General features: G+C 59.3%; 51 protein-coding genes, 2 tRNA genes and 8 pseudogenes (2 of these 61 running past the window's edge). 38 read left to right on the forward strand and 23 right to left on the reverse strand.

The annotated features are described in order from the left end of the window. On the reverse strand, positions 1 to 49 hold the 5' end (the start) of the coding sequence (locus RHM58_RS02930) for a YajG family lipoprotein (RefSeq protein ID WP_201206627.1). The gene continues 536 nt to the left of window position 1, outside the view; only the first 49 of its 585 coding nucleotides appear in the window; the start codon lies at positions 47 to 49; the stop codon falls past the left edge of the window. Between the two features lie 204 nt (positions 50 to 253). On the opposite strand from RHM58_RS02930, the gene RHM58_RS02935 reads away from it, so the two are divergent. From RHM58_RS02935 to RHM58_RS02945, 3 genes and pseudogenes are all read left to right on the forward strand, one after another. Next, on the forward strand, positions 254 to 487 hold the full coding sequence (locus tag RHM58_RS02935) for a hypothetical protein (RefSeq protein ID WP_201193542.1): 234 nt from the start codon (positions 254 to 256) through the stop codon (positions 485 to 487). A 786-nt stretch (positions 488 to 1,273) separates the two neighbouring features. After that, a pseudogene (gene mqo / locus RHM58_RS02940) lies at positions 1,274 to 2,404 on the forward strand (malate dehydrogenase (quinone)); the annotation flags it as partial. Then, positions 2,364 to 2,735, forward strand: coding sequence for a malate:quinone oxidoreductase (locus RHM58_RS02945; RefSeq protein ID WP_322270806.1), 372 nt, complete (start codon positions 2,364 to 2,366; stop codon positions 2,733 to 2,735). The pseudogene mqo and the gene RHM58_RS02945, both read left to right, overlap by 41 nt. 76 nt (positions 2,736 to 2,811) lie before the next feature. On the opposite strand, the gene RHM58_RS02950 is transcribed toward RHM58_RS02945, so the two are convergent. The 3 genes from RHM58_RS02950 to RHM58_RS02960 all read right to left on the reverse strand — a co-directional run bounded on the left by RHM58_RS02950 (position 2,812) and on the right by RHM58_RS02960 (position 4,384). Further along, the gene (locus RHM58_RS02950) at positions 2,812 to 3,099 is read right to left on the reverse strand and encodes a PA4642 family protein (protein ID WP_092278109.1); all 288 of its coding nucleotides are present in this window, start codon (positions 3,097 to 3,099) and stop codon (positions 2,812 to 2,814) included. A 63-nt stretch (positions 3,100 to 3,162) separates the two neighbouring features. After that, the gene (locus RHM58_RS02955) at positions 3,163 to 3,648 is read right to left on the reverse strand and encodes a hypothetical protein (protein WP_201206631.1); all 486 of its coding nucleotides are present in this window, start codon (positions 3,646 to 3,648) and stop codon (positions 3,163 to 3,165) included. Positions 3,649 to 3,826: 178 nt separating this feature from the next. Then, positions 3,827 to 4,384, reverse strand: a complete 558-nt coding sequence (locus RHM58_RS02960; protein ID WP_133840271.1) for a hypoxanthine-guanine phosphoribosyltransferase — start codon at positions 4,382 to 4,384, stop codon at positions 3,827 to 3,829. Between the two features lie 174 nt (positions 4,385 to 4,558). Here RHM58_RS02960 and upp point away from each other — a divergent pair, with 174 nt between their 5' ends. The 3 genes from upp to RHM58_RS02975 are packed head-to-tail and all read left to right on the forward strand — an operon-like array spanning position 4,559 to position 6,481. Beyond that, positions 4,559 to 5,056 (forward strand): uracil phosphoribosyltransferase, encoded by a 498-nt coding sequence (upp, locus tag RHM58_RS02965; protein WP_322269628.1) that lies wholly within the window; start codon positions 4,559 to 4,561, stop codon positions 5,054 to 5,056. Next, a complete protein-coding gene (locus RHM58_RS02970) occupies positions 5,034 to 5,204 on the forward strand; it encodes a uracil phosphoribosyltransferase (protein WP_322269630.1) in 171 nt (56 codons plus the stop codon). Before upp ends, RHM58_RS02970 begins: the two co-directional genes overlap by 23 nt. Before the next feature lie 2 nt (positions 5,205 to 5,206). After that, positions 5,207 to 6,481 (forward strand): uracil-xanthine permease family protein, encoded by a 1,275-nt coding sequence (locus tag RHM58_RS02975; RefSeq protein WP_201206633.1) that lies wholly within the window; start codon positions 5,207 to 5,209, stop codon positions 6,479 to 6,481. Positions 6,482 to 6,621: 140 nt separating this feature from the next. Here RHM58_RS02975 and hemH read toward each other — a convergent pair whose 3' ends face one another. Both hemH and RHM58_RS02985 read right to left on the reverse strand, forming a co-directional pair. Then, positions 6,622 to 7,647: a ferrochelatase gene (hemH, locus tag RHM58_RS02980; RefSeq protein ID WP_322269631.1), complete on the reverse strand. Its 1,026-nt coding sequence runs from the start codon at positions 7,645 to 7,647 to the stop codon at positions 6,622 to 6,624. A 13-nt stretch (positions 7,648 to 7,660) separates the two neighbouring features. Then, positions 7,661 to 8,563 carry a TIGR01777 family oxidoreductase gene (locus tag RHM58_RS02985; RefSeq protein WP_201206637.1) on the reverse strand — a complete coding sequence of 301 codons (903 nt, stop codon included), beginning with the start codon at positions 8,561 to 8,563 and terminating at the stop codon, positions 7,661 to 7,663. 196 nt (positions 8,564 to 8,759) lie between these two features. Here RHM58_RS02985 and RHM58_RS02990 point away from each other — a divergent pair, with 196 nt between their 5' ends. The 12 genes and pseudogenes from RHM58_RS02990 (at position 8,760) to RHM58_RS03045 (ending at position 18,920) form a co-directional block, all read left to right on the forward strand. Beyond that, entirely contained in the window at positions 8,760 to 9,746 is a 987-nt protein-coding gene (locus tag RHM58_RS02990) for an NAD(P)/FAD-dependent oxidoreductase (RefSeq protein WP_201206639.1), read from the forward strand. Beyond that, positions 9,743 to 9,958 carry a TIGR02450 family Trp-rich protein gene (locus tag RHM58_RS02995; RefSeq protein WP_322269632.1) on the forward strand — a complete coding sequence of 72 codons (216 nt, stop codon included), beginning with the start codon at positions 9,743 to 9,745 and terminating at the stop codon, positions 9,956 to 9,958. The genes RHM58_RS02990 and RHM58_RS02995 overlap by 4 nt, the downstream gene beginning before the upstream one ends. A gap of 218 nt (positions 9,959 to 10,176) precedes the next feature. Then, a complete protein-coding gene (locus RHM58_RS03000; protein ID WP_322269633.1) occupies positions 10,177 to 11,136 on the forward strand; it encodes a YbgA family protein in 960 nt (319 codons plus the stop codon). After that, a complete protein-coding gene (locus RHM58_RS03005) occupies positions 11,137 to 12,078 on the forward strand; it encodes a MerR family transcriptional regulator (RefSeq protein WP_201206645.1) in 942 nt (313 codons plus the stop codon). A 34-nt stretch (positions 12,079 to 12,112) separates the two neighbouring features. Continuing rightward, positions 12,113 to 13,557 (forward strand): annotated as a pseudogene (gene phrB / locus RHM58_RS03010) (deoxyribodipyrimidine photo-lyase). After that, positions 13,550 to 13,972, forward strand: a complete 423-nt coding sequence (locus tag RHM58_RS03015; RefSeq protein ID WP_201206647.1) for a nuclear transport factor 2 family protein — start codon at positions 13,550 to 13,552, stop codon at positions 13,970 to 13,972. The pseudogene phrB and the gene RHM58_RS03015 overlap by 8 nt, the downstream one beginning before the upstream one ends. Beyond that, positions 13,969 to 14,751 (forward strand): SDR family NAD(P)-dependent oxidoreductase, encoded by a 783-nt coding sequence (locus tag RHM58_RS03020; protein WP_201206649.1) that lies wholly within the window; start codon positions 13,969 to 13,971, stop codon positions 14,749 to 14,751. The genes RHM58_RS03015 and RHM58_RS03020 overlap by 4 nt, the downstream gene beginning before the upstream one ends. Next, entirely contained in the window at positions 14,748 to 15,995 is a 1,248-nt protein-coding gene (locus RHM58_RS03025) for an NAD(P)/FAD-dependent oxidoreductase (protein ID WP_322269634.1), read from the forward strand. The genes RHM58_RS03020 and RHM58_RS03025 overlap by 4 nt, the downstream gene beginning before the upstream one ends. Continuing rightward, positions 15,992 to 16,807, forward strand: a complete 816-nt coding sequence (locus tag RHM58_RS03030) for a DUF1365 domain-containing protein (protein WP_201206653.1) — start codon at positions 15,992 to 15,994, stop codon at positions 16,805 to 16,807. Before RHM58_RS03025 ends, RHM58_RS03030 begins: the two co-directional genes overlap by 4 nt. Beyond that, the gene (locus tag RHM58_RS03035; protein ID WP_322269635.1) at positions 16,794 to 18,065 is read left to right on the forward strand and encodes a cyclopropane-fatty-acyl-phospholipid synthase family protein; all 1,272 of its coding nucleotides are present in this window, start codon (positions 16,794 to 16,796) and stop codon (positions 18,063 to 18,065) included. The genes RHM58_RS03030 and RHM58_RS03035 overlap by 14 nt, the downstream gene beginning before the upstream one ends. Then, a complete protein-coding gene (locus tag RHM58_RS03040; RefSeq protein WP_322269637.1) occupies positions 18,058 to 18,561 on the forward strand; it encodes a DUF2878 domain-containing protein in 504 nt (167 codons plus the stop codon). The genes RHM58_RS03035 and RHM58_RS03040 overlap by 8 nt, the downstream gene beginning before the upstream one ends. 53 nt (positions 18,562 to 18,614) lie before the next feature. Beyond that, positions 18,615 to 18,920, forward strand: coding sequence for a YkgJ family cysteine cluster protein (locus tag RHM58_RS03045; protein ID WP_201206659.1), 306 nt, complete (start codon positions 18,615 to 18,617; stop codon positions 18,918 to 18,920). Between the two features lie 123 nt (positions 18,921 to 19,043). On the opposite strand, the gene RHM58_RS03050 is transcribed toward RHM58_RS03045, so the two are convergent. The 6 genes and pseudogenes from RHM58_RS03050 to hemA form a co-directional block, all read right to left on the reverse strand. Then, positions 19,044 to 19,562, reverse strand: coding sequence for an acyloxyacyl hydrolase (locus tag RHM58_RS03050; protein ID WP_201206661.1), 519 nt, complete (start codon positions 19,560 to 19,562; stop codon positions 19,044 to 19,046). A 119-nt stretch (positions 19,563 to 19,681) separates the two neighbouring features. Beyond that, positions 19,682 to 20,472: pseudogene (murI, locus tag RHM58_RS03055) on the reverse strand (glutamate racemase). Continuing rightward, the gene (locus RHM58_RS03060; protein ID WP_322269638.1) at positions 20,465 to 21,220 is read right to left on the reverse strand and encodes a molybdopterin-synthase adenylyltransferase MoeB; all 756 of its coding nucleotides are present in this window, start codon (positions 21,218 to 21,220) and stop codon (positions 20,465 to 20,467) included. The pseudogene murI and the gene RHM58_RS03060 overlap by 8 nt, the downstream one beginning before the upstream one ends. After that, the gene (gene prmC, locus RHM58_RS03065; RefSeq protein ID WP_201206666.1) at positions 21,214 to 22,044 is read right to left on the reverse strand and encodes a peptide chain release factor N(5)-glutamine methyltransferase; all 831 of its coding nucleotides are present in this window, start codon (positions 22,042 to 22,044) and stop codon (positions 21,214 to 21,216) included. Before prmC ends, RHM58_RS03060 begins: the two co-directional genes overlap by 7 nt. Further along, positions 22,045 to 23,127, reverse strand: a complete 1,083-nt coding sequence (prfA, locus tag RHM58_RS03070) for a peptide chain release factor 1 (RefSeq protein ID WP_201206668.1) — start codon at positions 23,125 to 23,127, stop codon at positions 22,045 to 22,047. Continuing rightward, the gene (hemA, locus tag RHM58_RS03075; RefSeq protein WP_201193495.1) at positions 23,124 to 24,410 is read right to left on the reverse strand and encodes a glutamyl-tRNA reductase; all 1,287 of its coding nucleotides are present in this window, start codon (positions 24,408 to 24,410) and stop codon (positions 23,124 to 23,126) included. The genes prfA and hemA overlap by 4 nt, the downstream gene beginning before the upstream one ends. A gap of 182 nt (positions 24,411 to 24,592) precedes the next feature. Here hemA and RHM58_RS03080 point away from each other — a divergent pair. The 8 genes and pseudogenes from RHM58_RS03080 (at position 24,593) to ychF (ending at position 31,510) form a co-directional block, all read left to right on the forward strand. Continuing rightward, positions 24,593 to 26,316 (forward strand): annotated as a pseudogene (locus RHM58_RS03080) (tetratricopeptide repeat protein). A gap of 4 nt (positions 26,317 to 26,320) precedes the next feature. Further along, a complete protein-coding gene (gene lolB, locus RHM58_RS03085) occupies positions 26,321 to 26,938 on the forward strand; it encodes a lipoprotein insertase outer membrane protein LolB (protein WP_201206672.1) in 618 nt (205 codons plus the stop codon). 2 nt (positions 26,939 to 26,940) lie between these two features. Further along, positions 26,941 to 27,792, forward strand: a complete 852-nt coding sequence (ispE, locus tag RHM58_RS03090; RefSeq protein WP_201206800.1) for a 4-(cytidine 5'-diphospho)-2-C-methyl-D-erythritol kinase — start codon at positions 26,941 to 26,943, stop codon at positions 27,790 to 27,792. A 36-nt stretch (positions 27,793 to 27,828) separates the two neighbouring features. After that, a tRNA-Gln gene (locus RHM58_RS03095) sits at positions 27,829 to 27,903 on the forward strand. A gap of 46 nt (positions 27,904 to 27,949) precedes the next feature. After that, the gene (locus tag RHM58_RS03100) at positions 27,950 to 28,891 is read left to right on the forward strand and encodes a ribose-phosphate pyrophosphokinase (protein WP_003208392.1); all 942 of its coding nucleotides are present in this window, start codon (positions 27,950 to 27,952) and stop codon (positions 28,889 to 28,891) included. Positions 28,892 to 29,031: 140 nt separating this feature from the next. Further along, a complete protein-coding gene (locus tag RHM58_RS03105) occupies positions 29,032 to 29,631 on the forward strand; it encodes a 50S ribosomal protein L25/general stress protein Ctc (RefSeq protein ID WP_201206674.1) in 600 nt (199 codons plus the stop codon). A 169-nt stretch (positions 29,632 to 29,800) separates the two neighbouring features. After that, positions 29,801 to 30,385: an aminoacyl-tRNA hydrolase gene (pth, locus tag RHM58_RS03110; protein ID WP_008153430.1), complete on the forward strand. Its 585-nt coding sequence runs from the start codon at positions 29,801 to 29,803 to the stop codon at positions 30,383 to 30,385. Positions 30,386 to 30,407: 22 nt separating this feature from the next. Further along, a pseudogene (gene ychF / locus RHM58_RS03115) lies at positions 30,408 to 31,510 on the forward strand (redox-regulated ATPase YchF). Positions 31,511 to 31,684: 174 nt separating this feature from the next. On the opposite strand, the gene RHM58_RS03120 reads toward ychF, so the two are convergent. Beyond that, a complete protein-coding gene (locus tag RHM58_RS03120) occupies positions 31,685 to 32,902 on the reverse strand; it encodes an MFS transporter (RefSeq protein ID WP_322269639.1) in 1,218 nt (405 codons plus the stop codon). A 332-nt stretch (positions 32,903 to 33,234) separates the two neighbouring features. On the opposite strand from RHM58_RS03120, the gene RHM58_RS03125 reads away from it, so the two are divergent. Both RHM58_RS03125 and RHM58_RS03130 read left to right on the forward strand, forming a co-directional pair. Next, positions 33,235 to 35,292: a methyl-accepting chemotaxis protein gene (locus RHM58_RS03125; RefSeq protein ID WP_201257117.1), complete on the forward strand. Its 2,058-nt coding sequence runs from the start codon at positions 33,235 to 33,237 to the stop codon at positions 35,290 to 35,292. A gap of 116 nt (positions 35,293 to 35,408) precedes the next feature. Beyond that, positions 35,409 to 35,487: transfer RNA gene (locus RHM58_RS03130), tRNA-Met, on the forward strand. Positions 35,488 to 35,618: 131 nt separating this feature from the next. On the opposite strand, the gene RHM58_RS03135 is transcribed toward RHM58_RS03130, so the two are convergent. Further along, on the reverse strand, positions 35,619 to 36,722 hold the full coding sequence (locus RHM58_RS03135; protein WP_322269641.1) for a DUF2817 domain-containing protein: 1,104 nt from the start codon (positions 36,720 to 36,722) through the stop codon (positions 35,619 to 35,621). Between the two features lie 166 nt (positions 36,723 to 36,888). Here RHM58_RS03135 and ggt point away from each other — a divergent pair, with 166 nt between their 5' ends. Next, on the forward strand, positions 36,889 to 38,733 hold the full coding sequence (gene ggt, locus RHM58_RS03140; protein WP_201257115.1) for a gamma-glutamyltransferase: 1,845 nt from the start codon (positions 36,889 to 36,891) through the stop codon (positions 38,731 to 38,733). A 243-nt stretch (positions 38,734 to 38,976) separates the two neighbouring features. Further along, positions 38,977 to 40,130 (forward strand): annotated as a pseudogene (locus tag RHM58_RS03145) (Fic family protein). A 467-nt stretch (positions 40,131 to 40,597) separates the two neighbouring features. Here the strand turns inward: RHM58_RS03145 and RHM58_RS03150 are convergent. From RHM58_RS03150 to ddlA, 3 genes are read right to left on the reverse strand one after another with little or no spacing between them, the layout of a single operon-like run. Continuing rightward, on the reverse strand, positions 40,598 to 40,822 hold the full coding sequence (locus tag RHM58_RS03150) for a hypothetical protein (RefSeq protein ID WP_201257112.1): 225 nt from the start codon (positions 40,820 to 40,822) through the stop codon (positions 40,598 to 40,600). A gap of 43 nt (positions 40,823 to 40,865) precedes the next feature. Then, positions 40,866 to 41,210: a gamma-glutamylcyclotransferase family protein gene (locus RHM58_RS03155; RefSeq protein ID WP_201257111.1), complete on the reverse strand. Its 345-nt coding sequence runs from the start codon at positions 41,208 to 41,210 to the stop codon at positions 40,866 to 40,868. Between the two features lie 33 nt (positions 41,211 to 41,243). Next, positions 41,244 to 42,338 carry a D-alanine--D-alanine ligase gene (gene ddlA / locus RHM58_RS03160; protein WP_322269642.1) on the reverse strand — a complete coding sequence of 365 codons (1,095 nt, stop codon included), beginning with the start codon at positions 42,336 to 42,338 and terminating at the stop codon, positions 41,244 to 41,246. A 123-nt stretch (positions 42,339 to 42,461) separates the two neighbouring features. Between ddlA and RHM58_RS03165 the strand changes: the two genes are divergently transcribed. After that, positions 42,462 to 43,718: an MFS transporter gene (locus RHM58_RS03165; RefSeq protein ID WP_201257109.1), complete on the forward strand. Its 1,257-nt coding sequence runs from the start codon at positions 42,462 to 42,464 to the stop codon at positions 43,716 to 43,718. 6 nt (positions 43,719 to 43,724) lie between these two features. On the opposite strand, the gene RHM58_RS03170 is transcribed toward RHM58_RS03165, so the two are convergent. After that, positions 43,725 to 44,366 (reverse strand): LysE family transporter, encoded by a 642-nt coding sequence (locus RHM58_RS03170; protein WP_201257108.1) that lies wholly within the window; start codon positions 44,364 to 44,366, stop codon positions 43,725 to 43,727. Between the two features lie 154 nt (positions 44,367 to 44,520). On the opposite strand from RHM58_RS03170, the gene RHM58_RS03175 reads away from it, so the two are divergent. From RHM58_RS03175 to RHM58_RS03185, 3 genes are all read left to right on the forward strand, one after another. Beyond that, positions 44,521 to 45,330, forward strand: coding sequence for an AraC family transcriptional regulator (locus tag RHM58_RS03175; RefSeq protein WP_322269644.1), 810 nt, complete (start codon positions 44,521 to 44,523; stop codon positions 45,328 to 45,330). 76 nt (positions 45,331 to 45,406) lie between these two features. Then, on the forward strand, positions 45,407 to 45,775 hold the full coding sequence (locus RHM58_RS03180) for a cupin domain-containing protein (protein ID WP_201257106.1): 369 nt from the start codon (positions 45,407 to 45,409) through the stop codon (positions 45,773 to 45,775). Between the two features lie 76 nt (positions 45,776 to 45,851). Further along, positions 45,852 to 46,280: a GNAT family N-acetyltransferase gene (locus tag RHM58_RS03185; protein ID WP_322269646.1), complete on the forward strand. Its 429-nt coding sequence runs from the start codon at positions 45,852 to 45,854 to the stop codon at positions 46,278 to 46,280. Positions 46,281 to 46,413: 133 nt separating this feature from the next. Here RHM58_RS03185 and RHM58_RS03190 read toward each other — a convergent pair whose 3' ends face one another. The 3 genes and pseudogenes from RHM58_RS03190 to RHM58_RS33915 form a co-directional block, all read right to left on the reverse strand. Further along, positions 46,414 to 47,019, reverse strand: a complete 606-nt coding sequence (locus tag RHM58_RS03190) for a flavin reductase family protein (protein ID WP_201257104.1) — start codon at positions 47,017 to 47,019, stop codon at positions 46,414 to 46,416. 153 nt (positions 47,020 to 47,172) lie between these two features. Further along, positions 47,173 to 47,604, reverse strand: coding sequence for a methyl-accepting chemotaxis protein (locus RHM58_RS33910; RefSeq protein WP_416195320.1), 432 nt, complete (start codon positions 47,602 to 47,604; stop codon positions 47,173 to 47,175). A gap of 156 nt (positions 47,605 to 47,760) precedes the next feature. Beyond that, positions 47,761 to 48,489: pseudogene (locus RHM58_RS33915) on the reverse strand (PAS domain-containing protein); the annotation flags it as partial. A 241-nt stretch (positions 48,490 to 48,730) separates the two neighbouring features. On the opposite strand from RHM58_RS33915, the gene RHM58_RS03200 reads away from it, so the two are divergent. Continuing rightward, positions 48,731 to 50,101 (forward strand): gluconate:H+ symporter, encoded by a 1,371-nt coding sequence (locus RHM58_RS03200; protein ID WP_201206706.1) that lies wholly within the window; start codon positions 48,731 to 48,733, stop codon positions 50,099 to 50,101. Between the two features lie 23 nt (positions 50,102 to 50,124). Here RHM58_RS03200 and RHM58_RS03205 read toward each other — a convergent pair whose 3' ends face one another. Further along, positions 50,125 to 51,438 (reverse strand): MFS transporter, encoded by a 1,314-nt coding sequence (locus RHM58_RS03205; RefSeq protein ID WP_322269648.1) that lies wholly within the window; start codon positions 51,436 to 51,438, stop codon positions 50,125 to 50,127. A 168-nt stretch (positions 51,439 to 51,606) separates the two neighbouring features. Here RHM58_RS03205 and panB point away from each other — a divergent pair, with 168 nt between their 5' ends. Then, the gene (panB, locus tag RHM58_RS03210) at positions 51,607 to 52,425 is read left to right on the forward strand and encodes a 3-methyl-2-oxobutanoate hydroxymethyltransferase (protein WP_322269650.1); all 819 of its coding nucleotides are present in this window, start codon (positions 51,607 to 51,609) and stop codon (positions 52,423 to 52,425) included. Here panB and RHM58_RS03215 read toward each other — a convergent pair. Continuing rightward, positions 52,410 to 53,807 carry a PLP-dependent aminotransferase family protein gene (locus RHM58_RS03215; protein WP_322269652.1) on the reverse strand — a complete coding sequence of 466 codons (1,398 nt, stop codon included), beginning with the start codon at positions 53,805 to 53,807 and terminating at the stop codon, positions 52,410 to 52,412. The two genes, panB and RHM58_RS03215, sit on opposite strands and share 16 nt — an antisense overlap. A gap of 182 nt (positions 53,808 to 53,989) precedes the next feature. Between RHM58_RS03215 and RHM58_RS03220 the strand changes: the two genes are divergently transcribed. Together RHM58_RS03220 and RHM58_RS03225 are read left to right on the forward strand one after the other, a co-directional pair. Next, complete coding sequence (locus RHM58_RS03220; RefSeq protein ID WP_322269653.1) at positions 53,990 to 55,408, forward strand: short-chain fatty acid transporter; 1,419 nt, start codon at positions 53,990 to 53,992, stop codon at positions 55,406 to 55,408. Positions 55,409 to 55,702: 294 nt separating this feature from the next. Then, positions 55,703 to 56,953, forward strand: a pseudogene (locus RHM58_RS03225) (acid phosphatase); it runs 446 nt beyond the window's last position.

Raw genomic sequence — 56,953 nt, forward strand, 5'->3', positions numbered from 1 at the left:
GGGTCAAACTGGTCACAGTGATCAAACCGAACAACAGGCGTTGCAACATGCTCTTCTCTCCAGAATCAGGCACTAACAGTGCTCGCAGTATAGCGGTGGGCGCCTGCGACGAACTAGGGGACTACAAACATTACTGAAATCTCTGACGAACCCTTCAGACCGCGGCTCCTGTCACAAATATGTCACCGTCCTTACACTTGCACGTCACGGCTCGCGGGCATGCTTCACAGCAGCCCCCACAAGGTACTTCGCCATGCGTTATCTGATCTCGCTGTTCGCACCACGCCCATTGCACCGCAGCTTTGCCCTGCTCGACCGCAACGGCCACTGCCAGGCTTTCAAGCAGTGCAGCCTCCAGCCCATGGGCGATGGCTGGGTCGAAATTGAAGAAATCCGCCTCAACTGGCTGCACCATCCCCTGCCCGCCAGCGCCCGCATCAGCCAGCGCCAGCCACGCGCACGCGCTCAACAGCTGTTGACCACCTGACCAGACGCCTAATAAAAGTCATTAAACACGTCCATTTCCCTGCGTTTCTTAGATACAATCTCACCCCGATTATAAGGACGTCTCCTGATCGGGCCTCGCAGCATCGTTAATGCCTCGGTATTGACACCCCGCACCGCCCACAGAGAGCCGCCCACACAGATCGAGTGAAGCTGGCGCGCTTGCTGTTCCCTGAGCAAAAACCCCACTTTTCGCGAATCTGCAGAGCTGTCATTACGCTCGGTTACTGAGCTGTTTGCCCGTTTTGCCTGTCATGTATTCCATGGCGGCAATCCATCCGGGCACGGTGCCAGGCTGGGACAGCCCTTTTTTGAGGTTCACGTCTTCAAAAGAGCGTGAAAAAAACGGGTTTTCACAACTTCACAAGAGTGTGGCGAGCAAATGAATAGTTTTGCGTCTGAACATGCACCATTAGCGTCTGAAACAGCCCAACGACACAGGACCGAGTACTCCTCGAACACCGGAGCCTGAAGCCTGTCCGCTACGGATTTGGTTGCACAAACGGATGTCTCGACCATAAGTCGAATTGCCAGTCGCGCGCTGAAATGAGTTCATGTGATTCATAGGCCCGGCCGGTAGCGTCCGTCGAAGTTGCGAAAAATTGCGAAGATTCGGACATGGCGATCCTGGCCATGGGTACCTGGGGCATCACTGACACGCCCCGTCACTCCTGGCAGCTATGCCGACAATTTGGTGCTGCAGATTTTGGAGACGCGTTAAATGGCGCATAACGAAGCAGTCGACGTAGTACTCGTTGGGGCCGGCATCATGAGTGCCACCCTCGCTGTACTGCTCAAAGAGCTCGACCCCGCGATCAAGCTGGAAGTCGTCGAGCTAATGGATTCCGGTGCTGCGGAGAGTTCCAACCCATGGAACAACGCCGGTACCGGTCACGCCGGGCTGTGTGAGCTCAACTACACGCCTCAGGCCGCCGACGGCACCGTCGACATCAAGAAAGCCGTGCACATCAACACCCAGTTCGAGGTGTCGAAGCAGTTCTGGTCGTACCTGACCAAAAAAGGCACCTTCGGCTCGTGCAAATCCTTCATCAGCCCGGTGCCGCACCTGAGCTTCGTGCAAGGCGACAGCGGCGTGTCCTTCCTCAAGGATCGCTTCAACGTGCTGAGCAAGCACCACGCCTTCGCCGACATGGAATACACCGAAGACAAGGCCAAGATGGCCGAATGGATGCCGTTGATGATGCCGGGCCGTCCGGCCGACGAAGTCCTCGCGGCCACCCGCGTGATGAACGGCACCGACGTCAACTTTGGCGCGCTGACCAATCAACTGCTCAAGCACCTGACCAGCGCACCCGATGCCCAGGTCAAGTACTGCAAGCGTGTGACTGGCCTCAAGCGTAACGCCAATGGCTGGACCGTCAGTATCAAGGACGTCAACAGCGGCAACACCCGTGAAGTCGACGCCAAATTCGTCTTCCTCGGCGCTGGCGGTGCGGCATTGCCGCTGTTGCAGGCGTCGGGCATCGAAGAAAGCAAAGGCTTCGGCGGCTTCCCGATCAGTGGCCAGTGGCTGCGTTGCGACAACCCTGAAGTGGTCAAGCATCACCAGGCCAAGGTCTACAGCCAGGCAGCGGTCGGTTCGCCACCGATGTCCGTGCCGCACCTGGACACTCGCGTGGTCGATGGCAAGAAGTCCCTGCTGTTCGGGCCATACGCCGGTTTCACCACCAAGTTCCTCAAGCATGGTTCTTTCATGGATCTGCCGATGTCGGTACGCGCCGGCAACATCGGCCCGATGCTGGCCGTGGCGAAAAACAACATGGACCTGACCAAGTATCTGGTCAGCGAAGTGATGCAATCGATGGAACAGCGTCTGGAATCCCTGCGCCGCTTCTACCCTGAAGCGAAAGCCGAAGACTGGCGCCTGGAAGTGGCCGGCCAACGGGTGCAGATCATCAAGAAAGACCCGAAAAAGGGCGGCGTTCTGCAGTTCGGTCACCGAACTGGTCGCGGCCAAGGACGGTTCTCTTGCTGCCCTGCTCGGCGCTTCGCCAGGCGCTTCGGTGACCGTTTCGATCATGCTGGAACTGATCGAGAAGTGCTTCCCGAACAAAGCGTCCGGTGAGTGGGCTGCCAAACTGGCGGAAATCTTCCCGGCTCGGGAAAAGGTCCTGGAAACCGACGCGGCGCTGTATCGCAAGATCAACGCGCACAACAACGTCGCGCTGGAACTGGTTGAAGCCAGTAACGAGACCGAAAGCTACGCTTGATTCGGTCCCATAAAAAACGCCCCGTTCTCATTGAGAGCGGGGCGTTTTTTTATGCCGCTGATCTTGGCTTTTGATCTTAACCGCGAGCCTTGGCGATCAATTCGATGTACTCGGCCGCATTGCGCTGATCCTTGATCACCGCGACGAAATCATTGCCGTGCTCATCTTTGCCGTCCAGATCAAACCCGGCCTCGACGAAAAACGTCAGGAAACGCTCGAAGTCGTCGATGCGCAGGCCGCGATAAGCCTTGATCAGTTTGTGCAGGGACGGGGAAGTGGCGTCGACCGGTTCAAAATCGAGGAACAGTTTGATCTGCTCATCGCCGATCTCGTCACCAATCACTTGCTTCTTATCTTTACGCATTGCCGACTCCAGCTCGCAGACATTTCACGGGGCGGGCAGTTTACCCCTCGTTTGACGCCGGGCTCAACGCGAACGAACGCTGCCGGTGTGCAGATCGGCCCAGACATGGCCGTTGGCGTAGCTGAGGAACTGGCAATACACCGTGTCGTTGCGCAGCAGATCGATCACCACCCGGTATTGGGCCAGCGGGTAGTAGAGCGTCAGGGTTTTACTTTTTTCGTCGTAGATCGGCTTTTTCAGGCTTTTGCTTTCACCATCGAAGTTGACCAGCACCTGATTGATGCTCGCGCCCTTGTTCAAGGATTTGCCCTTGAGGCGGATCAGCAGTGGTGACGTGACCGGAATCGGCTGTTGGGTGGACTGGCGCTGGCTACCCACCACCACCGAATACTCGGTGACCTGCAACAGTTGCTGTTGCTCCGGTTCAGCGTCACGCAGGGTCAGGTCGTCCGGCGGCAAAAACTGTGCATGCATCGGCGCCGGGGCAGCGGCCAAGGGCAGACTGAGGGTCAGCAACAGGACGGCGCAGCTGCGGATCAAAAGACTCATGACGGGCTCCGGAGGCGAGGCCGAGCACTCTAGCATGGGTGTACAACGGTGGATGCAGAACACAGAACCATTGTGGGAGCGGGCTTGCTCGCGAAAGCGGTCTTACTGACACATTGATGTTGAATGTGCCGACGCTTTCGCGAGCAAGCCCGCTCCCACAAGGGATTGGTGCCGGGAGTTACATGCCTTTAACGGCAAAAATCCCGTTGGCGTTACGCCAGTAGCCTTTGTAGTCCATGCCGTAACCGAAGATGTAACGGTCGATGCACGGCAGGCCGACGAAATCGGCTTTGAGGTCCGGGCGAGCCTTGCGGTCGTGGTCTTTGTCGATCAATACGGCAGTGTGCACAGCGCGAGCGCCGGCGTGTTTGCAGTAGTCGATGATCGCGCCCAGGGTGTGACCTTCATCGAGGATGTCGTCGATGATCAGCACGTCACGGTCCAGGAACGAAACTTCCGGCTTGGCTTTCCAGAACAGGTCGCCGCCGCTGGTTTCGTTGCGATAACGGGTGGCGTGCAGGTAAGACGCTTCCAGCGGGAAGTGCAAATGGGTCAGCAGCTTGCCGGCGAAAATCAGGCCGCCGTTCATTACACAGAACACCACCGGGTTGGTATCAGCCAGCTGTTCGTTGATGTGTGCACCGACACGGGCGATGGCCGCCTCGACTTCAGCTTCGGTGTACAGGCAGTCAGCCTCTCGCATGATTTGACGGATATGCTCGAGATCAGCAGGCATGGCGCTCTCCAGGGGGTAAAGGGAGGGACGGATTCAGGAAAAGCGGGCAAAGGTACGCATCAAGCGAGGCCAGATCAAGCGTTTGTGGACTAACGTACCTTATGTCTATAGGACAACACCCTCGGATAGATTAATCTAGGCCGGTTTTTTTGCCCGCCGCCGGAGCCTTTCCCCATGCCCATCCAAGAGATCCGCCATCCGCTGATCCGTCATAAACTTGGCCTTATGCGCCGCGCAGACATTAGCACGAAGAATTTCCGTGAGCTCGCTCAGGAAGTCGGTGCCCTGCTGACCTACGAAGCCACCAAAGACCTGCCGCTGGAAACCTACGATATCGAAGGTTGGTGCGGCACTGTGTCGGTGGAGAAAATCGCCGGCAAGAAAATTACCGTCGTGCCGATCCTGCGCGCCGGCCTCGGCATGCTCGAGGGCGTGCTCGAGCCTGATCCCGGGCGCCAGAAGTCAGCGTCTGTAGGCGTGGCCCGTAACGAACAAACTTTGCAAGCTCGACCACCTACCTGGAAAAACTCGTTCCGGAAATCAACGAACGCCTGGCGATCGATCATCGACCCGATGCTCGCCACCGGCAGGCTCCATGGTCGCCACCATCGACCTGCTGAAAAAGGCCGGTTGCCGGGACATCCGCGCCATGGTGCTGGTAGCGGCACCTGAAGGCATCGCCGCCGTCGGGAAAGCTCACCCGGACGTGATGATCTACACCGCCTCCATCGACGAAAAACTCAACGAGCACGGTTACATCATCCCGGGCCTGGGCGATGCCGGTGACAAAATCTTCGGCACCAAGCAGAAGGACGCTTGAGCATGCAGGAAGAGTTCAACGATCCGCTCTGGCGCACAGTGCTGTCGGGTGCACAGATGCTGTTCGTGGCGTTCGGCGCCCTGGTGTTGATGCCGCTGATTACCGGCCTCGACCCGAATGTGGCGCTGTTCACCGCAGGTCTGGGGACGATTTTGTTCCAGATCGTCACCGGGCGTCAGGTGCCGGTGTTTCTGGCGTCGAGTTTTGCCTTCATTACCCCGATCATCCTCGCCAAGGGCCAGTTCGGCCTCGCAGCGACCATGGGCGGTGTAATGGCGGCGGGTTTCGTCTACACCTTTCTCGGCCTGGCCGTGAAGATCAAAGGCACCGGGTTCATTGACCGGTTGCTGCCACCGGTGGTGATTGGTCCGGTGATCATCTCCATCGGCCTGGCCATGGCGCCGATTGCCGCCAACATGGCGATGGGCAAGGCTGGCGACGGTTCCGAGCTGATTCATTACCAGACCGCGATGCTGATCTCGATGCCGGCGCTGCTGACCACCCTGATCGTCGCAGTGTTCGGCAAAGGCATTTTCCGCCTGGTGCCGATCATCTCCGGCGTGTTGGTAGGTTTTGCCATGGCGTTCTACTTCGGCGTGGTCGACACCGCGAAGATTGCCGCCGCCCCATGGTTTGCGATCCCGCACTTCACGGCACCGGAATTCAACTGGCAGGCGATTCTGTTCATCGTCCCGGTAGCCTTGGCCCCGGCCATCGAGCACATCGGCGGCGTGATTGCGGTCGGTAGCGTGACCGGTCGCGATTACCTGAAGAAGCCGGGCCTGCACCGCACCCTGCTCGGCGATGGCATTGCCACCACCGCAGCCGGTCTGTTCGGCGGCCCACCCAACACCACCTACGCCGAAGTGACTGGCGCGGTGATGCTGACCAAGAACTACAACCCGAAAATCATGACCTGGGCGGCGATCTTTGCCATCAGCCTGGCGTTTGTCGGCAAGTTCGGCGCGCTGTTGCAAAGCATTCCGGTGCCGGTGATGGGCGGGATTCTGTGCCTGTTGTTCGGCTCGATTGCGGCGGTGGGCATGAACACGCTGATTCGCCACAAGATCGACCTGAGCGAGGCGCGCAATCTGGTGATTGTCTCGGTGACCCTGGTGTTCGGGATTGGCGGCGTGCTGATCGGCACCGGCACAGGGCCAGACGACTTCGGCCTCAAAGGCATCGCACTGTGTGCGGTGGTGGCGATTGCGCTGAACCTGTTGCTGCCGGGCAATGACAGCTGGAAGCACAAGAAGGCGGATGATCCGTTGTTGTAAAAGTTGACGCATCACCCTGTGGCGAGGGAGCTTGCTCCCGCTTGAGTGCGCAGCACTCACAAAATCTTCATCGGCTGCGATAATTTTGGGGCTGCTTCGCGGCCCAGCGGGAGCAAGCTCCCTCGCCACAGTTTGTGTGCTTACAGGGCTATCGGTGCCCGCTCGCACAACATGTTCAACGCCCGCGCCCACTGCGGATCATCGTTAAGACACGGCACCAGCACCAACTCCTCTCCTCCCGCTGCGCGGAACTGTTCCAACCCGCGATCCCCGATTTCCTCAAGCGTCTCGATGCAATCGGCAACAAACGCCGGGCACATCACCAGAATCCTCTTCACGCCGCTTTTGGCCAGCTCATCGAGGCGTGCTTCGGTGTAGGGTTCGATCCACTTCGCCCGGCCCAATCGCGACTGGAATGACACCGACCACTTGCCATCGGCCAAACCCAGGCGCTTGGCAAACTCGGACGCGGTGCGCAGGCACTGGGCTCGGTAGCACGTCGCCAATACGGCCGGCGATGCATTCTTGCAGCAGTCTTCGTTTTTGAAGCAATGCTGGCCGCTCGGATCAAGCTTGGTCAGGTGCCGTTCCGGCAAACCATGAAAGCTGAGCAGCAGGTGATCGTGATCTTGCTCCAGATAGGGCTTGGCACTGGCCACCAGCGCATCGAGGTATTCCGGCTGATCGTAGAACGGCTGGAGAATCGAGAACTGCACGTCGAGCCTTTTCTCGCGCACGACACGTTTGGCTTCCTCGATCACCGTGGTCACGGTGCTGTCGGCGAACTGTGGATAAAGCGGCGCGAGGGTAATTCGCTTGTGGCCCTGGGCGGCCAGGCGCACCAGTGTCGACTCAATCGACGGCTCGCCGTAACGCATCGCCAACTCCACCGGGCCGTGAGTCCATTGGGCGGTCATGGCCTGTTGCAGACGTTTGCTGAGCACCACCAGCGGCGAGCCCTCCTCCCACCAGATCGAGGCGTAAGCGTGGGCCGACTGTTCCGGGCGCTTGAACAGGATCAGCGACACCAGCAAGCGTCGTACCGGCCACGGCAGGTCGATCACATACGGGTCCATCAGAAATTGATTGAGGTAACTGCGCACATCCGCCACCGAGGTGGAGGCCGGTGAGCCCAGGTTGACCAGAAGCAACGCGTGATCGGTCATGCAACATCCTATTTCAAAGGCGGCTGGAGAGATCGTCCAGGGCCGCGCGTAAATCAGTGAACTGGAAAGTGAAACCCGCTTCCAGCAAGCGCGCCGGCATGGCTTTCTGGCCACCCAGCAACAGCAATGACAACTCGCCCAGGGCCACCCTCAACGCCAGGGCCGGCATGGGCATGAACGCCGGGCGGTGCAACACGGCGCCCAGCGTCTTGGCAAATTCACGATTGCGCACCGGTTTTGGCGCGCAGGCATTATAGGGACCGCTGGCGTCGTTGCGATGCAGAAGAAAATCAATCAGGGCGATTTGATCCTTGATATGAACCCACGGCATCCACTGCCGACCACTGCCAATCGGCCCGCCCAGCCCCAGTTTGAATGGCAGCAACAGCCGCGACAAAAAGCCGCCCTCGGCGGACAGCACCAGCCCGGTGCGAAGCAAAATTACCCGAATGCCCAAAGCCTCGGCACGCAGGGCCGTCTCCTCCCAGGCGATGCTCAATTGGCTGGCGAAATCATCGATCACCGGCGGCGAGTTCTCAGTCAACTCGCGCTCGCCACCATCGCCATACCAGCCAACCGCGGAGCCGGAAATCAGCACCTGCGGTTTTTGCTCACGGCTTTCGAACCAGGCCAGCAACGTTTCGGTCAGGGTAATCCGACTACTCCAGAGCAGCGCTTTGCGCCGGCCAGTCCACAAGCGATCGGCAATGGGGGCACCCGCCAAGTTGATAACGGCATCCACCGGTTCCTCGCCAAGGTCTTCGAGACGGGCAATGCCTCGCACCTGAGCGCCACATATTTTCGCCACTTTTTCAGGCGTGCGACTCCAGACCGTGAGGCGATGTCCCTGGCTCGACCAGTGTTGGCAGAGCTGACGTCCTATCAAACCAGTACCGCCGGTCAGCAATATGTGCATGACTTCTTCCTCGCGTGGCGTTTTACCTTGATCACTAGTCTATTTTTATATGCAGGGATCTTTGGTATCGGGCAGTGTCTGTGTTTAACAATAGGCCAAGCTGTCAGAACGAGAACGCTAAAAGTTATACCAAAAAACAATATTGTACAGGTTTAAACCACGGCGTAGTCTGTACAGAAAGGTAAACGAGGCCCCTATGACTGTACCTATCGCAATCATCGGCACCGGCATCGCCGGACTGTCAGCCGCCCAGGCCCTAACGGAGGCCGGGCATGTCGTTCAACTTTTCGATAAAAGCCGTGGCAGCGGCGGACGCATGTCGAGCAAGCGCAGTGACGCGGGGGCTCTGGACATGGGCGCGCAATATTTCACTGCCCGCGACCGCCGCTTCGTCACCGAGGTCCAGCGTTGGCAAGCCAATGGCTGGGTCGCCGAATGGACGCCACTGCTCTATACGTTTCAGGGCGGCCAGCTCAACCTGTCGCCGGACGAACAGACGCGCTGGGTCGGCACGCCGCGAATGAGCGCTATCACCCGCGCGCTGCTCGGGGACCTGGAGGTGCACTTCGCCTGCCGGATCACCGAAGTCTATCGCGGTGAAGAGCACTGGCATCTACAGGACGCGGAAGGCTTCACCCATGGACCATTCAGCCATGTGGTGATTGCAACGCCGGCGCCTCAGGCGACCGCGCTGCTGGCCGCTGCGCCGAAACTCGCGGGGGCCGCTGCCGGGGTAAAAATGGACCCGACCTGGGCCATCGCCCTGGCCTTCGACAAACCGCTGGATACGCCCATGGAAGGCTGCTTCGTGCAGGACAGCCCCCTCGACTGGCTCGCGCGCAACCGCAGTAAACCCGGGCGCGACAACACCATGGATACTTGGGTATTGCACGCCACCAGCGCCTGGAGCCGGCAACACATCGACCTGCCGAAGGAAGCGGTGATCGAGCAACTGCATGGAGCTTTCGCCGAACTGCTGCACAGCGCGATGCCCGCACCGACCTTCAGCCTCGCCCATCGCTGGCTCTACGCCCGTCCCGCCAACAGTCATGAATGGGGCGTGTTGGCGGACGCCGATCTGGGCCTGTACGTATGTGGCGACTGGTGCTTGTCCGGACGCGTCGAAGGCGCCTGGCTCAGCGGCCAGGAAGCTGCCCGCCGTTTGCACGAGCACTTGCAGTGAACCGCATCAATCCAAGCAAATTGCGGCTGTCGAAATGGACAGCAGCCCAGCCGCAAAACCGCGAAAAACATTTTCTGGTGACCGAGTTGTTCCGGGATGAGGAAGGTACGGTGCTGGAAGTCGAGTTGCAGGCAGTGTTGACTCAGCGTAGTGAGCGGTTGGATTGGCAAACCCTGAAAGACAGCAACACCTGGCAATTGGGCTGGAAGTAGATCCCCTGTGGGAGCGGGCTTGCTCGCGAATGCGGTGGGTCAGCCGCACATGTGTTGACTGACTCATCGCATTCGCGAGCAAGCCCGCTCCCACATGGGAATCGCGAGCACTTCAAAAACCTATACAAATAATTTGACTTGTACAGCTTCGAATCTATGATGAAGATTATATTGTACAACGCCAATGCGCTGTACAGGTTTAGATTCGAGGTGCTTCGATGTCCATCGCCCCCGCCAAACCGAAAATCGCGATCAGCGCCTGCCTGATGGGTGCCGAGGTGCGCTTCAATGGCGGGCACAAGGAATCGCGGCTGTGCAGTCGCACCCTTTCGGACTACTTTGATTTCGTCCCGGTCTGCCCGGAGGTCGCCATCGGCCTGGGCATTCCCCGCGAGCCGATCCGCCTGGTGGGCGATCCCGAACATCCTGAAGCCGTCGGCACGATCCATCATGAGATTAACGTCACTCAGCCGCTCGCCGAGTACGGCCAGAAAATGGCAGTCGAACTGGGCGACATCTGCGGCTACATCTTCATGCAGAAATCGCCTTCCTGCGGGCTGTTGCGGGTCAAGGTTTACCACACCAACGGCGCACCGGTGGATGGCGGTGGTCGCGGCATCTACGCCCAGGCGTTCTGCGCACAACATCCGGACCTGCCGGTGGAAGAGGACGGTCGCCTCAACGATCCGGTGTTGCGGGAAAACTTCCTAACCCGAGTCTTCGCCTACAGCGCCTGGCAGTCATTACTGCAAGAAGGCCTGACCCGGCGCGCGCTCATCGATTTTCACTCGCGCTACAAATACCTGCTGATGGCCCACAACCCGGTCCAATACAAAACCCTGGGCAACCTGCTGGGCAGCATGGGCCAGACCGATCCGAAAGAACTCGGCCCACGCTATTTCAGCGAACTGATGGAGGCGCTGAAAAAATGCGCCACCCGCCGCACCCACAGCAATGTCTTGCAACACATCAGTGGTTACCTCAAACAGGCCATCAGCGCTGAAGACAAACAGGAAGTGCAACACGTCATCGGCCAATATCGCCACGGCATCGTGCCGCTGGTGGTGCCGCTGACGCTGCTCAAGCATTACTTTCGCCAACACCCGGACCCGTACATTGCGCAACAGGTTTACCTGCAACCGCACCCGGAAAACCTCAGCCTGCGAAACGCGATCTAAATGAACAACACACCCGACACCAGCGCCAGCGAAGACTTCGGCGCCGACTTCAAAAAAGCCCTGGACGATGGCTGGCTGCCGATTCGTGAAGTCGCGCGCCAGACCGGCGTCAACGCCATCACCCTGCGCGCCTGGGAACGGCGCTACGGCCTGATCGTCCCGCAGCGCACGCCAAAAGGTCATCGGTTGTTCTCGGCCGAACACGTTCAACGAATCCTGACGATCCTCACCTGGCTCAACCGCGGCGTGGCCGTCGGCCAGGTCAAGCAACTGCTCGATACGCCGCAAGCCTTCACCGATTGCGCCGAAAACGATTGGCACCTGCTACGCCACACGCTGCTGCAAGCGGTCACGCAACTGGCCGAACGCACCCTCGATGACACTATCAATCAAGCGATGGCGCTGTACCCGCCGCGGACCTTGTGCGAACAACTGTTGATGCCCTTGCTGACGGAACTCGAGCAACGCTGGCAAGGCCAGTTCGGCGCACAGATGGAGCGGGTATTCTTTTATTCCTGGCTACGCAGCAAATTCGGCGCGCGCATCTACCATAACAACCGTCAGTTACGTGCCGCGCCGCTGCTGTTGATCAATCACTCGGACCTGCCCCTGGAACCTCACCTGTGGCTCACCGCGTGGCTGATCAGCAGCGCCGATTGCCCGGTGGAAGTCTTCGACTGGCCACTGCCGGCCGGGGAGCTCGCGCTGGCGGTCGAACAGCTGCAAGCCCGCGGCGTACTGCTGTATTCCAGCAAAGCCATGAACCTTGCGCAGCTGCCTAAACTTTTGAACGGTGTCAGTTGCCCAAAAATGATTGTCGGACCAACGGTATGCATCCACCACGCCGAGTTGTCCGTAAGAACTACCGAGATTGCTGATTTGTTCCTGGCCGAAGATCCCTTGTCGGCTCATCAGGATCTTGTTCAGCGTGGGCTTGTTTAATGATGCTTTTTTAATGAATCGTACGGATACCACCATGCAATTGATCTGGCTGCGCAGCGACTTGCGCCTACACGACAACACCGCCCTCTCGGCCGCCGCAGCGCGCGGCCCGACGGTGGCGGTGTATCTGCTGAGCCCGGAGCAATGGCGCGAACATGACGACGCGCCATGCAAGGTGGATTTCTGGCTGCGCAACCTGACTGAATTGAGCCTGGCGCTGGGCAAGCTCAACATCCCGTTGCTGATCCGCTCTGCGCCACGCTGGGAGGCCGCGCCAGAAGTTTTGCTGGATCTATGTCAGCAGTTGAACGCCGACGCCGTACACGTCAACGAGGAATACGGCATTCATGAAACCCGCCGGGATGAAGCGGTGGCCCAAACGCTGAAGGCGGCAGGCATCGACTTTTACAGCTACCTCGATCAACTGCTGTTCTCGCCGGGCACCGTGCTGACCAAGACCGGCACTTACTTCCAGGTGTTCAGCCAGTTCCGCAAAGTCTGCTACGACCGGTTGCATCGTTCACTGCCCAGCCTCGTAGTCGCCCCCGGGGTCCAAGCGCCGTTGAGCGTCGAAAGAGATGAAGTCCCTTCCCGGGTCGAAGGTTTCGAAACGCCTCAAGAGCGTTTGATCACACTCTGGCCCGCCGGTGAAGCCGAAGCCCGACGCCGCCTCGACACCTTCGCCGATGCACAAATCGACTATTACCAGAGCGAGCGCGACTTCCCGGCGAAGCCCGGCACCAGTCAGCTTTCGGCTTATCTCGCGGCCGGGGTGATTTCCCCGCGCCAGTGTTTGCACGCGGCGTTGCAAAGCAATCAGGGCGAGTTCGAAAGCGGCAAGGTCGGCGCGGTCACCTGGATCAACGAGCTGCTGTGGCGCGAGTTCTACAAACACATTCTGGTGGGTTACCCACGGGTCTCGCGCCACCGCGCGTTCCGCCCGGAAACCGAAGCCCTGGCCTGGCGTGATGCGCCGGATGAACTCGCGGCCTGGAAAGAGGCTCGCACCGGCCTGCCAATCATCGACGCGGCCATGCGCCAATTGCTCGAAACCGGCTGGATGCACAACCGCCTGCGCATGGTGGTAGCGATGTTCCTGACCAAGAACCTGCTGATCGACTGGCGTGAAGGCGAGCGCTTCTTCATGCGCCACCTGATCGACGGCGACCTCGCGGCGAACAACGGCGGCTGGCAGTGGAGCTCGTCCACCGGCACCGATTCGGCGCCCTACTTCCGGATTTTCAACCCGCTGAGCCAGTCGGAAAAATTCGACGCCGAAGGTGTGTTCATCAAGCACTGGCTGCCGGAACTCGCAGGGCTGAACAAAAAGAAGTGCACAACCCGGCGAATGTCGGCGGTTTGTTCGGTGCTACAGATTATCCATCGCCTATCGTCAATCTCAGTACCTCTCGCCAACGAGCGCTGGCGGCATTCAAGAACCTGCCATCGCGACAAGATGCCGGAGGTGGGTATGAGTGAATTCCTGCGGCGCTTTGCCCAGCAGTTTTCGGACCTTAACAAGGACAATCTGCAACGGCTCAATCAGCTCTACACCCACGACGTGCAGTTCACTGATCCGCTGCACGAAGTTCAGGGCCTGGTGCAGCTGCGTAGCTACTTTGAGGAGCTCTATGCCAATGTCAGCGAACTGCGTTTCGACTTTCACAGCTTCGACCAGATTGGCGAAGGCGAAGGTTATCTGCGCTGGGTCATGAGCTACCGTCACCCGCGCCTGGCCGGCGGCCAGTTGATTCGGGTCGACGGCTGCTCGCACCTGCTCTGGCGCGACAAGGTTTATCGCCACCGGGATTACTTCGATGCCGGGGCACTGCTTTATGAACATCTACCCGTATTGGGTCGGGCGATCGCCTGGCTGAAAAGGAGAATGGGATGAGCCTTACACCTCCACGTCGATACTGGTTAACGGGAGCGAGCAGCGGCATTGGCGCCGCGCTCGCCGAAGAAATATTGAAAACCGGTGCTCATCTGGCCGTCAGTTCACGCTCGGTAGTGCCACTGAAAATCCTGTCCCAGCGCTATCCGGGGCAAGTGATGGTGGTGGCCGGCGACCTGACCAACAGCCAGACCGTGCGCGAAATCGGTGAACAGATTGCCGCCGACTGGGGCTCACTCGACACCGTGATTCTCAACGCCGGCACCTGCGAATACGTCGATGCCAAGCAGTTCGACGCCTCGATTGTCGAGCATGTGGTGCGCACCAACCTGCTTGCCAGCAGCTATTGCATCGAAGCAGCCCTGCCGTTGCTGCGCGCCGGCACTGCACCGCATCTGGTCGGTGTCGCCAGCTCGGTGACTTACCTGCCGCTGCCACGGGCCGAAGCCTACGGCGCCTCGAAGGCTGGCTTGCGCTACCTGTTCGAATCCTTGCGCATCGACCTGGCGCCCGAAGGTATTGAAGTCACCGTGGTCAGCCCTGGGTTTGTCGACACGCCGCTGACGGAGAAAAACGACTTCCCGATGCCGCTCAGTTGGCCTGTGGATAAAGCCGCGCGGCACATCTTTTCCAAACTGAAGAACCGCCCACTGGAAATCGCTTTCCCGGCACTGTTCATGGCCGCCCTCTGGCCACTCTCGAAATTGCCCGACCGGGTGAAGCTGGAGATCGGCAAACGCATGGTGCGCAGCAATCCGCCGATCAAGGATCAGCCGTGAACATCGCCGTCATCGGCAGCGGTATCTCGGGGCTGACCTGCGCCTACCTGCTCAATCGCAGCCACGAGATCACCCTGTTCGAGGCCGGCGACTGGATCGGCGGGCACACCCACACTGTGGAGGTGACCGTCGATGGCCAACGCTATGCCGTGGACACCGGTTTCATTGTGTTCAACAACTGGACTTACCCGAATTTCATTCGCTTGCTGGGCCGACTCGGTGTGGGCTTCAAACCCACCGAGATGAGCTTCTCTGTCACCGACCCGGACTCAGGTCTCGAATACAACGGCAACAACCTCAACAGCCTGTTCGCCCAGCGGCGCAACCTGCTGTCGCCAGGGTTCTGGGGCATGTTGCGGGACATCCTGCGCTTCAACAAAGAAGCCCAGCGCGACCTCGAAGAACAACGAATCGCCGCCGACACCACCCTCGATCAATACCTGAAAGCCGGCGGCTACGGCGAGCGCTTTATCCTGCATTACATCGTGCCGATGGGCGCGGCGATCTGGTCGATGTCCATGGCCGACATGCTCGGTTTCCCGTTGCAGTTCTTCATCCGGTTTTTCAAGAATCACGGTTTGCTGTCCGTCAGCAATCGGCCGCAATGGTGTGTGATCGAGGGTGGCTCAAGCGCTTATGTCGCGCCACTGACCGCGTCCTTTAAAGAGAAGATTCGCCTCAACTGCCCGGTGACCCGCGTCGAACGCGATGAAGACGGCGTAGTTATCCACAGCGCCAGCGGCAGTGAGCACTTCGATAAAGTGGTCTTCGCCTGCCACAGCGATCAAGCGCTGACGCTACTGGCCAAACCAAGCAGCGCCGAACAGTCGATCCTCGGCGCCCTGCCCTACGCCGACAACGAAGTGGTGCTGCACACCGACACTCGCCTGCTGCCCGAACGCAAACTCGCCTGGGCCAGCTGGAATTATCGACTCGGCGGCGCCGGGCATGCATTGGCCGCCGTCACCTACGACATGAACATCCTGCAAGGTATTCGGAGCGACACCACGTTCTGCGTCAGCCTCAACCAGAGCGCCGGCATCAGCCCGTTCAAAGTGCTCGCCAAATTCACCTATGCCCATCCGCAATACAGCCTCAAAGCAGTGGCCGCGCAGCAGCGTTGGGACGAATTGGACGGCGCGCAGCACACTCATTATTGCGGCGCCTATTGGGCCAACGGCTTTCACGAAGACGGGGTGGTCAGCGCTCTGCGCGTTGCCCGCTCGTTTGGTGAAACCCTGTGAACAGCGCCCTCTACAGCGGCTGGATCGCCCATCGGCGGTTTGCGCCCAGACGCCACGAATTCCGCTACCGGATCGGCCTGCTGTACCTGGACCTCGATGAACAGGACGCCGTGCGCGGGTTGTCGCCGTTGTCGGGCAGCAGTCGTTTTGCACCGTTCTCGTTTCGCGAGAGCGACTATTTGAAAGCCTTTACCGGCACCGGCATGCGTTTGATCGACGCGGTACGCCAGCAGGTCGGCCAAGCGATCGGCCATGCGCCCCAAGGCTCGATCTGCCTGCTGACCCAGGCCCGCAGCTGGGGCCTGTCGTTCAACCCGGTGAGTTTTTTCTATTGCCACGAAGCCGATGGCCAACTGGCGGCGATTCTCTGCGAAGTCACCAACACCCCGTGGCGCGAGCGTTATCACTACGTGTTGCCGGCCAAGGCCCCCGTGGACTTGCAGGACTTCCACCAGCACTTCGCCGTGGCCAAGGCCTTTGATGTGTCGCCGTTTTTGCCGCGGGATCTCGAATACCGTATGAGTTTCAGCCCCGCCGCGCAAAAGCTCGGTGTGCACATGGCTGACTGGCAGGGCGAACTGAAACTGTTCGACGCCACGCTCAGCCTGCAACGCGAAACCCTGAATCGCGACAGCCTGCACCGTTACTTGCGGCGTTTCCCCTGGATGACCGCGAAAACCTGCCTGGCGATCTATTGGCAAGCCATTCGCCTGTTGCTCAAGCGCGCACCGATTTTTGCTCATCAGGCTGCCGATGGCAGCTTTCAAACCGCCATCGTTCCCCCAAAGGATCGCCGCCATGAAATCCTCTAGCATTTCGGCCAAAGCCAACCTGCTCAGCACCAACGGCCTGTCCGGCTCGCTGTTGCGGCGGGGCGTGCTGCGCCAACTGGCGCACCTCAAACATGGGCAACTGGTGGTGGTCGAGGACGGCGAACGGCATGTATTCGGCACGACCGGCGATCATCTGCTGGGGGAGATCCATATCCTTGATGCGTCAGTCTGGGGCCTGGTGGCGAGCAACGGTTCGATCGGTGCCGGTGAAGCATTCATTCACGGTTACTGGAGCTCGCCCGATCTGACGGCGGTGGTCCGGGTGTTCGTCAGCAACCTTGAAGTGCTCGATGCCTTGGAAGGTGGCCTGGCCAGACTCAGCCGGCCATTCGTGCAAGGGCTGCATTGGCTGAACCGCAATTCGCGCAAGGGTTCGCAGAAAAATATCGCGGCCCACTACGACCTGGGCAACGACCTGTTTGAGCAGTTTCTCGACCCAACGATGATGTATTCGGCGGCGCAGTTCCTCACGCCCGAAGACAGCCTGGAACAAGCACAACTGAACAAACTGGAGCGAATCTGCCAGAAGCTTGCGCTGCAACCGAGCGACCATTTGCTGGAAATCGGCACGGGCTGGGGCAGCATGGCGCTGTACGCGGCGCAAAATTACGGCTGTAAAGTCACCACCACTACGCTCTCCAAAGAGCAGTACACCTTCACCGCCCAGCGGATCGAAGCACTTGGCCTGCAAGATCGGGTGACGTTGCTGCTCTCGGATTACCGAGACCTCACCGGGCAGTACGACAAACTGGTGTCGATCGAGATGATCGAAGCCGTCGGCCATCGCTTCCTGCCGACCTACTTCAAGCAATGCGCGCAGTTGCTCAAGAGCAACGGTTTGATGCTGTTGCAGGCGATCACCATCCGCGAGCAGCGCTACGAACAAGCCAAGACCCATGTCGATTTCATCCAGCGCTACATTTTCCCCGGTGGTGCCTTGCCCAGCGTGCAGAAGATGCTGGAGATCGTCAGCCGAGATACCGACATGAACCTGCTGCACATGGAGGATTTCGGCCTGCACTACGCCCGAACCCTGCGCCTGTGGCATGAGAACTTTCGCCGCGCCCACGGTCGGCTGGGCGAATTGGGCTACGACGATTATTTCCTGCGGCTGTGGGAGTTTTACCTGTGCTACTGCGAAGGTGGCTTCCTGGAGCGCACCATCGGCACCGCACAAATGCTGCTGGCCAAACCGGCGGCGATGCCAGCGCCATTGCTCGGCCGTTTCGATGCTTGAACGTCTGGCCAATGCCGCGCTGTTTCAGGTCGGCTGGTTTGCCTGCGTGGTGGGCGGCAATAGTCTGTGGCTGTTAGTGGCACTGGCGGCGCTGGTGATTCATCTGCTGTGGATAAGTCGTTGGGTCGATGAAGGCCGGTTGATCCTCAGCGTGGTGCTGCTGGGCACTACCGTCGACAGTTCGTTGCGCTGGCTGGGAGTGTTCGACTTTACGGATGTCGCACCGTTGATTCCGCTGTGGCTGATGCTGCTGTGGGCGCTGCTGGCGACCACTTTGCGCCACTGCTTGCTGTGGAGCGCCAACCCTTGGTGGCTGGCCAGTCTGTTGGGCGCCGTCGGTGGGCCGCTGTCGTATTACGCCGGCAGCCAACTGGCCGGGGTGCAATTTCCCTACGGCCAGGTACCGACGCTGATTGGCGTCGGCCTGCTCTGGGCGATGCTGTTTCCTACCCTGCACTTCATGGCCCAGCGGCTGGCGGCGGATCACCCCGACTGAGCGTCCGTCAGGCCTTTCACACAGCATCGGTCGACTGCCTTACACTGCGCCCCATGAAAACCATCCCCCACACGCAAATCGCCGAACCGGCGGTCACTTGCTCGACCTGCTCAGCCTGCTGTTGCCAGCTCGAAGTCATGCTGATCACCGAAACGGGCGTGCCCGAACGCTTTATCGATACCGATGACTGGGGCGGGGAAGTGATGTTGCGCCTGGATGACGGCTGGTGCGCAGCGCTGGATCGCAACACGATGATGTGCACCATCTACGAAAAACGGCCGCTGATCTGCCGGGAATTCGAGACGGGGTCGCCGGAGTGTATGGAAGAGCGTCAGGGGATTACGTCGGTTTATCGCTGAAAGCGAAATCACCGACGATCTAATGTGGGAGCGGGCTTGCTCGCGAAAGCGGACCGACAGTCAACGTAAATGTTGAATGTTAAATCGCTTTCGCGAGCAAGCCCGCTCCCACATTGACCGCGCTTACAACGGCATCGTGTAGTGGAGCGCGTAGCTTTCTACACCACCGTTATTACTGTTGATCCCGGCATTGGAATAGTGCGTCGCACGAATCCCGATCTCATGCCCACCGGCAAAGCGCAGCCCGAAACCCAAGCGGTCTTCGAACTGAAAGGACTCGCCAATGTTGTTGTCTTCAATTTGCGTACGTGAAAACAACGCCACGCCAATCCCCGCCTCGACATACGGTTTGACGTTTTGCCCGGCAAACTCGTAAACAAGTACCGGCGAGAACGACAGGCTACTGGCAGCGGGAGTCTTGTCGCCCTCCCAATAGGTGTAGGCGCCGCTCCAGTAACCGGTCACGCGACCGACGTCACTTTGCAGCCAGGTCTTGTCCCAATCGAATTGCAGGCCCAAGCGGTAGGTCATGGTCGAATCGCTGGTCTGGCCGACCCCGAACTCCACGCCAGCCGCCTGTGCGGTAATACTTTGCCCCATCAATGCGGTCGCAATCGCGGCCAAACAGAATAGTCGCTTCATTAGAAACATCCTTTTCCGAACGATTTCGTGTGGTTTTTTTGTAGCTCACAGACTCAACTATAGAAGTTGACGCTTAATTAGAAGTTCACCCCAATTACTCGTTTGCCCCAGCATCTTCTCTAACAGTCGAAGCTTCGCACAACGCCAGACGAATTCCACAGTACCGGCAAGATATTTCTGAAATGTTCCGGTTCGGCACTGGTCCAGAACTGCGCGGCACGAGCAGGTCCCTCAGCGAGCAATTGCCCCTCGGCCAACAGACGTTGCAGTTGCCGCGCAACAGCGGCGCCGGTATCGATCAGGCTGATGTGCTCCGGAATCATCTGCTTAAGCAACGGCTTTAGAAAGGGGTAATGCGTGCAGCCAAGAATTAGTGTGTCGGCGCCGGCGGCCAACAACGGTTCGACATAGCCTTGAAGCAACTGACGCAGGGCCGCGCTGTGCAAGTCGCCGCTTTCAATCAGCTCTACCAGGCCTGGGCATGGCTGGGTGATGACGCGCACATCGGCGGCAAACCGGTCGAGCAACGCAGCGAACTTGGCGCTCTGCAAGGTGCCGGTTGTAGCCAAAACACCGACCACACCACTGCGGGTGGCCGCAGCGGCCGGTTTGACCGCAGGCTCCATTCCGACGATGGGCCATTCGGGATAATCGCGACGCAAATTGGCGACGCCGGCCACGGTGGCCGTGTTACAGGCCAGCACCAGCGCCTTGGCGCCCTGCTGCCGAAAAAGTCGGCGATCACGCTGCAGCGCTGCTGGATGAATTCCGGGGTTTTCTCGCCGTAGGGAATATTCCCGCAGTCGGCGACATACAACAGCGACTCGTTGGGCAGCAAACGCTGGATCTCGGCCACCACCGAAAGCCCACCGACGCCGGAGTCGAGCACGCCAATCGGCGCTTCACGCATGGGCTGGCCCACAAACGCTGCAACCCGGATCACGCTTGACCCGCAACTCACGGAAACGTGTGCCCAAGGCATCGATCAACAACAAGCGACCTACCAGCGGCTCACCGAAACCGGCCAGCAACTTGAGTGCTTCGAGGGCCTGCAGGCTGCCGACCAGCCCCACCAGCGGGCCAATGACCCCGGCTTCGCTGCAGGTCAGTTCGGCTTCGCTGCCGTGACCATATAAGCAGTGGTAGCACGGACTCTCCGGACGCCGCGGGTCAAACACCGACAACTGCCCTTCCAGACGAATCGCCGCGCCACTGACCAGCGGTTTACCAGCAGCCACACACGCGGCGTTGACCGCCTCGCGGGTGGAGAAATTGTCGGAGCAGTCGAGCACCAGATCCACCGCTGCAACCGCAGCGGCCAGGAAATCTTCGTCCAGCGCCGCACGATGGGCGACCAGTTGAATCTCAGGATTGATCGCGCTCAAACGGCGGATCGCCGAATCGACCTTGCTCGTGCCAACGCTGTCAGTGTCGTGAATGATCTGGCGTTGCAGATTGGTCAGGTCGACCGTGTCGAAGTCCGCCAGATGCAGCTCACCGACCCCCGCCGCCGCCAGGTACAGCGCGACTGGCGAACCCAGGCCACCGAGACCGACGATCAGCACACGGCTTTGTTTGAGCCGCAACTGACCGTCGATGTCGACGTGTTGCAACAGAATCTGCCGGCTGTAGCGCAACAATTCCTGATCATTCAGCACGGCAGGCGCCCCAGGCTGATCCGTTCGTGACCGCCCAGATCGGTGCGGCTGTGGACTTCTTCAAAACCACGAGACAGCAGCAAATCACGCACCGCGTCGGCTTGGTCGTAACCGTGTTCCAGCATCAACCAGCCACCGGCTTCAAGGTAGTCCGGTGCCTGGGCGACGATCAAACGCAGATCGTCAAGCCCGTCGACACCGGCGACCAAGGCACTGGCCGGTTCAAAACGCACGTCACCTTCCACCAGATGCGGATCGGCGGACGCAATGTACGGCGGGTTGCTGATGATCAGCTCAAAGCGCTGACCTTCCAGGGCGCTGAACCAATGACTGCTCAGCACCGTGGCGTTGTTGAGGTGCAGACGCTGGCGATTGCGCTCGGCCAATGCCACGGCTTCGAGTACACGGTCGACAGCGGTAACCTTCCAGGCCGGACGCTCGCTGGCCAGGGCCAACGCGATCGCGCCACTGCCAGTGCCGAGGTCGAGGACCAAGGCTTGTGTCGCGGGTAAAAGCTCCAGCGCAGCTTCCACCAGCAATTCGGTGTCCGGGCGCGGGATCAGCGTGTGCGGCGCAACTTCCAGATCAAGCTTCCAGAAACCTTGCTGCCCCAGAATGTAAGCCACCGGCTCACCGCCGCGACGACGCTGCAAATAGCTGGCAAACATCAACGCCGCTTCGCTCGGCACGATGCGCTCGGGCCAGGTGTGCAGGAAGCTGCGGGACTTGCCCAAGGCAGCGGCCAGCAACAATTCGGCATCCAGGCGCGCCGTCGGCGAGTCGGGGAGTTCGGCAGCACGCAACAAACTGGCAATGATCGTCATTTACTCACCTATCGCCGCCAATTGGTCGGCCTGGTACTCGGCCAACAACGGCTCGATCACTGCATCGACGCCACCGGCGAGGATTTCGTCGAGGGAATACAGCGTCAGGTTGACCCGATGGTCGGTGACCCGGCCCTGGGCAAAGTTGTAGGTGCGGATCCGCTCGGAGCGATCACCGGAACCTACCAGCAGCTTACGCTCGCTGGCGATGGCATTCGCGGCGGCGCTGGTCTGCTGGTCGTTAAGCTTGGCCGACAGCCAGGACATCGCCCGGGCGCGGTTCTTGTGCTGGGAGCGTTCTTCCTGGCACTCGACGACAATACCGGTCGGCAAGTGCGTGATGCGGATTGCCGAGTCGGTTTTGTTGACGTGCTGACCGCCGGCGCCGGAGGATTTGTAGGTGTCGACCCGCAAGTCCGACGGATTGATCTCGATCGCTTCCTGCTCGTCCGGCTCTGGCAACACCGCCACGGTGCAAGCCGAGGTGTGAATGCGGCCCTGGGATTCGGTGGCCGGCACCCGTTGTACACGGTGCGCGCCGGATTCGAATTTCAGCTTGCCGTAGACATTCTCGCCTTCGACCCGGGCAATGACTTCTTTAAAGCCGCCGTGCTCGCCGATGTTCTCCGAGAGAATCTCCACCCGCCAGCCACGCCGCTCGGCGTAACGCGAATACATGCGGAACAGGTCGCCGGAGAAAATCGCCGCTTCGTCACCACCGGTGCCGGCACGAATTTCGAGGAACACGTTGCGCCCGTCGTTCGGGTCCTTGGGCAGCAACATGCGTTGCAGCCGGGATTCGATTTCGATCAGTTGCTCTTTGGCTTCGCGGACTTCTTCCACGGCCATTTCGCGCATGTCCGGATCGCTGTCCTTGAGCAGTGCCTGAGCGCCTTCGAGGTCGCCTTGCACTTTGAGCAGCTGTTTATAGGTTTGGACAATCGGCTCGACTTCCGCGTATTCCTTGGAATAGGCGCGGAATTTGTTCTGATCGGAAATGACTTCGCCATCGCCAAGCAGAGCGGTCAATTCCTCGAAACGGTCCTGGAGGATGTCCAGCTTATTGAGCAGTGACGCTTTCATTGCGGTTTTTTATCCGAGCTATCCGACGAGCCCTCACCGAGGGCAAAGAGTTCCTGGGCCATGGCCAGCGCATCGAGGCGGCCTTCGGCAGTCAACTTTTTCAACTGCACGCTAGGCGCGTGCAACAGTTTGTTGGTCAGCCCACGGGCCAGTTGCACCAGCACGTCTTCGGCGCTGCTACCGTTGGCCAGCATGCGCTGGGCCTTTTGCAATTCTTCGTCACGCATGCGCTCGCTTTGCTGACGATAAGCCTTGAGCACATCTACCGCCGCCAGTTCGCGCAGGCGAACCATAAAGTCATCGGCGCCGATCGAGACCATCTCTTCCGCCGCTTGGGCAGCGCCTTGTCGGCTCTTGAGATTTTCAGCGACCACTTCGTGGAGATCGTCGACGCTGTACAGGTAAACGTCGTCGAGTTCGCCGACTTCAGGCTCGATATCCCGAGGGACGGCGATATCCACCATGAAGATCGGTTTGTGCTTGCGCAGTTTCAGGGCACTTTCCACCGCGCCCTTGCCCAGGATCGGCAACTGGCTGGCGGTGGAGCTGATGACGATGTCGCTGCGCACCAGTTCGGCCGGGATGTCCGAGAGCAGCACGGCGTGGGCGCCAAACTGTTCGGCGAGAATACTCGCGCGTTCCAGCGTCCGGTTGGCGACGACGATGCGCTTCACCCCCAGCTCGTGCAGATGACGGGCGACCAGGGTAATGGTCTCGCCTGCGCCGATCAGCAAGGCCTGGCTGCGTTGCAAGTCGCTGAAAATCTGTTTCGCCAGGCTGACCGCGGCAAACGCCACGGACACCGGGTTTTCGCCGATGGCCGTATCAGTACGCACTTGTTTGGCCGCGTTGAACGTGGCCTGGAACAAGCGACCGAGCAGCGGGCCGATGGTGCCGGCCTCACGCGCCACGGCGTAGGCCGATTTCATCTGGCCGAGAATCTGCGGCTCGCCCAACACCAGCGAATCGAGCCCGGAGGCGACCCGCATCATGTGACGAACTGCCGCATCATCTTCGTGCACATAAGCGCACGCACGCAGCTCTTCGAGGCTTAAATGATGATAATCAGCCAGCCAGCGCAAGATGACGTCCGCCGAAAGGTGATCCTGCTCTATATAAAGTTCACTGCGATTGCAGGTGGAGAGGATCGCAGCTTCGCGGCTGTCAGTGAGTCGGCAGAGCTGTTGCAAGGCCTCCACCAGTTGCTCAGGAGTAAAGGCCACGCGCTCGCGGACGTCTACTGAAGCAGTCTTGTGGTTAATACCGAGTGCAAGAAAGGCCATTCAAGGTCGCTGATGGTGACGTGAAGCCGGCAATTGTCCTACTTCGACAGAGACAGAACAACTACCGCTGACTATTGTCCCAATCACCTGCCTCTATAAAGGCACCAACTGAGACTCGGTTATGTTTGGCCGAAGGCTTGTGTCATGATGATCCGACCGCAGGTTAGTCGTCCTTCTCCTATATGAATAGATCTTCCGCGTTGCTCCTCGCTTTTGTCTTCCTCAGCGGCTGCCAGGCCATGGCACCCGTTTCGTCGGACGGTACGCCGCCGACTGAAGACAGCACTCCAGCCCCTGAAAAGCCCAAGGTTTACAGCTCATTCAGTGAAGAAACCGTCTTCAGTCTGTTGAGCGCCGAACTGGCTGGCCAACGCAATCGTTTCGACATTGCGCTGGACAACTACGTGACCCAGGCCATCAACACCCAGGATCCGGGCGTCTCCGAGCGGGCATTCCGCATCGCCGAGTACCTGGGCGCCGATCAGGCTGCCCTGGATACCGCGCTGATCTGGGCGAAAAACGCCCCGGACGACCTCGAAGCCCAACGGGCGGCAGCCGTGCAACTGGCGCGTGCCGGGCGCTATGACGACTCCATGGTCTACATGGAGAAAGTCCTGCAGGGCAAAGGCGACACGCATTTCGATTTTCTGGCCTTGTCGGCGGCTGACACCGACCAGGGCACCCGCAACGGCCTGATGAAAAGTTTCGACCGCTTGCTGCAACGCCATCCAAAGAACAGCCAGTTGATTTTCGGCAAGGCCTTGCTGATGCAGCAGGACGGCGATGCCAAAGGCGCGCTGACCTTGCTCGAAGACAACCCGCCGGACGACGGCGAAATCGCCCCGATCCTGTTGCGGGCGCGCTTGCTGCAAACGCTCAACCGTGGCGGTGAAGCATTGCCGCTGCTGCAAAAAAGCATCAAGAAATACCCGGATGACAAACGCCTGCGCCTGACCTACGCCCGCATGCTGGTCGAACAAGACCGCATGGATGACGCCAAGGTCGAGTTCTCCAGCCTGGTTCAGCAGTATCCGGAAGACGACGAACTGCGTTATTCCCTGGCGCTGGTATGCCTGGAAGCCAAGGCCTGGGACGAGGCCAAGGGTTACCTGGAAGACCTGATCGCCCGGGAAAGCCATGTGGACTCGGCGCACCTGAACCTCGGCCGTATCGCTGAAGAGCGCAACGACCCGCAAGGCGCCCTGATCGAGTACGCCCAGGTCGGCCCCGGCAACGATTACCTGCCAGCGCAACTGCGCCAGGCCGATATCCTGATGAACAACGGCAAGAGTGCCGAAGCTCAAAGCAACTGGCGGCCGAGCGCGATACTCAACCCGATTACGCGATCCAGTTGTACCTGATCGAGGCCGAGACACTGTCCGCCAACAATCAGGGCGACAAGGCCTGGAAAGTCCTGCAACAAGCGTTGCTGCAATACCCGGACGATCTGAATCTGCTTTACACCCGGGCCATGCTCGCGGAAAAGCGCAATGACCTGGCGCAGATGGAAAAAGACCTGCGCCTGATCATCAAGCGCGACCCGGACAATGCGATGGCTTTGAACGCCCTCGGCTACACCTTGTCCGACCGCACGACCCGCTACGAAGAAGCCAAGGCCCTGATCGAGCACGCTCACCAGCTCAATCCGGAAGACCCGGCGGTACTCGACAGCCTCGGCTGGGTGAATTTCCGCCTGGGCAATCTCGAGGAAGCCGAACGTTTGCTGCGCCAGGCTTTGGAGCGCTTCCCCGATCAAGAAGTCGCCGCGCACTTGGGCGAAGTCTTGTGGGCCAACGGCAAGCAACGGGAAGCCAAGCAAATCTGGGGCAAGTTCCTCAAGGATCAGCCCGACAGCCCTACCCTGCGCGGCACCATCAAGCGCCTGACCGGATCAGAGACTCTTTAAGATTATGTTTTTGCGCCACGTTATTGTTTTCAGCTTTATCGCCCTGCTCGCCGGTTGCGCGGGCTTCGGTGCTCGCGAGTCAGTCCAGGGCCAGGGCAACCCGGTCCAATGGAACGCGTACAAACAGCAGATGACCAGCCTTGATGGCTGGCAAATCAACGGCAAGATCGGCATTCGCGCACCCAAGGATTCGGGCAGCGGCACGTTGTTCTGGCTGCAGCGACAGGATTACTACGACATCCGTCTTTCCGGTCCATTGGGTCGCGGCGCTGCTCGCTTGACCGGTCGCCCGGGCAAAGTGTCGCTGGAAGTCGCCAACCAGGGCCGCTATGACGCGACCTCTCCAGAAGCCTTGCTTGAAGAGCAATTGGGCTGGAAATTGCCGGTATCCAATCTGGCCTGGTGGGTTCGCGGGCTCCCGGCCCCTGACAGTAAAAGTCGCCTGACCCTGGACACCGACAGCCGCCTGGCCAGCCTTGAACAGGATGGCTGGCAGGTCGAGTACCTCAGTTATGCCGAACAAAACGGCTATTGGCTGCCCGAGCGGATCAAACTGCACGGCACCGACCTTGATATCACGCTGGTGATCAAGGAATGGCAACCACGCAAACTGGGGCAGTGAACATGACCGCTGCGCGCTTGACGCTGCCCTCGCCGGCCAAACTCAACCTGATGCTGCACATTCTTGGGCGCCGTGCAGACGGCTACCACGAGTTGCAGACGATTTTTCAGTTTCTCGATTACGGTGACGAAATCACCTTCGCCGTGCGCGATGACGGTGTGATTCATTTGCACACCGAATTCGAGGGTGTTCCTCACGACAGCAATCTGATTGTTCGAGCAGCGAAAAAACTTCAGGAGCAATCCGGTTGTTCGCTCGGTATCGACATCTGGATCGAAAAAATCCTGCCCATGGGCGGTGGAATCGGTGGCGGCAGCTCAAATGCCGCGACGACGTTGCTCGGTCTCAATCATCTCTGGCAACTGGGCTGGGATGAAGATCAACTGGCCGCGCTGGGCCTGACACTGGGCGCAGACGTCCCGGTTTTCGTACGCGGGCACGCGGCTTTCGCCGAGGGTGTCGGGGAGAAACTCAGCCCTGTAGACCCCGAAGAACCGTGGTATCTGGTGCTGGTGCCGCAAGTATCTGTAAGTACAGCAGAAATTTTTTCAGATCCGTTGTTGACACGTAACTCTTCTCCCATTAAAGTGCGCCCCGTTCCCAAGGGAAACAGTCGTAATGACTGCTTACCGGTAGTAGCAAGACGTTACCCAGATGTACGTAACGCTTTGAATTTGTTAGGTAAATTTACCGAAGCAAAACTCACCGGCACTGGAAGTTGTGTGTTTGGGGGCTTCCCAAGCAAAGCTGAAGCTGATAAAGTCTCGGCCCTTCTGACAGAGACCCTTACAGGGTTTGTAGCAAAGGGAAGCAACGTTTCGATGTTGCATCGCAAGCTGCAAAGTCTGCTCTAAAAGAACCGATTACTGGGTAATCGTTGCAACAGATACAGGGGCGTCGCCAAGCGGTAAGGCAGCAGGTTTTGATCCTGCCATGCGTTGGTTCGAATCCAGCCGCCCCTGCCATTTTCCTATACTCATCCAGGTTACCCTCAGCCTTCAGGTACTGCGCGTGTCCAAGATGATGGTCTTTACGGGGAACGCTAACCCCGATCTGGCTCGGCGTGTTGTACGTCAGCTGCATATCCCTCTCGGTGACATCTCTGTCGGTAAGTTTTCCGACGGCGAAATTACCGCCGAGATCAATGAAAACGTCCGCGGTAAAGATGTCTTCATTATTCAGCCGACTTGCGCTCCGACAAACGATAACCTGATGGAACTGGTAGTGATGGCTGATGCCTTCCGCCGCTCCTCGGCTACTCGTATTACTGCTGTTATTCCTTACTTTGGTTATGCCCGTCAGGATCGCCGTCCGCGTTCCGCACGTGTGGCTATCAGCGCGAAAGTCGTCGCTGACATGCTTACCGTAGTCGGCATCGATCGTGTTCTCACGGTTGATTTGCATGCTGACCAAATCCAGGGTTTCTTCGATATTCCGGTAGATAACATCTACGGCTCCCCAGTATTGGTGGATGACATTGAAGATCAGCGCTTCGAAAACCTGATGATCGTGTCCCCGGACATTGGTGGCGTCGTGCGTGCACGTGCTGTTGCCAAATCCCTGGGCGTGGATCTCGGGATCATCGACAAACGCCGTGAGAAAGCCAATCACTCTGAAGTGATGCATATCATCGGTGATGTCGAAGGGCGTACCTGTATTCTGGTCGATGACATGGTCGATACCGCCGGCACTCTGTGCCACGCGGCCAAGGCCCTGAAAGAGCATGGCGCTGCCAAGGTTTTCGCCTACTGCACACACCCTGTGCTGTCCGGTCGGGCGATCGAAAACATTGAAAATTCCATGCTGGACGAACTGGTGGTGACTAACACCATCCCGTTGTCCGCAGCTGCTCAAGCCTGCTCGCGTATCCGTCAACTGGATATCGCGCCGGTAGTTGCCGAGGCGGTTCGCCGCATCAGCAATGAAGAATCGATCAGCGCGATGTTCCGCTAAGGGCCCTGCCCTTCTCGAACGTCTCGTTGACGAAAAGCGCCCCGCCCCGGCATTCCTGTCGGGGCGGGGCTTTTTGCCCATATCGCCTTTAGCGCTGGTCGCAACCGCTGGGGCGAATGTGGTTATTTTGGAGATACAAAATGAACGAATTTACCCTGAATGCTGAAGTGCGTTCCGACCTGGGGAAAGGTGCGAGCCGCCGCCTGCGTCGTCTCGCAAGCCTGGTACCAGCTGTAGTTTACGGTGGCGAAAAAGCCCCTGAATCCATCAGCATGCTGGCTAAAGAAGTTGCCAAACTGCTCGAAAACGAAGCGGCTTACAGCCACATCATCGAGCTGAATGTTGGCGGCACCAAGCAAAACGTAATCATCAAAGCTCTGCAGCGCCACCCGGCTAAAGGCCACGTGCTGCACGCTGACTTCGTACGCGTTGTAGCTGGCCAGAAACTGACCGCTACCGTGCCTGTACACTTCGTTGGCGAAGCTGCTCCGATCAAGAAAGGCGGCGAGATTTCGCACGTTATCGCTGAAGTCGAAGTATCTTGCCTGCCGAAAGATCTGCCTGAATTCATCGAAGTTGACCTGGCTAACGCCGAAGTCGGCTCGATCATTCACTTGTCCGACCTCAAAGCCCCTAAAGGCGTTGAGTTTGTTGCTCTGGCTCACGGTAACGACCTGGCTGTTGCCAACGTTCACGCTCCACGTGTTGCTCCAGAAGCTACCGAAGGCGCTGCAGAGTAATTTTACTCGGCACGTCGGAGTGACCGGAAACATCGCGGACTAGAACGTAGCGAGAAAGCGGGCGAGAACGCGGAGTTTACATAATGGTAAATGAGCACTTGTCGTCCACTTTCGCCGCACACACTGATTGCGGCGATGTTATCCACCACTCCAAGGAAGGGCCCCTATCGTGACTGCCATCAAACTGATCGTTGGCCTGGGAAATCCAGGCGCTGAATACGAACAGACCCGGCATAACGCAGGGGCCCTTTTTGTTGAGCGCATCGCGAATGCACAAGGCGTAAACCTTGTGGCGGACCGCAAATATTTCGGCCTGACCGGGCGCTATTCGCATCAGGGTCAGGATGTTCGTCTGCTGATTCCCACCACGTACATGAACCGCAGCGGCCAAGCCGTAGCGGCACTCGCTGGTTTCTTCCGCATCACGCCTGAAGAAATCCTGGTGGCGCATGACGAACTCGACCTGCCTCCGGGCGTTGCCAAGCTCAAACAGGGCGGCGGCCACGGCGGTCACAACGGGTTGCGCGACATCATCGCGCAACTGGGCAATCAGAATACCTTTCATCGCTTGCGGCTTGGCATTGGCCACCCGGGCGTTGCCAGTATGGTTTCAAATTTCGTCCTGGGTCGTGCGCCACGCGCCGAACAGGAAAAACTCGATGCCAGCATCGACTTTGCCCTCGGCGTGCTGCCGGATATCCTCGCCGGGGAATGGAACCGCGCGATGAAAAACCTGCACAGCCAGAAGGCCTGACTCACTCCTCGGGGAAAACACCATGGGATTCAATTGCGGCATCGTCGGCCTGCCTAACGTCGGCAAGTCCACCCTATTCAACGCCCTGACCAAATCCGGGATCGCGGCCGAGAACTTCCCCTTCTGCACCATCGAGCCGAACACCGGTATCGTGCCGATGCCGGACCCGCGTCTGGAAGCCCTGGCTGCCATCGTCAATCCAAAGCGCATCCTGCCGACCACCATGGAATTCGTCGACATCGCGGGCCTGGTTGCCGGCGCGTCGAAAGGTGAAGGCCTGGGCAACAAGTTCCTCGCCAACATCCGTGAAACCGATGCCATCGCCCACGTGGTCCGCTGCTTCGAAGACGAGAACGTGATTCACGTCTCCAACAGCGTCGACCCGAAACGCGACATCGAGATCATCGACCTGGAATTGATCTTCGCCGACCTCGACAGCTGCGAGAAGCAACTGCAGAAAGTCGCCCGCAACGCCAAGGGTGGTGACAAGGACGCCGTGGTCCAGAAAGGCCTGCTGGAGCAACTGATCGCTCACTTCACCCTCGGCAAGCCTGCACGCACGCTGATGAAGACCATGCATGCCGACGACAAAGCGGTGATTCGCGGTTTCCACCTGCTGACCACCAAGCCGGTCATGTACATCGCCAACGTCGCTGAAGACGGTTTCGAGAACAACCCGCTGCTGGACATCGTCAAGGCCATCGCCGAAGAAGAAGGCGCCATGGTGGTTCCGGTCTGCAACAAGATCGAAGCCGAAATCGCCGAGCTCGACGACGGCGAAGAGAAAGACATGTTCCTCGAAGCCCTGGGTCTTGAAGAGCCTGGCCTGAACCGCGTGATCCGCGCTGGCTACGAGATGCTGCACTTGCAGACCTACTTCACCGCCGGTGTTGAAGAAGTCCGCGCATGGACCGTCCGCGTCGGTGCCACCGCACCACAAGCCGCTGGCGTGATCCACACCGACTTCGAGAAAGGCTTCATCACGCGCCGAAGTCATCGCCTATCGACGACTTCATCCAGTACAAGGGCGAAGCCGGCACCAAAGAAGCCGGTAAATGGCGTCTGGAAGGCAAGGACTACATCGTCAAAGACGGCGACGTGATGCACTTCCGTTTCAACGTCTAAGTTTTTTCAAGACGAAGCACCCGCCCAAGAAAAAGCCGCGTTTGATACGCGGCTTTTTTGTGCCTGAAATCCGGGCAACTCCTAATCCTGTAGGCGCGAGGCTTGCCCGCGAAGGCGTCATCACTGACGCTAAAAGCTTCGTGGGCAAGCCTCGCTCCTACAGGTCGGTGGTGTTCAGAGCTTTTTGGTTCTTGGCAGGAAGATCGCCAACACCCCAAACAGCGGCAGGAACGAACACAGGAAGTACACATATTCGATCCCGTGGACATCCGCCAGATGCCCCAACAGCGCCGCGCCTATCCCGCCAAACCCGAACATCAAGCCGAAGAACACCCCGGCAATCATCCCGACATTGCCGGGCACCAATTCCTGCGCGTACACCACGATGGCGGAAAACGCCGAGGCCAGGATGAAGCCGATGACCACGCTGAGGATGCTGGTCCAGAACAGGTCGACATGGGGCAGGATCAACGTGAACGGCGCAACGCCGAGGATCGAGAACCAGATAACTGCCTTACGCCCGATCTTGTCGCCGATCGGCCCACCGAAGAAGGTCCCCGCCGCCACTGCCCCCAGGAACAGGAACAAATGCAGCTGCGAACTGGCCACCGACAGGTCGAATTTCTCGATCAGGTAGAAGGTGAAGTAACTGGTGAAACTCGCCATATAGAAATACTTGGAGAACACCAGCAACCCGAGCACCACCAGCGCACTGATCACCCGGTTTTTCGACAAGCCATGAGTCGCCACCTGACCTTGCTTGAGCTTGAACAGATTCAAGTGATTGGCGTACCAACGGCTGATGCGATAGAGCACAAACAGAGCAAACACCGCGAACAGCCCAAACCACGCGACGTGCCCCTGACCGTAGGGAATGATGATCGCCGCGGCCAGCAATGGACCGAAGGCCGAGCCGGCATTACCGCCGACCTGAAAGGTCGATTGCGCCAGGCCGAAACGCCCGCCAGACGCCAATCGCGCCACGCGAGAAGCTTCCGGGTGAAAGGTCGAGGAGCCGATACCGATCAACCCGGCCGCCAACAGGATCAACGGGAAACTGCCGACCTGGGACATCATTAAAATGCCGATCAATGTGCAGACGGTGCCGGCCGGCAACAGCCATGGCTTGGGATGGCGATCGGTGTAGTAACCGACCCACGGCTGCAACAGCGAGGCCGTCAGTTGAAAGGTCAGGGTGATCAGGCCGACCTGGGTAAAGGTCAGGCCATAGTTGGCCTTGAGCATCGGGTAAATCGACGGCAGGACCGACTGAATCAAGTCGTTGATCAAATGCGCCAGCGCCACCGCGCCGATGATGCGCATGACCAGCGGGCTGCTTTGCGGTGTCGCGGATGCCGGCGTCGAGCCGGTCTGGGCATTGCTGATAGCCATGAGAATTTCCGTACAGCAGATGGGTGCACACGGGCAGGTGCGCCAATGTGCCATTTTTCAGTGCAGCAGCGCCATCCCCTTAGCCTGCTAACGACCTCGACGTTCATCGCTGAACGGGTGATAGCGCAACGCCATGGTCTGAATCTTGCCTTGCTAAACCCCTTCAACGCGGCCGCCTTACAAAGGCGACCGAGAATGGGAAGTTTCGCTACAGAGTCAGCCTACCGAGCTGGCGAGGGTGAACTTTCGAGGCCTTTTAGAGGGCACAAGTCGCGGTCGCAACGACCACGGCGCACGCCAATGGTGCGTGGTGTCCAGAGGAGTCATGGGGCATGCAGGCTTTTTTATCACCGGGGATCGGGCTGCTGGGGCGTTTCGGTTTCGCACGCAAATTTCAGCTGCTGTTTCTGCTGTTTATCCTGCCGCTGGCCGGCAGCCTGTGGATGATCGGCCAAGACTATCGCGACAAACTCCAACTGATTTCCGGCGAACGTGCCGGGGTTCGCCAGCTGCTTGCCCTGGATGCGCTCGACAACCTGCTCGCCGCTCAGCGTGACCGCGCCGCCCGCTGGCGCGCCACCGAAACCAATCGCCAGCCGACACCCGCCACAATCGCCGCCATGGGCGCGTTCGACGCGGTGCAGCCTGCCGTCGCCCAAGCCACTTCGGACCTGGGCAATGCCCTGAAAACCGAAGGCGCCGAGGGTGAAACCCTGACCCGCTATCAAGCCCTGCAAACTGCCCTCAACAGCCTCGACTCAAAAAGCCTGAGCAGCGTCGGTTGGTGGCCGGACGGTTACGATCGCTTCACCAACGCCTTGAGCGCCCTGCAAGCCCTGCGCGAACAGATCACCATGGACAACCGCCTGACCCTGGCGCCGTGGCTTGAAACCTATTTGCTGACCCAGATCTCCACCCAACACGCACCAGACCTGATCGAACGGGTCGGACGCCTCGCGGCGGTTGGCCAGGCGTCGGTGGTATCCGGCCAGTTCACCCTGCAAAGCCGTCTGCAACTGCGGGATTTGCGCGGTCGCATCGGTGATGCCCGCGAGCAGCTTGTTAAAACTGCCAGCCTGCTGGAAGCACGACTGCCCAGCGCCCTGCAAACCTGGGCCGGGCAGTACCATGACAGCCTCAAACATTTGGACGCGAGCCTGAAAGTCCTCGACGACGGCGTGTTCGGCGGCAGCATCAATCTCAAGCCGGATGACTTCGAACGCAACCTCGACTCGCTGCTCACCGACCTCGCCTCGCTACGCCAGCAATCGCTGGTGTCGCTGGATCAACGCCTGGATTACTACCACACCTCAGCCATCCGCCAATTCATCCTGGTGGCGACGATCCTAGGTTGCCTGTTGTTGGCCGCGCTGTACCTGTTCGTGTGCTTGCAGGCCTCGATCCGTCGCAGCGCCAGCGGCATCACCGTGCTGGCCGAAGCCTTGCGCGACGGCAACCTGAGCCTGCAAGTGCCGGTACAAGGTCGCGACGAACTGGCGGCAATCAGCACCGCGCTCAATGTCGCCGTGGTGCAATTACGCAACAGTTTGCTGGGGGTCGATCACGAGACCTTGCAGTTGAGCAATGCCGTGCGCACCCTCAACGATCACTCCAGCGGCGCGTTGGGGGAAGTCGAGGCTCAGCAAATTCAGATCAGCCAGATCGCCGCTGCCGCCACGCAACTGGCCGCCACCTCGCAAGGGGTCGCCCAGAGTTGTGAACAAGCGTCCGGCAGCGCGCAACACACTCAACGCATCGCCGCCGACAGCAGCCGCGACAGCCAACGCACCACGGCGAGTATTCAGCAGCTCAATCAGCGGCTCAACGACACGGCTGCGGCGTTGGGCCGAGTCAGTGAGCAAGGGCAACAGATTCAATTGGTGGTCGACACCATTCGGGGCGTCGCCGAGCAAACCAACCTGTTGGCGCTCAACGCCGCCATCGAAGCCGCTCGCGCGGGTGAGCAAGGTCGCGGCTTTGCCGTGGTGGCCGATGAAGTGCGCAGTCTTTCCCAACGCACCCAGTCTTCCACCGCGCAGATCGCCGGCACCGTCGACAGCCTGCGTAGCACGGTGAATGAAGCGGTAAGTCTGATGGAAGCGGCCTGCGGACAGGCTCAGTCCGACGCAGAAGCCGTCACTGGCCTGGGCGAACGCCTGGGAGAAATCGCCAGCGCCGTGCAGAGCGTCACCGACACCCTGGCGCAAATCGCCACCGCTGTCGAAGAACAAGCGAGCACGGCTGATGAGGTCAGCGGCAACATCCAGCAGGTCGATCAAGCCGCCGTCAGATTGCTGGAAGGCGCGCGTGCAGTGAACCTCGCGGCAGACACCTTGAGCCAGGGCAGCAAGGCCTTGAGCGCCAATACCGGCAGATTTCAGCTGCGTTGAGACCCCGCCCTGCCCCGATTTTTCGGGCCGGGGCGATAAGCAGTTGAAAGCGTAGAGAAATATTTTAGATTTACGCTTGACACATCGTCGTTACGAGCCAATAATGCGCGCCACTTGGCTACATAGCTCAGTTGGTTAGAGCATACGGCATTCATAATGCTGGGGTCCGGGGTTCAAGTCCCTGTGTAGCCACCAAGTACTAAAAACGGCTTACCGAAAGGTAGGCCGTTTTTTTATGCCTCGAGAAAAGTACCGTTAGCGCAGAGCTGCAGATGCGCAGGATTCCGGTTCTCCGCTAACGCTCATTCCAGAGAACCGGATCAGTATCAAAGCGTCGCCAACGCGGACAGCCCTCGCTCCCAAATCTGCCAGGTGCGCAGCCAGACCATGGACTGCCAGTCAGTGTCGGCCGGATAGAACTGCTCCAGCAGATTGAGCTTTATCCCGCGCCCCACCGCATCACTCGGATTGCCATGCAGATGCAGCCAATGGTCATCGCGCAAATGCCGATGAACGTCGGCCCCCGGATACGTCCCGCACTCAATCACAAACGGCATCAATCGCACGTTCGGCAAAGCATTGAGCAACGCCTGCGAGGTGTAACCCGTTGCGGTCGCCGCCACCCCGGTTTCGCTGGTGGTGTTGGCGCCGGTGTGCAAGGTGTAGAGCCATGGGCCATAAATGGCCTGGGCATCTGCCAGCGCCGGATAGGCCGCTTCGGTAATGGTCAGCAACATCGGATGACCGTACTCACCCGCCCCGGTGTGCAAGTCAAAGCACATCGCGACATCAGCATGGGCGACGTGTTTCTGAATGATCTGGTGCAGCATGCGGTTCGACCAGCTCGGCGCCAGACCACCATAGAACAAGCCATCAGGATGACTGTGCTGCCCGCCTTCGACAATCGACATCACCGCCGGCCAGCCATGCTCATTGATCTGCGCCTCAAGCAAAGCATCGGCGCGCTCACGCTCTGGGCCATGCAGTTCGGTGCTGGCATAAATCTCATGCAGCGCGGCGTAGGCCTGGTTGTCCGGCAATGGCCGCTCGAAGTTCAGGTGATTGCGGTTGAGGTCGATGTTGTCTTCATTGACCCGACGCAGCCACGCGGTGCCCCACGGGTTGATCAGATGGATCATCACCACCGCCACATCGGCCGGCAGCGAACGCTTGCCCAAATCCTGCAACCATTTGGTCTGACACCCCGAGCCATAGAAGCCTTCGACCCCGTGGGTCCCGCTCAGCGCAATCAGCAGACGCTTGGCGCCCGGGTCACCGAGTACCGCCACATCAGTGCTCAACGATTCACCGAACGGCCCTTTGAGTGGATGCGGATATTCGGTCAACGTCGCGCCGGCAGCGGTGGCCGCTGCCAGGAATTGCTCACGGAGCCCACGGTAACTTGGCTGGGTAGGAAACTCGGTCTGCATGTCTGCCTCTTGTTGGTTTTCTGGCCGCACTGTTGACCTCGACCCTACAGAAAATTGTCCCGTTGATGAAGGACAAAAGTGCCTTGGCTGCAGGACACGGTTTGCGTCCCACTCTGTCGGCCGATAAAGTCCCACAATCTTTTATCCCACGGACGGAGTGCCCCGCGTGTTCTCAGCCTTCCACTTGAGCCGCTATCGCCTGTCAGCCCTGTCGCTGATCGCCACCGCATTAACCCTCACCGCCTGCAACGCTCCGCCCTCCTCGCCTTCGGTCTCGACCTTGCCGGTCGCCCCGGAAGCCGCTACCGGTTTTCGCACCGACCTGCAGACCCGCTACGCCTCGAAACACATGGCGGCCGCGGCCAATCCGCTGGCGGCCGCTGCCGGGCGGGAGATGCTGCGTCAGGGCGGTTCGGCGATTGATGCCGCTATCGCGATGCAAGCAGTGCTGACGCTGGTGGAGCCGCAATCGTCCGGCATCGGTGGCGGCGCGTTGATTGTGTTGTGGGACGGCAAGAACGTGCGCACCTACGATGGGCGCGAAACTGCACCGGCCGGCGCCACCGAAAAGCTTTTCCTGCAGGCCGACGGGCAGCCGATGCCGTTCACCCAGGCGCAGATTGGCGGTCGCTCCGTCGGCACGCCGGGGGTGTTGCGGGCACTGGAACTGGCCCATCAAAAACACGGTCGCCTGCCATGGGCGAAGCTGTTCGAGCCGGCGATCAAACTCGCCGAACAAGGCTTTGCGATCTCACCGCGCCTGAATCAGTTGATCGCTTCGGACTCGTCGATGCAGCGTTCGCCGGACATGATGGCGTATTTCATGAATGCCGATGGCAGCCCGAAAGCCGTCGGCACGCTGCTGAAAAACCCGGCACTGGCGGCCGTGCTTAAACGCATCGCCAACGAAGGTCCCGATGCGTTGTACAAAGGGCCGATTGCCGAAGAAATCGTCGCCAAGGTCCAGGGCCATAAAAACCCCGGCAGCTTGTCGCTGAATGATCTTCAAGGCTACAAGGCCAAAGAGCGCGCGCCGCTGTGCACCGACTACAAACGCTGGCAGGTCTGCGGCATGCCGCCGCCGTCATCGGGCGGAATTGCCGTGGCGCAGATCCTCGGCACCTTGCAAGCCCTCGAAACCCGCGACCCACGCTTTGCCCTGGCGCCGCTCAAACCGCTCAAGACCACAAAACCGGCGGGCATCGAACCGGCACCTGAAGCCGTGCACCTGATCTCCGAAGCCGAACGCCTGGCCTACGCCGACCGCGCGCAATACGTCGCCGACACCGATTTCGTGCCAGTGCCGGTCAAAGGCCTGGTCGACCCGGCTTATCTCGCCAGCCGCGCCGCCCTGATCGGCGACCGCAGCATGGGCACGGCCAAACCCGGCACACCGCCGGGGATTCAAGTGGCCTACGCACCGGACCGTTCGCCGCTGCGCATCTCCACCTCGCAAGTGGTAGCCGTCGATGACGAGGGTGGGGCGGTGTCCATGACCACCACCGTCGAAGCCGCATTCGGCTCGCACCTGATGGTCCAGGGCTTCATGCTCAACAATCAGATGACCGACTTCTCATTCATCCCCGAAGAGAACGGCCAGAAAGTCGCCAACCGCGTCGAACCGGGCAAACGCCCACGCTCGTCCATGGCGCCGACCCTGATCTTCGACCGCCAGAACGGCGAATTCCTCGCCACCGTCGGTTCTCCTGGCGGTTCGCAAATCATCGAATACGTCGCCAAATCCACCATCGGCCTGCTCGACTGGAACCTCGACCCACAAGCCGCCATCAGCCTGCCCAACTTCGGCAGCCGCAACGGCCCGACCGAACTGGAACAAGGGCAGTTCAGCACGGCGCTGATTCAGGCGTTGAAAGACAAGGGGCATGCGGTGAACGAAATCGACATGACCAGCGGAACCCAGGCGATTGTTCGGGTGAAGGATGCGCAGGGGAAAGCGTCGTTGGCGGGCGGGGCGGATCCGCGGCGTGAGGGGGAAGCGCTGGGGGATTGAGTCGTACGCTGGAATGAGAAAGGGCTTACCGGGAGGTAGGCCTTTTTTTGTTACTCACCACGATTCGAGTGGAGCACGCCGCCACCAACCGTATTTTTTCATTTATCTGCTTACAGTTTTTGACTTAACGCAGAGAACGAATAGAGATAATTTTCACACCGCAGTAATAAATGGCCTTATAAATAGGGCCTATTGAGGACCTCATTAGAGATAATCTTCCGCAAACCTAGAGATAATTTTCACATGCCAGAATTTTCTCACCATGAGCTTCAGCTGCTTAATCCAACATTCGACTCCCCGCTGGTTGATGTGCTGAGTGAACTGGAGCACCTCCGCCGACTCAGGCTTGAAGGCGATACCCCTGCTCCTGTTTTTTTCAGCTCAAGGCTATTTTTCATACTTTGGAAAGCTTGGGATCAGCGCGAATAGAAGGAAATCACACGACCCTGGCTGACTACCTCGACAACAAAATCGAGGGAAAAGCGACAGATAGCGACCAACTGCGCGAAGTAGCCAATATCGAAAAAGCCATGGGTTACATCGAGGAAATCATGCAACCGGGTGAGCCTCTGACAGAACGGATCATTCGCGAAATCCACGCGATGACCGTCCAGGAGTTAGAGCGCGAAGGTGACAGAACTCCAGGTGCTTATCGCCAGACCCCTGTTCGTATTGCACAGTCGCAGCATCTTCCACCCGAAGCCTTTCAGGTCCCGGGATACATGCAAGAACTGGTGGCTTTCGTTAACCACGATGACCTGCCCAAATACGATCTGATGAAAGTCGCCTTGGCTCACCATAGGTTTGGATGGATTCACCCGTTCGGGAATGGCAATGGTCGCGTGGTGAGACTGCTCACTTATGCACTCCTGATGAAGTACGGATTTAACGTAAACACTGGCGGAAGAGTGCTAAATCCAACAGCCGTTTTCTGTAACGACCGAGAGCGCTATTACGAAATGCTAGGCGTTGCTGACACCGGCACTACAGTAGGCCTGGAAGCATGGTGTACCTATGTGTTGGAAGGGGTGAAGGAGGAGATTGCCAAAGTTGATCGTCTAACCGACTACACCTACCTCAAGCACTCGATTCTTACGCCCGCCGTTGCATTCGCTCGTCAGCGTGAATGGATCACCAAAACGGAAGAGGCTGTACTGGATAAAGCGATCATTGAAGGAGTCGTTAAGTCTGCTGATCTCGCAACAGCATTACCGGGCCAATCAGCAGGGCAACGCACTTATCTCATCAAAAAACTTGTTAGCCAAGGGATGCTTCTGCCTATCAGCGAAGGAGCAAGACAGTACACCATTGGCTTCTCAAATAACTACCTGATCCGAGGCGTAGTAAAAAGCCTTAGAGAGCAAGGGTTTATTCCTGCGCCACTGGAAAATCCATAAAACAAAAACTACCAAAAAGATCTGCACGTTGAACACCCTAGATCTCTCAAACGAACAGGAGTATCGCTCAGCACTAAAGGAGATTTCCTTGCAATTTGATAATGAGCCAGAACCGGGCACTCCTGAAGCCGAACGATTTGAATTAATGATCAAACTGATTGAAAACCATGAAACTGTTCAGGTTACGAGCCCGCTCCCTTGAAATAGATTTTCTCAACGAACTTGACCTTTCAACCAGATCATTTGAAAAAGGTCACAAGCCACCCTGTAATGCAGCCCGCAGTTACGGACGCGGCAAGTCCCAAGCCTGGAGCTAACCACCAGCCACGTCGCCGCTCCAGGTACTCATGAAAATAGAGCAATCCTTTAGCAGCAATGAAAAATGTGGAGTCATGCCCTTCGTCAGTGAAAATTCCAACACCACCGTAATTCTGATGACCGGAACCTTGAAAGTAACACTGCAATACTCATGAAAGTTGATAGGCATCAATCGGATTAAGGGGGGCGTCTTTCTCTCCAGCCTTAGGAATTGGGCCAGAAAAGCCGATGAATCCGTCGGCTATCAACGCAGCCATGGGGTAGAAACCCCGATGATCTCCAGTCTTCCGCACCATAAGTGACATCAACACTCGCGCTTCAACCTCATTACGCTCGTATATGTACTTCAACACATCATGGATTTGTTGGTCCATTTAAAGTCTTCCTTGATCTAGATGAATAACGCGCCCTACGCAACTACACGCTCACATACACCCATGCTTCAATCCCGGACTCCAGCACCACACTAACGCGCTGGTAGTCAGACACTTCATAGCTATCAGCAGCCACCAGTTCTTCAGGTGTGATCTGAAACACCATCCCGGGAATCGGCGCGCTGTTGTCGCTACCGGGGCGCAGAATCGGGTGATGGGTCTTGCCGCTGGTGGCCAACACTTCGGGGTCGGTGATTTCCACCCAGGATTGCTCATACCCCAGCATCGCGTCGGCGCTGCCGGTCAGTTCGCGGCCGAAGTTGGCCAGTTGCACGGCTTTGTCCTGCAAGGTGCCGTAGGAAAACAGGTAAACAGTTGAAGCCGTCATCGATACATCCTTGATTGAATTTTTACACACGGCCTAGCGGCTGATTTTCAATGACTGCCGCGCCTGATGTTTCTCCAGCGCCAGGTCGATCAAGCGGCTGACCAATTCGCTGTAGCTCATGCCAGTGGCCTGCCACAGTTTGGGGTACATGCTGATGCTGGTGAAGCCTGGCAGCGAGTTGATCTCGTTGATCAATACTTCGCCGCTGTCGGTCAGGAACACATCGACCCGCGCCAACCCGGAACAGCCGAGCACCTGGAATGCCTCGACGGCCAGGGCGCGAATACGTTCGCTCGCTTCAACACTGATGTGGGCCGGCACCACTACTTCGGCGGCCTGGTCGTCGATGTATTTGCTGTCGTAGGAATAGAACCCGCTGCGCACCACGATCTCGCCACAGCCACTGGCGATCGGCTGGTCGTTACCGAGCACCGCGCATTCGATCTCACGACCGCTGACGGCGGATTCGATCAGCACTTTTTCGTCGAAGCCCAACGCTAATTCAACGGCTGCTGTGTATTCGGCTTCGTTGCTCACTTTGCTCACGCCCACCGAAGAACCCTGATTCGCCGGTTTGACGAACAGCGGCAGGCCGAGTTTGCCGTGCACCTCGGCGAACCCGGTACGCGCGGCGGTGGCACGGTTCAACGTCACGAACGGTGTGACCGCAATCCCGGCGTCACGCAGCAGGCGCTTGCTGATGTCCTTGTCCATGCACACCGCAGAACCCAGCACATCGGAGCCAACAAACGGCAAATCTGCCATGCGCAGCAAGCCTTGCAGGCAGCCGTCTTCGCCGAGGGTGCCGTGGACAATCGGGAAAATTACATCCACATGGCCCAGCAGCTCCTGGCTCGACGTTTCAACCAATTGCTGACTGGCCTTGCCCGGCACCACCGCCAGTTCTCGATTGGATTGGTTGAGAGCGATCAGGGCCGGATTTTCCTGGTTGAGCAGGAAGTTGGACGGGTCGTTGAGGTGCCAATGGCCTTGTTTGTCGATACCGATCAGCACCGGTTCGAAGCGCGAACGGTCCAGTGCATCGACAATGTTTTTCGCCGATTGCAGCGACACTTCATGCTCTGCCGAACGGCCCCCGAAAATAATCCCTACCCGCAGCGTGCTCATTGCCTGGCCTCATTGTGAACGTGCTGTTTCATACCATGGCAAAGCGCCGAAGTTAAAGACTGAAACTTCGCGCCGCCCCAAGCAGTCATTGCTAATGTGCATCCCGTCACCCAGAGACCGCCCTTGAACGCACCTACCGATCGTCGCAATGGCCTCTCCCTGGACGGGCTCAACTTCTTTCTCGCCGATGTACGCGACGGGCTCGGGCCATACCTGGCGATTTATTTGCTGGCCGTGCATCACTGGGACCCGGCGAGTATCGGTCTGGTGATGACCCTCGCCGGGATCGCCGCGCTGCTGACCCAAACCCCGGCGGGTGCGCTGATCGACCGCACCCGGCGCAAGCGTGGGGTGATCATCGTGGCCGCGTTGTTGGTGACGGTGAGTTGCCTGGTGCTGCCGTTCATTACCTCGTTCACTTGGGTGGCCCTGACCCAGTCCTTGAGCGCCGTCGCGGCCTCGGTGTTCGCACCGGCCATTTCCGCTGTTTCGCTGGGCATTACCGGCCCTCGGGCCTTTACCCGCCGCACCGGGCGCAATGAAACCTTTAACCATGCGGGGAATGCTGTCGCGGCGCTGCTGGCTGGTGGTTTTGCCTATTTGTTCGGCCCGGTGGCGGTGTTTTACCTGATGGCCGTGATGGCGTTGGCCAGCGTGATCGCCATCAGCTTCATCTCACCCCACGCCATCGATCACGACGTAGCGCGAGGCTTCGACCCGCAAGGGCCGGCCCATGGCGAACAGCCCTCCGGACTGAATGTTTTGCTGCACAACCGGCCACTGCTGATATTCGGTATTTGCTGTGGGCTGTTTCACCTCGCGAACGCAGCAATGCTGCCGCTGGTGAGTCAGAAATTGTCCCTGGTGAATTTGCAGATGGCCACGCCACTGACATCTGCCTGCATCGTCGCCGCGCAATTGGTGATGGTGCCGGTGGCCTTGCTGGTGGGATGGAAGGCCGATGTGTGGGGACGCAAGCCGTTGCTGCTCGCCGGTTTCCTGATCCTGCCGTTGCGCGGGGTGCTTTATACCCTGTCGGACGATCCGTACTGGCTGGTGGCCGTGCAATTGCTGGACGGTGTCGGTGCCGGGATCTTCGGCGCATTGTTTCCGGTGGTGATCAAGGACCTGACCCAAGGCACCGGGCGCTTCAATGTAAGCCTGGGTGCGCTGTCGACGGTATTTGGCCTGGGCGCCGCACTGAGCAATGGACTAGCCGGACTGGTGGTTCAGCAAGCAGGCTACAGCGCGGCATTCCTGACCCTGGCGGCGGTGGCGGCGACAGCCCTTGTGTTGCTTGTCGTGGCCATGCCCGAGACGCTGAATCGGACACCCGCCGCCACCCGTCCATCGCCGGATAAAGCCACGGCACTGACCTGACACGCTTCAGCGATTGGCCACCAAATGCGCACCAAACAGCAAGTAGCAACTGCCGGCAAAACGGTCGAGCCACTTGCGTGAACGCTCATAAACGCCCGCGACCCGGCGGCTGGCAAACAGCAGCGCGACGCTGCAATACCAACTGAACGACAGGCTTGCCATGGTCAGCACCGCCAGCGCCAGCAACATCGGCGGCGGTGAGGCCGGCATGGCAGTGGCGAAAATCGTCGCGACGAACAGCGCAGCCTTGGGGTTGGTCATGTTGCCGACAAAGCCGCGACCATAGGCCGACAGCAGCGTACGCCCTGCCCCATTCAGCGGATCGTGAGCGCCTGACAGCGCTGCCGGTTTGCGCTTGAACTGCTTCAAGCCCAGATAGATCAGGTAACAGCCACCGGCAATCTTGAACGTCAGATAAAGCGTCGGTGCCGCGCTGAACAGCGACTTGATGCCCAGGCCACCGGCCAATCCCCACAGCACCGTGCCCGTGGCGACGCCCAGCGCAGCCACTACGCCATGCTTGCGAGAGCAACTGGCGGCCAGTTGTGCGGTGTTGAAGAAGTTGGGGCCGGGCGTCACCACCGCGACGGTCCACAACAGCGCCAATGACAACAAGGGTGCCGCGTAACTCAGGTGAGTGATTTCCATGGGAAGGGTCGCCTGCTTGGCTTCAGAGAGTGTTCAGTACATTGCAATATTTGCTGACTGATTTCCACTTGTCCTGGCGACTCTATCCATCAGCAGACAGACGGGTTGGCACTGGGTTAACGTGTTCTGCATCTAAGTTCAAGACAACAGCATCATGGTCAAGCACACGCCACCCAGCGACTGGTTCCATCGCGCGCCTAACGTTGGCGGGCTGGAGCGTATCGAGGCGTTTTTTGCGGGTCACGGCTACGAACTCCACCGCCACGACACCTATGCCATCGGCCGAACCCTGGCCGGCGTGCAGAGTTTTCAATATCGCGGCAGTCGGCGTCACAGTCAGCCGGGCGGCACACTGGTGCTGCACCCGGATGAAGTCCACGATGGCGAGGCCGGCAGCGATATCGGTTTCCAATACCGAATGATGTACATCGAACCGGCGCTGATCCAGCAGATCCTAGGCGGCCAACCGCTGCCGTTTATCAAGACCGGCCTGTCCACCGATCCGCGCCTGTTCGCGGCCACCGATGTGTTGATGCGCAGCCTGGATGACCCACTCGATCCACTGGAGGAACAGGACGCGCTGTTCGATCTGGCGCACGCCTTGAGCGCAGTGTCCGGCACGTCCAGCAAGCGCCAGGGCTTCGACTATGTGGCGGCGGAGCGCGCCCGGGCGTTCATGCACAGTGCACTGGATCGCCCCGTGACCCTGGACGAACTGGCGCAACACAGCGGTCGGGATCGCTGGAGCCTGTCGCGGGATTTCCGTCTGCTGTTCGGCACCAGCCCTTACCGTTACCTGACCATGCGCCGCCTGGACCTGGTCCGCTCATTGCTGATTCAGGGCCAGTCACTGGTCAGCGCCGCCCTGATCGCCGGCTTCACCGACCAGAGCCACATGACCCGGCAGTTCAGCAAAACCTACGGCCTGTCACCGGCCCGCTGGATGAAAATGCACCGGCGCTGAGCCACGCACAATCGTTCAAGAATCACACCGACGCGCTGGTTATCGTGGGCCCGAAATCAACCCGGAGCGCCACCGAATGAACACTTACAAAAGCCTGAATTTCGCACAGAAAATCGACCTGATCGACCAACACTGGTCACCCCGGGTTATCGCTGAAATGAACGACTACCAGTTCAAAGTAGTGAAGCTGCTGGGGGATTTCATTTGGCACGATCACCAGGATACCGACGAAACCTTCATCGTCCTTGAGGGGCAACTTCGCATCGACTTTCGCGACGGTCACGTGCTGATTTCGGCGGGGGAAATGTACGTCGTGCCCAAGGGAGTCGAGCACAAACCGTCGGCTGAACAGCAAGTGAAACTGCTGCTGATCGAACCCAAAGGCGTGTTGAACACCGGAAGCGAGGGAGGTGAACGTACGGCGGTGAATGATCTGTGGATTTGAAAAACACTGAAAATGCGCAGACTGTGACCGTGGCGATCACTTGACCGACTTCCCGGCCGAAGAATAAGGACATTCCATGAGCAACTTCCCGAGCCTCGAAACCCCGCGTCTGCGGCTACGCGAAATCGTAAGCGCCGATGCGTCGGCACTGCTGGCGATTCACGGTAATCAGCAGGCCATGCGCTGGTTTGGCATGGACCCCATTACCGAAATCGCCCAGGCCCAGGCATTAGTCGACACCTTCGCCGCCTCACGCACGCTACCGAACCCCGGTATTCGCTGGGGCATTCAGTACAAAGAGCACGAAGAGTTGCTCGGCAATTGCGGCCTGTTCAAATGGAACCGAGAGTGGAAAAGCTGCTCACTGGGTTTCGCGCTCGGGCAGTCGGCCTTCGGCAAAGGCATCATGTCCGAAGCGCTGCAAGCCACGCTGGTCTGGGGGTTGAGCAGATGCAGCTCAATCGGATCGAGGCCACCGTCCACCCTGAGAACCAAGCGTGTTTAAAGTTGCTCGAACGCTTGGGTTTCGTCCAGGAAGGACGGCTTCGTCAGGCAGGTTTCTGGCTGGGTGAACATCACGACTTGCTGCAACTTTCGTTGTTGCGCGCAGAGTTTGAACCGTCGTCGATCAGCGTTCCTTAGTCAGACTCGCCCAGCGCTTTGCCATCCACCGGGTCGCCAATCTTCAGGAAGTGCCCACCAGCGACATGGTGCAGCGTGCGCAATGCGTCTTGCCCTTCGAAGTGCCAGCGGCCATCGCTGAATACACGTTCATCGGCCTGGGCGGCAATCACCTCGGCCAGAAACAGGTCGTACTGCTGATGATTGTGCGGCTCCGGCAGCAACCGGCACTCCAGCCATGCAACGCAACCTTCAAGCATCGGCGCCTCGATCAGCTCGCCGCTAAAAGTCTGCAAGCCATAGGCCTGGAACTTGTCTTGGCCTTGTCCTTGGGTTAATTCCAGGCCAGACGTCGAGCCAACGGTCTGGACGATGTCGGCCTGGGCGGCGCAAGGCACGTTCACCACGAACGTGCCCGAGGCTTCCAGCAGTTGCCGGGTCCAGGTGGACTTGTCCAGCACCACGGCGATTTTCGGCGGTTCAAAATCCAGCGGCATCGCCCAGGCAGCGGCCATGATATTGCGCTGGCCATCGTGGGCTGCGCTGACCAGCACAGTCGGCCCGTGATTGAGCAGACGATAAGCCTTGGACAACGGCACCGGACGGCGATGGGAAACGGTCATGGAAGTCTGCTCCGGGGAAATCGCCGATTGTAGCGGGAACCGTGATGCAGGCCATGACGAGATACGGTGGTGTCGTTATGAAAAGATCGCAGCCTTCGGCAGCTCCTACAGGGCTGCGATCTTTTCGCGTTTACTTCTATTTAAGCCTGCGAATCAAGTCGACAGCTGATTGGCAAACTGCCCAACCGCGTTCACCACTTTCTGCGCGCCGTCCTGAATCTCGACAATCACCGTGCCCGCTTCTGCTGCCAGCGCCAGGCCCTGTTCGGCCTGAAGTTTGCCGTCGGTCATGAGGCTTACGGCGTTGCGCGCCATGTCCTGGTTCTGCCGCACGACACCGACAATTTCGTCCGTGGCCTGGCTGGTGCGCGACGCCAATTGCCGGACTTCGTCCGCCACCACAGCAAAACCCCGGCCCTGTTCACCGGCACGCGCCGCTTCGATGGCCGCGTTGAGCGCCAACAGGTTGGTCTGCTCGGCAATGCCGCTGATGGTCTTGACGATGGTGCCGATCACCAGCGACTGCTCGTTCAAGGCTTCGATGCCTTCACCGGCGGTTTGCATGTGCTTGGCCAGGTCGCGCATCACGCTCACGGCCTGAGTGACCACCGCCGTGCCGCGCTGGGCGCTGTTGTCGGTTTGCAGCGAGGTGCTGTAGGCAATGTTGGCCGCTTCGGCAACCGCTTGCTCCTGATTCACCTGATCGGTAATCACCGTGGCGAACTTCACCACTTTGTAGAGTTTGTTGTTGGCATCGACCACCGGGTTGTAGGACGCCTCCAGCCAGACCGTACGACCATGGCTGTCGAGGCGCTTGAAACGCTCGGCCACAAACTCGCCGCTATTCAGACGGCGCCAGAAGTTCTGATACTCGGCGCTGTTGTACTCCTCGGGAAAGCAGAAGGTGCGGTGATGTTTGCCCTGAATCTGCGCCAGGCTGTAACCCATGCCGCTGAGGAACCGATCATTGGCGGTCAGCACATTGCCGTTGAGGTCGAATTCGATCACCGCCGTCGAACGCACCAGCGCGCCGATCAGGTTCTCGTGCTCGCGGGAGGCTTCGATGGTGCGGGTCAGGTCGCTGGAGTAAATCGAGAAGTGTTTGATGCGACCGTCCGCCGAACGCACAGGTTGCACGATCGAACGCAGCCAGGCCTCGACGCCATTGCCGCGCAGCAGACGCACGGTGCCGGCAAAATGCTCGCCACGGGTCAGCGCAGTCTTGAAGCGGTTGTGGAATTCGTCGGATTTCACATGAGCCGGCACGATGTCTTCGATCTGCCGCCCGATCAGATCGTTGCTCTTGTAGAGCATCTCGCCGAGGAAATTCTGGTTGACCGATTGAATCCGCCCGTCCGGTTCGAGCGTCAGGACCAGCATCTCGCTTTCCAGACTGTCCTTCACTTGCAGGAGGCTGGAGAGTTCTTCGCGAAGAGCGGACAGCTCCTGCTTCAAGCGTTTATTGAACATGGGAAAGCACCGAGGGCTGGGTAGAAAGCGGCATACAGCCTAACCATCGGCCGTCGGGATATTTTCTAAAGAGTGTTTTGGGTTTGTCCTACAAAAATAATGGCCGCGTGCCATTTAGTTTGCCGAACTCCCCTGCGAGCCGGTTACAAAACCCAGCGCTCTGCCCCACCCATATCAGGTATTCTCCGAACAAATTGCAACAACATGTTGCGACGGTATCTGCCCGATAAGGAGTCCCGTTTTGGATTTATCGACCGCTGCCTGGATGGTTCACGACACACGTTTGATCCTTTGCTGCCTGCTGGCGATTGCCACGATTATCGTGTTGATCAGCGCCACCAAACTCCCGCCCTTTCTTTCGATTTTGATTGGTACGTTCATTGCCGGTGTTGGCGCTGGTTTGCCGCCCGAAGATGTGGCCAAAGCGTTTAGCAAAGGCGCGGGGGCGATTCTTGGTGAAGCGGGGATCATCATTGCCCTCGGATCGATGCTCGGTGCGTTGATGGCCGAATCCGGCGCCGCCGACCGCATAGCCTCGACCCTGCTTGGCCTGGGCAAAGGCAAATCCTTGCCGTGGGTCATGGCGCTGGTGGCGATGGTGATTGGCCTGCCGCTGTTTTTCGAAGTCGGGCTGGTGATGATGGTGCCGATCATCTTTGTGATGGCGCGCCGTTCGGGTCAGCCGTTGCTGAAGATCGCCATTCCGGCGCTGGCCGGGATGACCACGTTGCACGCCTTGATGCCGCCGCATCCAGGGCCGTTGATTGCGGTTAGCGCGTTGCACGCCGACCTGGGCCTGACCATGTTGCTGGGTTTCAGCATCGCCATTCCGGCGGTGATTCTGGCCGGCCCGATCTACGGCAACTGGCTGTCGAAACGCATGCACGTCGATGAGCCAGCGGAACTCGGCGCACTGTTTAGCGCCCCGCCCAAGGCCCCGCGCCAGCCGAGTTTCGGGATGTCGTTGCTGATCATTCTGCTGCCGGTGTTGCTGATGCTCGGCAGCACGTTGGCGAAAGTCGCGATGAGCCCCGAAAGCTCCGTCGCCCTGACCCTGAAATTCCTCGGTGAACCACTGGTGGCGTTGGGCATTGCAGTGATGGCGGCGGTGATCTGCCTCGGCTGGGCCAATGGCATGCCCCGTGAACAAGTGGGCGGCACGTTGCGCAAAGCCCTGGCGCCGATTGCCGTGTTGCTGCTGACCATCGGCGCCGGTGGTGGCTTGAAGCAAACGCTGCTCGATGCCGGCATCAGCCAGACCATCAGCAAAGTCGCTGAAGGTGCACACATGCCGTACTTGCTGCTGGCCTGGTTGATCGCCGTAGCGTTGCGTCAAGCCACCGGTTCGGCAACTGTTGCGACCACCACCACGGCGGGCATTCTGGCGCCGATGATGGCGGGACTGGCGGCGACGCAAAGCTCTTTGGTGGCATTGGCGATTGGCGCCGGTTCAGTGTTTTTCTGCCACGTGAACGACGCCGGATTCTGGATGGTGCGCGAGTACTTTGGCTTGCAGCTCAAACAGACAATCTGGGTCTGGTCGATTCTGCAAACCATCGTTTCGGTGGTGGGGTTGGTCGGGACGTTGTTGTGGTGGCATTGGTTGACGTGATGGCCGCTCCGTCCCCGGGATAGTTACAGACAGGGAGCCACGCGGCGGCTCCCGACATGGGGCATGCGCGCGCTGAAATATGCCGCGCTGCCCACGCCCACTGCTCCCATCACTGTACAGAACATCACGCAGATCCACGGACTCCACGGCATCAGACCGATCAACAGCAGCGGTGTGATACTCGCCCACGCGGCGTAGGCAATGTTGTAAGTGAAGGATATCCCCGAGACGCGAATCCGCGCCGGGAACAGGCTGACCATCACCGAAGGCACCGCGCCGACCACCCCACAACTGAGGCCGGCAATCGCGTACGCCAGACCGATCCAGTCACCGCCAATGATCAGGCAGGTGTAGAGCACGCCGATGCCCAGCGGCAGCAGCAGGCTGTAAAGCATGACTGTGCGCCAGGCACCGATGCGGTCAACAAGCAAGCCAGCAAGCACGCAACCGACGTTCAGGAACACGATGCCCAAGGCGCTCAGGGCGAAGGTGTGACTGGCGGTCATGCCGAAGGTTTTCTGCATCATGGTCGGGGTGATGACCACAAACACCACCACGGCGGAGGTCAGCACGCAGGTGAGGATCATCGCCGGCCACATGGCCAGGCGATGCTCGCGCAGAACCGTGCGCAGCGGCAGTTCGACGGTCGCATCGCGCTGGGCCTGCATGGCCATGAACACCGGGGTTTCGCTAAGCCAACGACGCAGCCAGACACCGATCACCCCAAACACGCCACCCAGCAGGAACGGGTAGCGCCAGGCGTAATCAAGGATTTCTGCCGGAGTGAATGCCTGCGCCAGAAAGGTCGCGGTCAACGCGCCGATCAGGTAGCCAAACGTCAGCCCGGCTTGCAGGAAACCCAGCGCATAACCGCGATGACCGACCGGCGCGTGCTCAGCAACGAACACCCAGGCGCTCGGCACTTCACCACCCACCGCCGCCCCCTGGAGGATGCGCAATGCCAACAGCAGCAGCGGCGCGAAATAACCGATTTGCGCGTACGTCGGCATGATGCCGATCAGCAGGCACGGCAGCGCCATCATCAGGATGCTCAGGCTGAAGACTTTCTTGCGCCCCAGTTTGTCGGCGAAGTGCGCCATCAGAATCCCGCCCAGCGGCCGCGCCAGGTAACCGGTGACAAAAATCCCGAAACTTTGCAGCAAGCGCAGCCACTCGGGCATTTCCGGTGGAAAGAACAGTTGGCTGAGGGTCAGGGCGAAAAACACGAAAATGATGAAATCGTAGATTTCCAGCGCCCCGCCGAGCGCCGCAAGGCCCAGGGTCTTGTAGTCAGCACGGGTGAACGGCACCGGGCGCGTTTCGGTATTGGCAGTCATGAAAAGAACTCTGGCACAGGCAAAAACCAAGGCGCCCATGGTCTACGCAAATGCGCCACTGGACAACCCGATCAGGCCCCTGGGTTGGTTTTTAGCGGTTCTCTGTGCATTGAATTCACTGGCGCGACACCAATAATCGGGCACTTTCCAATCCACAGGAAAGCCGCCATGAGCAGCCATAACCGCAGTAAACGCCTGACCGTTCCCCAACTGGTAGCGATGAAAGGCCAACAGAAAATCGTCTCGCTGACCGCCTACACCCGCTCGATGGCCGAGTTGATGGACCCGTTTGTCGACTTCGTGCTGATCGGCGATTCCACCGCCATGGTCGGCTACGGTCGTACCTCGACCCTGGACATGAGCCTGGAAGAAATCATCGGCCATACCCGCGCGGTGGTGGCCAGCACCCGGCAGGCCTGCGTGATTGCCGACATGCCGTTCGGCAGTTATCAGGAATCGCCGCAACAGGCCTACCGCAATTGCGCCGAAGTGCTGGCCCGCACAGGCTGCGATGCGCTCAAGCTCGAAGGCGGCAAGGCCTTGGCCAGCACCGTGGAGTTCCTGGTGCAGCGCGGCATTCCGGTGATGGCGCACATCGGCCTGATGCCGCAATACGTCAACGTCATGGGCGGTTTCAAGACTCAAGGTTTGAATGATGCGACCGCTACGGCCATCGAGGAAGATGCTCGCGCGCACCTCGCGGCCGGCGCGTTCAGCTTGTTGCTGGAAGGTGTGGCCGAACCGTTGGCCCGGCGCATCAGCGATTTCTCGCCGATGCCGACCATTGGCATCGGCGCCTCGCCAGCCTGCGACGGGCAAGTGTTGGTGACCGAGGATGTGCTGGGACTGGGCGGCGACTATGTGCCGCGCTTCGTCAAACCCTATGCGGACGTCAGCGCACTGATCAGCCAGGCCTTCGAGTGTTTTGCCGATGAAGTGCGCAGCGGCCAGTTTCCGCAGATGCAGCATTGTTATGGCGTCAGCTGAAGCTCCTGATCAATCGCCTCGGCCAGCGACTTCACTGCTTGGCCGATGTCCTTGCTCCAGTCGACGGTGTAACTCAGGCGCAGGCAATCACCCCACAACCCCTGCTGGCTGAACAGCGCTCCGGGTGCGATCACGATGCGTTTGGCCAACAGACGCTCGTACACCCGGCGCATGTCCACCGGGTGAACTGATTGCACCCACAGCGTCGCGCCCCCGGCTGCCGCCACCACGTTGAGTTGGTCGGCGGCGTGCTCTTGTAGCAGACGAGTCATCTGCGCCATGCGCCCAGCCAACAGGCCGCGCAACACCTGTGTGTGCTGATCGATACGTCGCGAGCTGAATAAACGGGCGAGGGCTTTTTGACGGATTGGCGACAGGCGAAAGGCCCGGTCCAGGCACTGACGCTGCATCGCCGCTTCCTGTCCACGAATCAGCACATAGCCGAACGGTGCTTCCGAACCGATGACCTTATCGATGGTGGAAAACACCAGCAGCCGTTGGGGGTTGGCGAAATCACGGTAGCGCGACTGCTCGGCAAAGAAACCGAATTCGCCGTAGCTGTCGTTTTCGAACAACCAAACATTGCGCTCACTCAACCATTCACATAACTGTTGTTTGTCGGCCGCCGCCATGAGGCTGCCGTGGGGAATGTTCACCGTCGAAGAAAGCACTGCCAACGCCACAGGCTCACGCTGCAACACCTCGTGTATCTGTTGCAGGTCGAAGCGCCCGTCGGTGTTCAGCGGCACCTCAATTACCCGGATATTCGCTGCGTGCAACTGCCGCAAAATCGCCCAGGAACACGGCGACTCGACCAACGCCACGCTCCCGTGCAGGTTCAGCGCGGCCAGCGACATGTCCAAGACACTGCGCAGGTCGGCACCGATGTACACCTGTTCCGGCCGCCAGTAATGTTCGGTCGAACGGGTGTAGCGCTCAGCCAATACCGTGCGCAACTCGATCTCGCCAAACGGTTGATACAACGGCACGGCCGAACGCGGGTATTGGCGCGCCAGTTCGCGTTCGATCATCAGCAGTGGATTTTCCAGGGACAGCAACATCGACGGCGCATCGCTGCACAGCGCCAGCATGCCAGGCTGGCGCGCGTAGGCGTAAACGTTGTCGAGCAGATTGTCGGCCGGTGCCGGGGGTTGCATTGCAGTCGCAGGGCAGAAGTAGCCAAGTTTGGGTCGGGAAAAGACGCGCCCCGCATCCTCAAGCAAGGCATAGGCATATTTGGTGGTGGATACCGAGACATTCAGGCGCAACGCCAACTGGCGCAATGACGGTAGTTTTAACTCGCCGTCAGTCCTGGCCGAGTCAATCAGCTCGACCAGATAGCGATACACGGCCTGGTAGGCGAAAGCACTGTCCTTGTTCAATCGTGGTCATTCCTGAGGTTGGGCACGGCGCAGCATCCTCCCTTGGTGGACATGACGCAATCCGCACAAAACAGCAAAACAGCCCCGCAAAAAAACCTCGATTGATTTACTGTTGGCACCTGACCAGACGGGCCTTTGCGGCCCGGAACACCACAATAATCATAAAAATCCGAGGTACACCCGTGGCCGCTGATATCGACGATAGCCGCTATGCCCGTTTTGCCCTGCGCTGCTCAAGTTTTGCCGAGCGCTGGTTCCCCGATTCCTGGGTATTCGCAGCCCTTGCAGTGATCATCGTCGCCGTGGCGACCATGGCCATGGGCGCCAAACCCACCGACGCCGCCATGGCGTTCGGTGACGGGTTCTGGAGTCTGATCCCGTTCACCATGCAGATGGCGTTCGTGGTGATCGGCGGTTATGTGGTCGCCAGTTCACCGCCAGCCGTGAAGCTGATTGATCGCCTGGCGCGAATCCCGAAAAACGGCCGCTCCGCCGTAGCCTGGGTCGCGTTGATTTCGATGGTCGCGTCGTTGCTCAACTGGGGACTGTCGCTGGTGTTCGGCGGTTTGCTGGTACGCGCCCTCGCCCGCCGCACCGATCTGAAAATGGATTACCGCGCGGCCGGTGCGGCGGCTTATCTGGGGCTTGGCGCTGTCTGGGCGCTGGGGCTGTCCTCGTCCGCCGCGCAATTGCAGGCCAACCCGGCCAGCCTGCCGCCGTCGATTCTATCGATCACCGGGGTCATCCCGTTTACTCAAACGATCTTTCTCTGGCAGTCCGGCGTGCTGTTGCTGGCGCTGATTGTGGTCTCGCTGATCATTGCCTACGCCACCGCGCCCGGCCCGAATACCGCGCGTGACGCCAAGGCCTGCGGCATCGACCCGAGTTTCAACCTGCCACCGCTGCAACTACGAACGCGTCCCGGCGAATGGCTGGAACATAGCCCATTGCTGACGATTCTGCTGGTGTTGTTGGCCGGCGGCTGGCTGTTTCATGAGTTCTCGACCAAACCGGCGATCAGCGCGATCTCCGGGTTGAACACTTACAACTTCCTGTTCCTGATGCTCGGCGCCCTGCTGCACTGGCGCCCGCGCAGTTTCCTCGATGCCGTGGCCCGCGCGGTGCCGACCACCACTGGCGTGCTGATTCAGTTCCCGCTGTACGGTTCGATTGCAGCACTGATGACCACCGTCAAAGGCGCTGACGCCCAGACCCTGGCCCATCACATCTCGACCTTTTTCGTACAGATCGCCTCCCACGACACCTACGCGTTGTTGATGGGTGTGTACTCGGCGATTCTCGGGTTCTTCATCCCGTCGGGCGGCGGCAAATGGATCATCGAAGCGCCGTACGTCATGCAAGTGGCCACAGACCTCAACTACCACCTGGGCTGGGCGGTGCAAATCTACAACGCCGCCGAAGCCCTGCCGAACCTGATCAACCCGTTCTACATGCTGCCGCTGCTGGGCGTGCTGGGGTTGAAGGCGCGGGACTTGATCGGGTTTTCGTTCGTGCAGTTGCTGGTACACACGCCATTGGTGTTGTTTCTGCTGTGGGCGTTGGGGACGACGCTGGTTTATACGGCGCCGGTGATGCCTTAAATATTCTCAGGCGTTCATCGGTTCTACGATGAACGCCGCTTCTGTGGCGAGGGAGCTTGCTCCCGCTCGGCTGCGAAGCAGTCGTAACGCGCCCACCTCGTTTCTCCTGAAACAACACGGTTGCTGATATCAGGGCCGCTTCGCGCCCCAACGGGAGCAAGCTCCCTCGCCACGGGTTTTGTGTCAGGCATGCAACTGCGGATCAGATCCGACATCGTGTAACCTCCCCGTCACATCGCGCTGCTAGCGTCCCGCCGAAATACATTGCAACAATTTCGCGAAAAAGGAATTGGAATGAACGACGACAAAGACGGAAACGACCTCCCCTCCTCCGAAGCCGATCAACCCACGGATACCAGTCGCCGCCGCTTCCTTGGCGGTGTTGCCGTACTGGGTGTCGGTGCAACGCTGAGTGCTTGTGGTAATCAAGGGGACAGTTCCGGCAAACCGGTTGAACGCTCGCTGACACCTGCCGAGCTGGATAAAGCCCTGCAAGAAAACGTCAAAAACGTCGTGGTGATCTACGGCGAAAACCGCAGCTTCAATAACTTGTTTGCCGACTTCCCGGGCGTCGAAAAACCGCTGTCGGCGCTCAAGCCGGAGGAAGGCGCGCAGCAGGATCGCGACGGCAGCGCGCTGTCGACCTTGCCGCCGGTTTGGGGGGCATTAACCAAGTTGGCCCGCAAACCCTCGATGGCGTGATTTACCCCGCCGGTACGCAATTTCAGGAACACCTGCCGAATGCGCCGTACGCCCTCAAAGGCCCGCAAGGCGAAGACTTGCCGCTGAGTCTGGTGACCCGCGACCTGTGGCACGTGTTCTATCAGAACCAGATGCAAATCAACGGCGGCAAGAACGACCGCTTTGTCGCCTGGGCCGACTCCGGTGGCCTGACGATGGGCCATTACGCCCAGACTCGTTATTCATTGCGTTTGTGGGATGTGGCCAAGGAGTTCGTGCTCTGCGACAACTTCTTCCAGGGGGCATTCGGTGGCTCGTACCTGAACCATCAATACCTGATCAGCGCCCAGGTGCCGTTCTACCCGGATGCTGCCAATTCGATCGCCAAGCCGCAGATCGCCACGCTGCAAAGCGATGACCCGACCGACAATCGCCTCAAGCCGCTGGACGCCTCGCCCGCCAGCGCCATGACTGGCCCGCCGCAGTTCGGCCCAAGCCTATTGACGCCGGATGGCTACGCGGTAAACACCATGGCGCCGCCCTATTGGCCGACCTGGATCCGCGATCCCGAGCGCCCGGACTACGCCAAACCTTTGCCGAGCGTGCTGGTACCACAAACCCACGACCACATCGGCGACAAGCTCTCGAAAAAGAATGTCGACTGGGCCTGGTACGGCGGCGCATGGCAAGCCACGATCGAGGAGTACAAGGATTCGGGCGCCATTCCGAAGATCCCGAATTTCCAGTACCACCATCAGCCGTTCAACTACTTCAAGCGCCAAGGTCCGGAAAACCCGGCCGAGCGCGCCAAGCGCTTGCGCGATGGCGGTTTGGGCGATGAGTCGAGCACCAACAAGTTCCTGG

Source organism: Pseudomonas sp. 10S4 (assembly GCF_034344865.1).
GTDB lineage: Bacteria > Pseudomonadota > Gammaproteobacteria > Pseudomonadales > Pseudomonadaceae > Aquipseudomonas.

Bases quoted from the DNA above. Each gene is read 5' to 3' on its own strand.
- RHM58_RS03175 (WP_322269644.1), top strand. From the start codon at position 44,521: ATGGTCAAGCACACGCCACCCAGCGACTGGTTCCATCGCGCGCCTAAC.
- RHM58_RS03155 (WP_201257111.1), bottom strand. From the start codon at position 41,210: ATGACGGCTTCAACTGTTTACCTGTTTTCCTACGGCACCTTGCAGGAC.
- lolB (WP_201206672.1), top strand. From the start codon at position 26,321: ATGTTTTTGCGCCACGTTATTGTTTTCAGCTTTATCGCCCTGCTCGCC.
- RHM58_RS03180 (WP_201257106.1), top strand. From the start codon at position 45,407: ATGAACACTTACAAAAGCCTGAATTTCGCACAGAAAATCGACCTGATC.
- RHM58_RS03150 (WP_201257112.1), bottom strand. From the start codon at position 40,822: ATGGACCAACAAATCCATGATGTGTTGAAGTACATATACGAGCGTAAT.
- RHM58_RS03185 (WP_322269646.1), top strand. From the start codon at position 45,852: ATGAGCAACTTCCCGAGCCTCGAAACCCCGCGTCTGCGGCTACGCGAA.
- ispE (WP_201206800.1), top strand. From the start codon at position 26,941: ATGACCGCTGCGCGCTTGACGCTGCCCTCGCCGGCCAAACTCAACCTG.
- prmC (WP_201206666.1), bottom strand. From the start codon at position 22,044: ATGACGATCATTGCCAGTTTGTTGCGTGCTGCCGAACTCCCCGACTCG.
- RHM58_RS03015 (WP_201206647.1), top strand. From the start codon at position 13,550: ATGAGTGAATTCCTGCGGCGCTTTGCCCAGCAGTTTTCGGACCTTAAC.
- RHM58_RS03020 (WP_201206649.1), top strand. From the start codon at position 13,969: ATGAGCCTTACACCTCCACGTCGATACTGGTTAACGGGAGCGAGCAGC.
- ddlA (WP_322269642.1), bottom strand. From the start codon at position 42,338: ATGAGCACGCTGCGGGTAGGGATTATTTTCGGGGGCCGTTCGGCAGAG.
- RHM58_RS03005 (WP_201206645.1), top strand. From the start codon at position 11,137: ATGAACAACACACCCGACACCAGCGCCAGCGAAGACTTCGGCGCCGAC.
- RHM58_RS03205 (WP_322269648.1), bottom strand. From the start codon at position 51,438: ATGACTGCCAATACCGAAACGCGCCCGGTGCCGTTCACCCGTGCTGAC.
- RHM58_RS02955 (WP_201206631.1), bottom strand. From the start codon at position 3,648: ATGAGTCTTTTGATCCGCAGCTGCGCCGTCCTGTTGCTGACCCTCAGT.
- RHM58_RS02950 (WP_092278109.1), bottom strand. From the start codon at position 3,099: ATGCGTAAAGATAAGAAGCAAGTGATTGGTGACGAGATCGGCGATGAG.
- RHM58_RS03125 (WP_201257117.1), top strand. From the start codon at position 33,235: ATGCAGGCTTTTTTATCACCGGGGATCGGGCTGCTGGGGCGTTTCGGT.
- hemH (WP_322269631.1), bottom strand. From the start codon at position 7,647: ATGACCGATCACGCGTTGCTTCTGGTCAACCTGGGCTCACCGGCCTCC.
- RHM58_RS03040 (WP_322269637.1), top strand. From the start codon at position 18,058: ATGCTTGAACGTCTGGCCAATGCCGCGCTGTTTCAGGTCGGCTGGTTT.
- RHM58_RS33910 (WP_416195320.1), bottom strand. From the start codon at position 47,604: ATGCGCGACCTGGCCAAGCACATGCAAACCGCCGGTGAAGGCATCGAA.
- RHM58_RS03120 (WP_322269639.1), bottom strand. From the start codon at position 32,902: ATGGCTATCAGCAATGCCCAGACCGGCTCGACGCCGGCATCCGCGACA.
- upp (WP_322269628.1), top strand. From the start codon at position 4,559: ATGCCCATCCAAGAGATCCGCCATCCGCTGATCCGTCATAAACTTGGC.
- RHM58_RS02935 (WP_201193542.1), top strand. From the start codon at position 254: ATGCGTTATCTGATCTCGCTGTTCGCACCACGCCCATTGCACCGCAGC.
- RHM58_RS02990 (WP_201206639.1), top strand. From the start codon at position 8,760: ATGACTGTACCTATCGCAATCATCGGCACCGGCATCGCCGGACTGTCA.
- RHM58_RS02970 (WP_322269630.1), top strand. From the start codon at position 5,034: ATGGTGCTGGTAGCGGCACCTGAAGGCATCGCCGCCGTCGGGAAAGCT.
- panB (WP_322269650.1), top strand. From the start codon at position 51,607: ATGAGCAGCCATAACCGCAGTAAACGCCTGACCGTTCCCCAACTGGTA.
- RHM58_RS03170 (WP_201257108.1), bottom strand. From the start codon at position 44,366: ATGGAAATCACTCACCTGAGTTACGCGGCACCCTTGTTGTCATTGGCG.
- RHM58_RS03000 (WP_322269633.1), top strand. From the start codon at position 10,177: ATGTCCATCGCCCCCGCCAAACCGAAAATCGCGATCAGCGCCTGCCTG.
- RHM58_RS02975 (WP_201206633.1), top strand. From the start codon at position 5,207: ATGCAGGAAGAGTTCAACGATCCGCTCTGGCGCACAGTGCTGTCGGGT.
- RHM58_RS03105 (WP_201206674.1), top strand. From the start codon at position 29,032: ATGAACGAATTTACCCTGAATGCTGAAGTGCGTTCCGACCTGGGGAAA.
- RHM58_RS02960 (WP_133840271.1), bottom strand. From the start codon at position 4,384: ATGCCTGCTGATCTCGAGCATATCCGTCAAATCATGCGAGAGGCTGAC.
- RHM58_RS02985 (WP_201206637.1), bottom strand. From the start codon at position 8,563: ATGCACATATTGCTGACCGGCGGTACTGGTTTGATAGGACGTCAGCTC.
- RHM58_RS03045 (WP_201206659.1), top strand. From the start codon at position 18,615: ATGAAAACCATCCCCCACACGCAAATCGCCGAACCGGCGGTCACTTGC.
- RHM58_RS03035 (WP_322269635.1), top strand. From the start codon at position 16,794: ATGAAATCCTCTAGCATTTCGGCCAAAGCCAACCTGCTCAGCACCAAC.
- prfA (WP_201206668.1), bottom strand. From the start codon at position 23,127: ATGAAAGCGTCACTGCTCAATAAGCTGGACATCCTCCAGGACCGTTTC.
- hemA (WP_201193495.1), bottom strand. From the start codon at position 24,410: ATGGCCTTTCTTGCACTCGGTATTAACCACAAGACTGCTTCAGTAGAC.
- RHM58_RS03135 (WP_322269641.1), bottom strand. From the start codon at position 36,722: ATGCAGACCGAGTTTCCTACCCAGCCAAGTTACCGTGGGCTCCGTGAG.
- RHM58_RS03190 (WP_201257104.1), bottom strand. From the start codon at position 47,019: ATGACCGTTTCCCATCGCCGTCCGGTGCCGTTGTCCAAGGCTTATCGT.
- RHM58_RS03050 (WP_201206661.1), bottom strand. From the start codon at position 19,562: ATGAAGCGACTATTCTGTTTGGCCGCGATTGCGACCGCATTGATGGGG.